Source organism: Bacillus cereus group sp. BfR-BA-01441 (assembly GCF_022663075.1).
GTDB lineage: Bacteria > Bacillota > Bacilli > Bacillales > Bacillaceae_G > Bacillus_A > Bacillus_A cereus.
This window is the reverse complement of record NZ_JAKUEU010000008.1, coordinates 1-57,671: the sequence shown is the minus strand read 5'-3', so window position 1 is coordinate 57,671 and position 57,671 is coordinate 1. Positions and strand designations below refer to the sequence as shown.

The window sequence follows — 57,671 nt, the reverse complement described above, 5'->3', positions numbered from 1 at the left end:
TTTGTAAGGACGAACGTAATATCCTTCTAGTGCATCTCCAAATAAATCTTCTTTACTTTCTCGACCCATTTTTCTAAAAACTTCTGCATTTGTAAAGTACAGCGTCTCATTCTTGGCATCCTCGATACATTTTTCTTCATTTCTTATTCCTTTTAGCAACAGTATTTTTTTATTAAAGTCTCCTTTTAATCTTTCATTTTCCATTCTTATTCCCCCTTAAAGTGTTTTAGCAAATGTAGATTCATTACTTTAATCTAATTATATCAACTATATGATAGCTTGTCTGAATCAAAACAATAAGTATCTGATATATTAGTTCTTTATAATACAAAGTGCCTTTACATGAAACAGCGCATCCTTTGTATTATAAAAATCCAAGCAACTAACAAGCTAGAAAAGATCCTTCCATATCATTTATAATTTATTGATTTTCTTTATACCTAGCTAAAACATTAAATCCGTTTAATATACGAATTCTATATAATAAGGGGAAAAGCACCCGTTATGGATACTTTTTCTCATTATTTTTAATTTCTTTTTTATTATCTATGATTGTTTCAACAATCCAGGCTAAAGAAACATCGATACCAAAAAGAATACTTACACCTGCAACGCCGTAATAACCTAACTGTTTAGCCATTAGATTTACAGTAAGGACTAATCCCAGCAAAATGATTACAAGTATTCTTTTCCTTCCTCTCTCTAACAAACTGACTTCTCCTTCCCTAGAATATCGATCATCTATATAAAATGCGAAATTAGATATATTGATTAAACACATTATTAAATCTATTCATCTTCATTACCGCATAATAACAACCACTCTTCAACATCTCGTATATAGAATTGATTATCTTTATAACACAAACAGCCATCACAAAAGTATTTAACATTACACTAGAAGATGGTTCAGTAACTGTAAGCAGAAGAAGACAGTCTTATAGAAAGAAAATTATAAAAATAAAAAAGTAAGCAAATTAATTGTTCTTTTTTTATGTCATTTCATCATAATTCAAACATATTAATACTCCTTCACTGTCCATTAAAAAGACTAGATAACATCTATTCTTAGTTAGATTTTCAATAACAACCTTTATTTTCCTAAAATTCAATTAAATCTTTATAAATTTCTAACTAGTATTAATTGATAGGAATCCCACAACATAAAATGGAATTTATTCTCAAAAGTTATTAATTATTCTATCTGTCAAACTATTAGTTTACCTCTTCTTCATATTTTAATTGTCTTTTGACCACGATCAAACAAATAAAATACACAAATAGGTAAGGAGCATTAGTATGATTATACAAGAAAAATTATCTTTTTCAGATCTAGGTTCATTAGATTCAACTACAGATTCCATAATGGATGCGTTTAAAGATCTTTATGGAATACTTCCTGATGAAATTGCAGTAAATAATGAGACGTTTCCAATTCATAATAAACCTGCTATTACTGAACGTTATGATCACGCTTGTTATAAAATGCTGGGCCCTTTTATATTTCGAGATCTTGAAAAACCCTCAACAAATGAAATAACCCTAAAGGAACAATTTGTATGTAATCCTAATAATGAAGAACAAGAGATTGTAGTCACAATAAAAGAACAATGGGCCAATATACAATCTTGGACTTCGAAATCTATTACAGGGTTAACTTTAAAATCAGATCTTATCATTTCAGGTAAATTTCAATCGGGTAATGAATTTAATATTTCAACTTTTGTAGGAGAAAGCAATTCAAAAGCAATTCATACCTCTCCTTCAATTGAACAGTCTATTAAAGTACCTCCAAATAGTAAAATGAAAATAGAAATGATTGGAACATTAATTACTGAGGTTCTCCATTTCCAATCAATTATAACGGTACAAGGCATGTTTGGTGCATGTTTTCCACGTATGGTTCGTGGACATTATGTTGGGTTTAAAAGTGCTGGCCACATCCTAAATAAAACATTTGGAATAATTGAAGGATCCATTAACAATACAGTACTTCAGGATATTGAAATACAAATTAAAGGGATAGAACCTTATTCCAATAAACAAAAAGTGATCAAGTAGTAAAGTTAAAAAAACAAAAAAATATACTGTTTTTTGATTCTATATCATATATAGATCATTAGAATAAGGAAAGGGAAAAATCTATGGCTAATAATACTTCAAAATCATTGAATGGAGGAAAATCAATTGTCAAACAAAAATGAGTTAAGTTTTTTCATTATTAGATTAGTATTAGGGTTAACTTTTTTTGCTCATGGACTCGGAAAATTTCAAGATGGCATTCATAATACGGAAAATTTCTTCAACAGCCTAGGAATATTCGATTGGCTTGCATATCCAGTAGCAATTCTTGAACTAGTGGGTGGTATTTTAGTTATTCTGGGGCTTGGTACACGAATTATTTCAACCTTATTTTCTTTACTTATAGCCGGAGCCATTATTACTGTGAAATTTGATCAAGGATTTATAGGAGGGTATGAATTTGATTTATTATTATTGGCTGTTTCTTTATTTTTTGTAATAAATAACAGCCAATCTATTTCATTAGATCAATTCCTATCGAATCGTAATAATAAACAACAACAAACTCTATAAACATAAAGTTTCTCCTCAACACATAAATTTTTATTTTGCCAAGAAGCTTATTTATATGAATTACTCAATTTAGATCCGAAAAAAATAAAAAGAATCCCTTATATTTTGAAAAAGTTTTTTCAAAATATAAGGGATTTCTAATTTACTTTCAAATTATTGTATAAAAAGGACTTCAACTTTTGGTTACATAAATACCTTCTTATCTTTTTTAAAACGCTCTGTATGCATTTTCTCAGTTGTTAATACCACTTTCTGTGGAATCTTATATAATGGTAGTTTATCTTTACAGAACTCTCTTAGTCGCTTTCTAAATTCACTTACACTTTCATTTGTATTTAATTTAACCACAGCCTTAACCATTTGGCCTGTGATTGTATTTTTTTCACCAACAACAGCAACCTCTTCTACTCCATCCATTAGCTGTATTACATTTTCAACTTCAGCTGGAAATACTTTTTCTCCGCCAATATTTATAATCTCTGATTTTCTTCCTAAAATTTTAATATAATCTCCATCTACTTCCACCATATCTCCTGTCATAAGCCAGCCATCCTTGGTAAATGGACTTGGGGCATTAATATAACCAATCATTGTAGACATTGATTTGATCTGCAACATGCCATCCACAATTCTTGACTCAATATTCTCATCACTTAGTTTGATCCATAAAGAGTCATTCGATTTAGATTTCGAATATAAAACCCCATATTCTGATAACCCATACATTTGTGTAATTTTAACATGAGGGAATATTTCGTTTATTTTACTTAGTGTAGCCTCAGGCATAACTTCTGATCCATAAGAAATAGTCTGCAAACTATTTAAATTATACTTTTTATAAACCTCGCTCAGTATAAGTAAATTTATAAAAGTTGGTGATGCAGGTAAAGCTTGTACCTGATGTTTCTCAATCATGTTACATACTCGATTAGGGGTACGATCATCAATTATTACCAAACATCCTAGGCTAGAAATAATTTGGAAGAGAGTATTAACCCCTCCAATATGATCAAATAACATAAATGGTATAACACGTTTTGCACTCCTTGCGACACTGTACTTCTTTTGAAGTAATGTAAAATCGTGTACAATTGCTTTACTGCGTCCAGTTGTACCAGATGAAAACAATACTAATCCTGGATGTTTTAACTTTTTCAGTTGTAATAATAATTCATTTTGAATGTAATCCCTTTGGATATTGATTATTTCAAAGCTCCCGCTTTCAACTTTAATTGCATTTTCTAATTCAACTATTTCATAGTATTCTTCCTTCTTACTGTCAACCAAAGAATTTAAGATTGGTACTACAGTACATCCTAATTCAATAAGTGCTAAAAACATAGCTATAGAGTATGGAGAATAATCCGCTTCCAAAGAAACTATTGTATAATCTATCTTCTTATGTTCATTTAACTCCCTTGTATAAATCTTTATTTGATTTAGAAACCACTCATATGTGTAAGTTTTATCCTTCCAAACAATAGCTTCGCATTCTTTATTCATTTCAAATCTTTCAAATAAAAAATCAATATGCATACCTAACCTCCTTTTAAATTTTCTCCTTTAATATTTTGTTATGTTAGTGATTTTAATTGTTCCTGGCATTCTAAAATATACGCAACTAATGCTTCTATTGTTTTAAATGGGCTATTATGTTGTGACATTGTGTCTAAATTCACCAAATCAACTGATAAACCCAATTCATCTTCTAAGCCTTGTTCAATACTTACCAGTAGAGATACCAACCCTAACGAATCTAAATACCCCTCCCAATCATAAAGATGTGCTTTCAAGCCTTTTTCAAGATCAATTTTATTTTCAAGATTTTCATTCACTTCTTCAACACAGCACAATACGATTTGAATAATCTTTTCTTTATTTGTATCTTCCAAGTAAATACACTCCTTTTTATAAATCATCTTTTTACTATGAAGATTTCCTTCCGGCAATTGTAGTAGTATATAATATGAACAATAAATACACTTATTCTTCTACTGATAAAGTTTGTAAGTATACGTAGTAGCCTTACTCTACTTTCTCTGAATTATCTTTTCCCTATTAAGACTGAAGACTATAATTATGTTGCAGAAGAAATAAAATATTCTCATGTAAGACACACTCTCTATTAATAATATCCATCATTATCAAATTAAAAGATTCGAGATCACTTAAGTTACTATCTTTTTTTAATAATTTAATATGTGCAATTTTATACAGTCTTTCCCATGATTGTTTTATATCCATTAACTCACTAGTAACATGAATAAATTTATCTTCAAATAACTCATTCATGTCTATAAGTAAGTCATATAAAAAATATCTACTCCATCTCATATCAAATAAACATTTCAAATACAAAGGAAACATATTTCTTTGTTTATGAAAATCTTCATTTATATTTTCTTTAAGTTCAAGGGCTGCAATCTTACCAAAATAATATATCTTATTGTTTTTTTGCATAACTAAACCTCGAACATACTCACTTGATATTTTTTTTAGTGTTCTTAAAAAAATATCTCTAAGATTTTCCATGCTTATTTTTTCTTGTATAATTACATCAATTGATGAGTAAGATGAAATCCTTTCTATACCTTTTGCTTGAGCCAATTCAGGTATAGCTTTTCCTCCTTTCCAAAAAGAATGGAACTCCTCCATTGATATCTCACCCATAAATTTATTAGGAACTGGATCTTGAACAAATACTCTATCTTCTGTAAGTTTGTTAATTGCGAGGTAATGGTCTGTAACATATTTATCCGTATGGACATCTATATGACTTTTTATAAATTTGGGGTTCAAATAATCATTACTATATGGTAGAAAAAAGGTGCTTCCTAAGGCAATAAATACTTCTTGACGATTTAAACATTCTTTTATATATTGAAGCCCCTTTTCGAAATTAGAATATACATGTTTCTCCATACGAAATGTTTGATTATATTCTAACAACTGTGTATATCTTGCTACAGAAGGTATCGATGTGATAGTATCCATACGATATGATGGTATACTATATAACTCTTCATTCGCTATTAAACTCATGTAACTAACGCTACCCATACTTTTTAATTTATCGTGAAGAATTGGTATATAGCATGAATAATAATAAGGGACATCGAAAGTTGGAATTAATTCTTTCATTTTCACTACAGCACTCACCCCATATTTATTTTTTTACAGACCTATCCAGTTCTCAACAGTATAATTCAACTGTAAGTCCTTAGTAGCTTTAAATTTTCTATTTGGAATAGGTTGTCCTAATTTATCCACTTCAAATAGCCTAAAGCCTCTTGAAAACTTAAACCTGCATGCAAGGTCCCTTGGCACTTTAAAATTCCCTGCAAAACGATTTTTTTCTATTCTATCTAGTATCATGCCTACACTCATATAAATTCGTTCACCAACTGGTGTATTTTCAGGTACTTCGACTGTTACAGAAACATCTACAAATTCTGATAATGTTTCTATTACCTTATATTTTTTAGGTATTCCTTTTACACCTTGTGTCACAAAGGTAACTTCGGCTTCTCCTATTTTCTTGGGTATAATTGTTCCATCCCCCAAAACCTCTAGCACGTCTGGGTTATCAACTAAAAATACACCATCTAAAACACTCATTTCAAAACCACTATCGTACGTAACAATTGGATTAATTTTCACTTTCATTCCAGTTAATCCAACTACATCTCGACCATCTAATGTAACATTAACTATATTGCCAACATCTCCAAAGAAATATATTAATGGTAGATGCATACGTTCTCCCCAGTCTTTCTCAAAATGTGCACCATTTGGATCCTGATAAAAAATTAAATCATCTCTATATCTGTAACCATTTTCCAATAAAGTTTCTGCAATATCTCTCACATGTTTTACCAAGAAAAAACCTTCCGCACTACCTATATCCATCCATATTTTTAAGTCTTTTTTTCCTTCATACATTTCATATAATTTTAATTCCGAATGATCATCTTCAACTTTCACAAAGAATGGAGATAACATCCCAATTTTCCCAAACACTTCAGGATTGCGGAAACCAATATTATAAGTTGATAAACCACCTGCTGATGACCCTATAAGAGCTGTATTTTCAGCATTAGTCAATGTTCTAAAATTTTCATCAATGTAAGGTTTCACCTCATTGATTATAAATTTTTCATATAATAAACCTGAGCATTCTATATGTTTATCTGGTGAAATGAAATGACAAAACTCATTATTTTCTATGATTCTTTTATGTGCTATACCTACTATTATTATCTCCTGAATTTTACCTTCATAAATTAGCATATCAGTCGTCTTGTGGACATTCCATGATTCATCATTTTTTATTACTGGCTCAAACAAGCGCTGCCCAGCATGCATATATAATACAGGATACTTTTGGTACGAATTGCTTTCATAACCTGGCGGTAAATATATAAATAGTTTCCTACTATTCTCAAGTATTTCAGAATGAAAATTTTCAATCGTAATCACTTTAGAAGCTCGTTCCATAGTAACCTCCAATTTTCTATTTTTCACTTTCATTAATACAGTTCTTTTCTAGTTTTTTCTTTAAAATCGTACCCTTTATTAACTTTTAAGAGAATTTTTCAGTATAAGCTTTTGTTTTAGCTACCAGGATGAAATCCCCCGATTTTAAATACAATTGTAAAAAAAGTAGACCCATATAGTTAAGACTCCACCAAGATAGTTTTTTCTGCAGTTTGCCACTTTACAACCACTTCTCCAGTTCCAAAACTCGGGGTTTGATACTTATGATTCTCTCCGCCTTCAATCAATAGTGTGTTATTGATCTTTCTAATAAATTTAAATTCAAGCAAGGTATCAGCCGGAACACTTATATCAAAATAACCCGTAGGAAATTGATACATTATTTGATTAAAAAATGGCCCTACTGCCTTGCCAGGATTCATATTTCCTAATGAATATGTGTTCCCCATTATAAAAACTTCACTCTCTGGTATTTCATATCCATTTTCAATAACAAATCGAATACAAACTTGCTTTGTATTGAAGACCTCTACATGTTTATAGATATTACTCCTAGTTCCTGTATCTGTTACAACAGTAATTTCATATTTACCATCGTTCACTGCTGGAACTTTTACTTTTATACTAGTGTGTGACCATGAAATAACTTCCGCCTCTTTTTTCTCAAATAATACTGATCCTTTTTTAGAAGTAAAACCACATCCCTCAATACAAATTATTTGACCAACTGTTGTCATTTTATGTCCCACAGTTCCTATTAAAGGTATACTATTTACTCCTTTATGATGCCAAACATGTACTGACCCAGGTCCAAGCCATAATGACTCTATATTATTATTTTCAACTCTAATTGCTTCACCATCTAAAAGGCCATCTAATATGTCCTTATACTTTCTAGAAGGAAGAATTGTTTTAACATCTTTTATTTCATATCCTTCTGTTAAATTTCGATTCAACGCTATTAATACCACATCACTTCCAAAGTACCTTTCATATACATAAATATCATCAGTTATATATCTTTCTTTGGTATTTCCATATGGAAGTGCATAATTTAAACTACGAAGCGAAGATAAAGATTGTATTATCTTAAAGTTATCTGTATTCACATCAAAAGATTCCATTTGACCACGATTGTTCGGATCTCCATTTCCAACCATATACTGCTCTGTACCATAGTATACAGAAGGTATTCCCCTTGAAGTTAACAAGAATGCTAATGATTGTTCTATTCTACGTTTACTTTGTCCATTAGTGTGAAATCGGTCCATATCATGATTATCAATAAAAGTAACAAGATTATTTACATCATTATAAATTTGATATGTTTCTTCAATCATTTTGTGTAACCCATGCATGGAATCCATTCCATCTCGAAAAACTTCACGTACTTTATGAGCAAAACTAAAATCTAATAAACTCATACCACTATTATTTGCAAAATGAATATTTCTATGGTCATACTCATTCGGATTGATATACCATTCACCAAAAATAAATACTGGTCTATAACTATAGATTGAATTTAGCCAACTTTTTTGCCAGCCATATGACATGTGTTTTACTGCGTCAACTCGTATACCATCTATCCCTTGGTCTAGCCATAGTTTAATAGCTTCTTTAAAATACAAATCAATCGCTATATTTTGGTGATTTAGATCTGCAAGATCAAATAAATTACGATAAACTCCGTCTTCATATTCTTCAAAATCCGTCCCACCATTATGATGAAAATAATGATTGTAATCATTATCGTATCCACCAAGTAACAATCCATTATCATATAATCTACCATTTTCAGCATAGGTCGCATCATCATGTAATGCAGGCGAAGTGTGATTAGGTGCAAAATCCATAATAATTTTTATATCTTTTGCATGAGCGGTTGTTATTAAGGTTTGAAAGTCTTCAAATGTCCCAAAAAAAGGATTTGTTCTTTTAAAATCACGAGCCCAATATCCATGATATGAAGTACTTCCTACCAAATCATTTATTGGAGTAAAGATATTTTCTACCGGTTGAGATATCCATAATGACGTCACACCTAGTTCAGTAAAATAATTTGTATTTAATTTTTCAATAATCCCTATCCAATCTCCACCAAAGTATTTCTTTTTATTTTTCCTAGATTCATCATATAATCCCCCTTTGGGATTATATGATGGGCATCCATTATGGAATCTGTCCGTTACAATTTGATAGATTATATCTTTAGAAAAATTAACGTTGTTCCCATTCACCTTAAGTTTATCTTTTTCTTTCAAATGACAACCTCCATCCCATAGAAGCATTTACCAGCTATTTTCAAACGTTTAGCACTCTACCCTTAAGTACCATTTGAAAAATAGTTACAATATATTTCGCCTCCTAACTAGTAACTCATGTTTCGATTCCATTTTTCATACAAAATAATGTCTACAAGTAGGTTCTATATTTGTCCTATAAACTGTACCATTTGATTTATGTCGAAGTAAGGGAAAAAATGTCATTATATAGGGAGGATAAATATAGAAAATTCTTACATAGAATTATGCTTACAAAATATAGCCCCAATAAAATACATAGACAAAACATTTTTTATTTGGTAATATTCACCTGAAAATATTTGGTAAAACTTTATGCGGAGAGGAGTATTAAAAATAAATACTAGATTATTAATAAAAATACTATTTATACTACTAATACCAATCTTATATTCCAAAATAAACTATAAAATATAAATATAGCTTCCGATCTTACAAATATTAAAAATCTAGGGAAAAGCTGTAAAGAAATTTCAAAATAATCTGGAGAAATATTTTATTTGTAAAAATCTTATATAAAAATTAAAACAATATTGTACAGTTAAAATGTTCCTTCTTAAATGCTATTTAAAATTTTCTCTATAAATTAAAGATTTACTTCTACAAATTTAATAATGCCATTAGTGGATATTTTCTAGTAATTTAATTTCATAACAATTTAAATCTACTTACATTCTAAGATTTCTATGGTCAATTTATATTGCGTTTTATTTTTCAAACATGTATCTACTTAAATCCATTTCATACCTACCGTTTTTACCTCAAAATAACAATATCTTATATTAATATAGCTCTTTTACAATTAGATTCCATTTCATTAATCATCTAATTAACTTGATTACTACAGTTCACCACTATTAGTTTGCAAACAAATTTTTATAAATTAGATACTTAAATTTGTGAGGTGACAATACTATGCAACAACAGGTCGAATTAGATTCCGCTCTTGCTGTTTCTTCGAAAAAGACATTATGGAAAAATCGTACATTTACTTTTGTATTTACAGGTTATACCTTATCAATGTTCGGAAATTCATTTCACAGTATTGCTTTAAACCTTTGGGTACTACAAGCAACAGGAAGTGCCAAATTAATGTCTACAATTGCCATAACTCATATGGTCATGAGCATGTTGTTTTCTTCCATTGCAGGTACTGTTGCAGATAGGGTAGATCGCAGAAAACTAATGTGGATAACAGATATAATAAGAAGTCTTTTAATACTAAGTATCGCATTTTGTATTGCAATACCCGGTACCTCCTTTATTCTTATTATTATCTTAACCGCTCTTACTTCTTGCGCAGGATTATTTCAGTCTCCTGCATTCCATGCTTCCTTAGTTGATATTGTAGGAAAAGACAAAGTTCAACAAGCTACTGGAGTATTAAATGTAGCAGATAATGTATCTCGTATTTCGGGGCTAGCAATAGGAGGTGTTGTAGTTGCAGCATTTGGTGGTAGCATTGCTATCTCAGTTGACGCAGTTACTTTTATGTTATCCGCTATTTTAGTGTTATTAAGTGGAAAGTTTCCTAATTCTACAAAGAAAACAGGGATAAAAAATTCATTTCAGGAGGATCTTGTTGCAGGCTTCAAGTATATATGGCAGAACCCTTTTGCTAAATCTGTTATTATACTCTCGCCTACTTTAATCACATTTTTCACTGCTTCATTAATGCTTATTCAAGTAATGTCTGTAAAAGTGTGGAAAGCAAATCCGATTGAATTTGGGATAATTGAATCTAGCATTCCAATAGGTTATATGTTAGGCGCAGGCATTATTATCTTTTTTGATAAAAAGTTACATCGACGGGGTTGGTGGATAATCCTTAGTATGGTTTTACTAGCTCCAATCTTTGTAGGGCTATCTTTTGCTCCATCTGTTCTTTATGCAGTACCATTAATTCTCCTCTTAGGAATACTTTTTTCATTTTGTACATTGCTTGTCAATGTGATTATTAAAGTTGAGGTAGATCCTGAGTTACAGGGAAGGACTTTTGGAACACTTGGTTCTCTTACGAGTATTGCATCACCAGTTGCTTTAGCAATTTCCTCATTTTTCGCTGACATTTATGGTCCACCATTAATCTTATTAATAAATGGGGTCTTATTATTTATTTCAGGACTAATTGTACTGTTCTTTCTTAAATCAATTAGATCATATAAATGATTCTTTTTCGTTATAAAAAAACATTAAGTATCCAAACTTGAAAATGCCGAAATTGTTAAGGATATCAACTCTTTCGGCATTTTTCCTATATCACTTAAGGAGAGATTTTTATGCCAAAGAAAATACTTATACTCGGAACCTTTCTGATAGCGGCTAGCCTTTTAGGTTGCACAAATATAGAACACAAAGATACTCTCGACAAAATAGAAGTACCAGAAAAAGAACCAGTGGATGCAAAAGAAAAAGTTGCACTTAAACATATGACAGCAGAAGAATATTTAAAAAACTATAATAAAATTAAGAGTACTGTATCTACACAAGGTATTGAAATTCTTCCATTTAATCTTGAACTAGAAAAGAAATCCAATACATATAGGTTTTATTACCCTAAAAAAGTAGATAAATCAGATCAAGATATGAAATGGGTAAGTGTTATGTTAGGAGAAGGCGGAAAAGTAATTGATGGAATTATGTATACTGGCTATGCAGATATACCTACGATTAAAGCAATGATTCAAGCTACTAACATTACATGGACTAATGAATTAGATCAGTTAATTGGTTCAATAGGAAATGAAGATTTTTCAAAAACAATGGAAATTGAAAAAGTGAAACTATCTGTTAAAGGTAATTCGAAAAATATTAAAGTTATGATAGATTCAATGAAATTAGATCCACCTCAATCCCTTTAAAACAAATATAGTCCCAAATTCCTATTTAATTTCTTTAATTTTATACTATATAGAAATTTATTTAGCTTTTAATAATTAAGTCTAGCTATGAGACTATACAAAAAATCGTCAGCGCTTTTAAAAAGCAACTGACGATTTTTTTATTCTCTTACATTTTTATTTAAATTGGCATCAACAACATGACCCTGTCTATTTATTTAATTCTAACTTCCAAAACATTATTCTATAATTTCAAAAAGGTTATTGCCATTATTACCACCCGGTAATATAAATTTCACATGTTGATCTGCTGGAATAGTTATATAATGATATTGATCAGGTTTAGTTAATTTGGTTGTACTTTTCCAAGTTCCTGAAGTCCAGTACGTTACTTGTGAAAAAAATGCTAGTGGCGGGAATTTCTCTGGATCGGTTGACTTATCATTTTCTGAAATAATTTCAGGCTTAATTCTAATTTTCTTTCCTGCCGCATTTTTAAATTGAAAATCATAAACAATTCCATAGTTTCCTTCAAGCGTCGGGTTTGAATTTTCTAGATACCATATAGGTGCTTCGTATTCATTAATACCAACACGAGGTTGAGGATATGCTTTACTTGTCTTTGAACCTACATAAAAGGTACTTGTTGTTACATTATCAATAACAGCATACCTTTCATCGTAATTATAATTAGCAGTTGAAGTAGTTTTATTATAATTTTTAACCTGTGTTATTTTTATAGGATCAAAAATTTCTGATGGGCTAGAGAACTGTCCATCTGGTTTTTTCTTTGAAACAAATTGACGTAGGGTTAATTTTGCGTTCGGAATAAACTTAATTTTTCCATTAACTGCAAAAGTATCTTCTACATCTTTTTCTAATATAAATACATGTCCATCTGCTGGAATAGTAATAGCTTGATCATTGTTACTATTTCCATATTGAACTATAGTACTAGATGTAATGCCCATTATATCCCATGAACCATCAGAACTAACCGGATATGCTGCATTTACAGCACTATTTTTAATTCTTATAGTTTGCGGTTGACGACCTTCATTGTGTATAGCATATCCAAATTTCAATTGACCTCCAGTATAATTTCGATTAAAAAATTCAGCACTATACTCTTGATTTGCTTCTAATATTCTTTCATTTGTGTAGTAAGCATACTTACCAGCTCCAAAGCTTGATCCCATATTTGGATTATCGTATACACTTTCTGGTGCATTTGTATATATGTACTTTGCCCCGCCTTGTTTATACTTTATTTGTGTAATCATAGAAGCCTCTACTCCTCCTGAACCAGTTACCCCTAAAAACAAAAGTGACGATAGTAAAACTGAAGAAAAAACTTTTCTGTTCAAAAACACAGCTCCCTTCCATTTATTACAACTAAATCTAGCATACGCCTTACATACAATAAATGTAAATGGGATGTATAGCTGTTGTTATTGAGAAATACTGATCCATCAAACATACTCTTAATAATTATATATATAGTAACAACGAATTCTTAAAAAGTGATCTGTCTCCTTTGTAAAGGACATTAAAAAAGCTAGGCAACATCAAAAAAATATTTCTGTATTTAACAGTTTCATCTTTTTTGAATTCCATTGGCATCTATAATAATTATGTATGTTATATATTTCTTAATCTCTTGTTTTAATTAAATAACAGATTCGCTATGCGAACTGAACAAACAATCTCTTATTTTTCCATGATTCTATAAATGTGCTTTAAATTTTAGACAACTTGAAACTGATCTGCCAATGTCATCTTTATTTGATGAGCCCCTTTCTATTTCTAAATCATAGTATTTTTAATATAGTTTCTTTCATGATTTCGTTTCGATTTCTCTTTTGTTTCCGTTGTTCTTGAAATGAAATTGAAAATTAATTATAGTATCCCAAATGGTATACACAAGCTATTTCACACAAATGATTGACCATATTCTTTAAATTATATTTAACCATTAATTTTTGAATTACCAATAATATTTTTCTGGGTTATTACATTAAATTTAATATTATGATATATTTATATTCGGAATGATTATATCTTACATTTAAAGGGAGAATTTTAATGGATAACCTACTATTGAAAAAGGACTTAACAACGGATCAAATGGTTCTTGTTACTTCAGAGTTTGAGAAAAAGAAAAAATCAAAAGGACTTGCTTACCTAATTTGGTTTTTTCTAGGCGGACTTGGTGGTCACCGCTACTACGCACGTGACTTTGGTATGGCAATTGCCATGACACTGACTCTTGGCGGACTTGGTTTCTGGGCTTTAATCGATGTTTTCTTTATTGGAAGCCGAATTGGTAAGAAAAATGAAATGTTAGAACGTGAAATTATTATGAAAGTTAAAAAGATGACTGCTTCAAAACGTTTATCTTCATAAAAAACCTCCTTTGGGAGGTTTTTTATATAAACATTTCAATTTTTGTTTTCACTAAATACTTTTTCCAATAACAAGTTTCCTCCCCCATAACGTGTAGCCATCAATACATCATACACGTTTCTAATTCTTGTTTCTCACTACGTGTAATCATATTCAATCTTACGTAACTCATCCTTACTTCTCTTTTTATGTATTTTTATGTTTTAAGAAAATAACTCTACCAACTAGTAACAAAAATGCTCCCATTGTACCTTTTAGTTGTTATTCTTTAAATTGTAGTGACCAATCCGGACTGATCCCTCCATATTTCTAATCCCCCTTGAGTATTTTTTCCTAAAGAGGATTTTTATGTCCAAAGAAGAACATTTTACATTGAAAGCGGTTTAAAGCGGTTTTTGGGATAGGTTCAGTGTCTGAATATTAGTCGTGGTTAAAAATGCTAGTTCGCCACAAGGGCATCCTATGAGATTAAATTGATGAATAAAAAACTTTTTTGAATTGCGCACTATATTCTAAATATAATCTCACTTATGAACGAGCAATCAATCGAGGATGACATTTCAGTAAAAATCCTCTCTTAATGTTATAAAAGAAGCAATAGAAATTAGTAGCCTTTTGTGTCTGCACACTAAACTATTGGAGGGATTAAAATGTTAAACAAAAGTGCCGTCCTCTACACTGAGGAAAATGGTATTGCAAGAATTACATTAAACAGACCGGAATCACTAAATGCGTTAAACCGAGATGTTCTTGAGCAACTTTCCTCCGCCTTGGACAGGGTTAAAACTAATTCAAGTGTAAAAGCATTGATAATTATCGGTGCCGGAGAAAAGGCATTTTCCGCAGGTGCTGACATTCAGTTTCTCAATAAAGCCACTCCACTAGAAGTACGGGATTTAGCTCAGTTGGCTGTTACGGTTACTCACAAAATCGAGTCATTAGGAAAAGTGGTTGTTGCTGCCATCAATGGATTTGCACTAGGAGGTGGACTAGAGTTAGCTGAATCCTGTACGATTCGTATTTGTGCTAATCATGCTAGATTAGGACATCCTGAAGTCCGTATTGGAGCTATTGCCGGATTTGGAGGAACTACGAGATTGCCCAGACTTATAGGTAAGGGGCGTGCTACAGAACTGTTGCTCACTGGAACCGCGATAAGCGCAGACGAAGCTTATAGAATAGGACTGGTTAATAGGACTGTTGAGCCTGATAAATTATTATCAGAGGCAGAAGCGCTTATCCAAGAAATTCTATTTCAGGCTCCTATCGCAGTAAAAATGACTTGGGAAGCAATTCATCGGGGAGGTAATTTAACTTTAGAAGAGTCGGCACGTCTTGGAGCAGATTATTTCGGTTTGATAGCGTCCACAGAGGATTTCAGAGAAGGTACTAAATCATTTTTAGAAAAGACCAAACCATTATTTAAAGAAAGATAGTTAATCAAACCAATCATTTTGGGAATTAATATAAAGTTTGATAAAAACGATGAAATAATTTGGGTTGAACTCTTTATATGTAAAAAAATGAATTTTATTTGCAAAATCATGTATTTGCATGAGGTAAAATAGCTTATTTTTATCAATCTTTTTTATAGTTTATTAATAGGGCTATCATCACATCGCTATCAAGATAATACAACAAAATCCCCCCTAAAACGAAAAAATACGCTATTCTTTCTGTATAATCATAGGAAAGGATGGCGTTTTTGTATGTCTATTTCTGTTTCCGATGAATTACAACTATTTGCTCAAGAGATTCAAAGCTGTTTATCTCCAAATATCTTACGAGATCTTGTGTACAACGAACTAGTAAGTATCAAGCGAAGGAGTTAGTCGCTTTATGTGTATGGATGAGTTAAAATGTGCGTGCTCCCCCTTTGTAACCTTAAAACTCATTCCAGCAATTCCTTACAATCTATATTTATAATGCAAACCCTAATTACAGACAAAGGGAGAAGAATGTTTATTATTCTCCTCCCTCTGTCTATTAACAATACTTAATTATAACTCTGTAACCTTTTTTATTCATCCCATATTATTCTACGAATAGTTTAAGATATAAGTACTTCTTATTTGATATTTAGTGCTGATTCACTGAAAACATATATTCTTTGTATGTTTTTCGTGTGGATAGAATAAGCCCCATCATTAGCATGTTCGAAAATAAAGAGCTTCCGCCATATGATAAAAATGGAAGTGCAATACCTTTGACAGGCATTAATCCCACAATCATACCGATATTTTGAAAAAATTGTAGCATTAGAACGCCTACAATTCCTGCACATAGTAAGGTGCCGAATAAATTATCTGCGGAATTACCAATTATAAGTATTCGGGAAAGCATTAAGAAGAATATACATATTATAAAAGTGGCAACTATAAAACCGCCTTCTTCGGCAATTGTGGCAAAAATGAAATCAGTATGTTTTTCTGGAATATAAACATTTCCAGAACTGAAGCCTTTTCCTTCTATCCCTCCACTACCTACAGCTAAAAGTGCTTGTTGAGTTTGATATCCCTGATCTGTATACTGAAATGGATCTAACCAGCCTAAAATTCGCGATTGTTGGTGGGGCTTTAATAAAGTAACTAACTTATTGAAGAAAATATCTGGATATTTTTCGTATATAAATATTAAAGCAGACAATACAGTCATCGGAATCCCTGCAAATAGTACGATTAACTTTTTTTGAATTCCTGACATAAATATAATACATGCAATGGCTGCTATATATAGGAACACCATTCCCGTATCGGGTTGACTATATACAAGTAACGCAGGTGGAATAGTTATCAAAAATATTTTACCAATCAAAAATAAATCAGTTTTAAATGTCCGTGCCATATACTGTGCATTATGTTTTACGACTAAACTTGCGACCAGAAGAAGTAAGGCAAGCTTAAAAAATTCAGCTGGTTGAATAGCACCAATAATTGGAAATCTAAACCATCTTTTTGCCCCTAATATTTCAGGTGTAAAACTTGACACTGGTAATACCTTTAAAATGATAATTGAGATGAACCCCACAATATAAATCGGCCAGGCTAATTTTTGTAATTGATCTAAATCGATATTGGCAACCATTAACAATAGAACAAAACCTATGGCGTAATTTACCATTTGTTTCATAGCAAAATTTTGGTTACCGTATTGCCCGGTTTGCTGACTACTGTATATTGCAACAATACTGGTGACACATAATATGAATAAAATGAATATTAGTTTCTTATCTAATTTTTTTAAAAAAACTATTTTTCCCACCATTACCCCCCCTAGACATTGTTGTATTTACTTTTTATAGGAACTATCCTGTTTTTTATGTGTACATTAACATTTATTAATATAATTTTACAATAATAAGGATAGATTGAACATTCTCAAAATTATCCATACTGATTAAACTATTTTTAGAATACGGGTCACTATGACCTGATTTAATAGATCTCTCACATAAATCTTAAAGTTCTTACATTAAAAATTTTCCGAATTATATTTTGGATTTTTTCGGAGAAGTTCTTCAATAAGTTTTGCTTTTTCATTTACCTTTGTTGCATATGTGAAATCACCATAACAATATGGATACCTAAAATTATTTTTATTTCCACCACAAGTGTACATCTCTGGATTTTGATCAACTTTCATCTTAGAAAAATTTTTGGCCGAATCTTCCGAGTGTTGTTTAACTTCTTGACTCGCAATAAAATCAATATACCCTGGTCCCATATTATAGCTTTGAATAATTGTATCCATGCTAACACCTTTTTCCGTTCCATATTTGTACATTTGAGCAAAGTGTTTTACCCCTTGTTTAATGCTCAGGCTTGTCTCTTGAATTTCATTTGGCTTTAATCCAAGTGATTCAGAAGACTGCATAGGGTCGTTTCCCTCACCTCTACTCTCTTGGTACATAATTCCTAATAAAACTGCTGTTTTCTCTCCTAAATTATATTTTTCTAATTCTTTTTTCAAGGTGAGCTCATATTGCAATAAACGTTTTTCGGCAGCAATCACTTGTTTTTTTTGAATATTGGTTTTATGCTTATCATAAAATATTCCAAGCATGGTTCCTAAACCCAATATACCAATATAGAATAATATAATAAACCGTGTTTTAATCGTATCCTTCATATATTCCTCCTCGTATTAAAAATCCGTACCTTTTCGGACTCAAAATTATTTCTTTTTAGTGCAAAGTTTAATATAGTAATTTAAAGAAAAACAACCGCCTGAATTGGAGGATTTTTCAAAGCGGGGAATTCTTTGAATCGTTTCCGTACCCCTACAAATGTCACACTTTTTTTTTGAACTTTGCTGTTCTTTGTTTTGCCCAATTGATACATTTCTTTTCAATTAAATGATAAGAAAATATAGAACAAAGTATTGTCATTGTAATACATAAAATAAGAAGAAAAAGGGTGGGTATCTTTGCATACAAAAGTTTAAAGAGTACCATCGTGATTGGAAAATGACATAAATAGATACTATATGAAATTTGCCCTAAATATACAAATACACCCTTATTTAAAATATCTTTTACCTTTAGGTTATTCATTGCCATAATGATTATTATACTAACACCAATTACGACACCCCAATCTTTTAATAAGAAAGTAGTATCATTACTAGAAAGCCCGTAAATCATAATGGAATATAGATATAGAAAGATCCCTAATACGATAAGAAGTTTTCTGTTTAAGTTTTTCATACTTTTATATAATTGAGTAAGTTCTTCCTGATGTTTAAAAAGTAGCATTCCAACCATAAACATAGATGTGAAATGCAGTGTATCGGCATAACCATTATAAAACCCCTCAGCTTTCCCAATATGCAACATATTAAGGAAAATACCAATTAAAGAAAAGCTCATAGCAAACAGTATCGTTTTCTTCCAACTCTGTTTATAAAACAGAAGGAATAACAAGGGAAACACGATAGATATACGCATTTCTTGAGCTAATGACCAGATAACCGGATTATAATTATCCGTAAAAAAGTTATTAAGAAGTACAAAGTGATTCATAAGATCTAATTTTGTTATTGGCCCTTGCCATTTATCATAGAACCAATCTCGTAGTCCCGTAACTTCATATGGTGAAAATAAAATAAATAAAGCAAAGGTGATGAATATCCAGAAATAATAAGGGATATAGATTCGTACAAATCGCTTAATTAAATATCCCCAATAATTTGTTTTTGAATGATAGAGTGCCATAGATAGCACAAAACCACTGAGTACATAAAAAACGATTACAGCTTCCCCACCAGCCCATAAAAACCTAAGCGGGGAAAATTTAATAGAATTAGGCAACGATGGTAGCATTAAACAAAAGTGTCCAAATATCACTGTGATAGCCGCTAGTCCTCGTATTGAATCTAATTCGTTTATTCTCTTACTCATAAAGTGTTCTCCTTGTCAATTGTAGATTTTCCCTTTTAATAAAGGTCATTTAACCCCTGGATACTACAAAAAAAGTTGTGTATCTTTTAAAGAGATTTTTCATATTCATGTATGAATTATAGAAAGAAAAAATAAAGTTTATCTAAAGTTTTTTTTAACATTTATCTAAAGTTTTTTAAGATGGTATTCATATTTTATTTTACCGCACAAACATATTTATGTATTTTAAATGCTAAAGTCTGTGTTTGTTCACAGCGTTTTTGTTGTAACAATAAAGAATAATATGTCGTAAAAACAAAACTGCCTTTGTATTTAAGCCCTCAAGGCTGAGTAAGGTACCAGTGGCTGCATGAAGTTTACTACATAATTGTACTAAGGGAGCATTTGCTACTCGTTGACTGATCCAAATACAAATCGTAGCTAAGTCTAAGCCAGAAAACTTATGTTTTCGCTTTATAAATCCGATTTCTCTTGCAAGTTCTGCTAAAAATGCGGGTGCAATATATCGCTTTATTTTTTCAGAAAATAGTTGTAATTCATCTTGAATCGAAAGATTCATAAAAAAACGTCATCCTTTCTATTTAGCTTTTTAGAAAGAATAACGTTTTTTTACAATTGGGGGTATTTCAAAACCCTAGCTTGATAGCGATGTGGCTGAACCCCTAAACGTACAATTTTCTTTTTTCGTTCGTGTCGGGTCTTATAGCATTTAGGTAATCAGCTATTTGTTAATCGTCAGGCAGATATTTTTAGCTAAAAAACCTATAATTGAAATATAATACAGATTACCAATCGTTTTATACGTATCTCAGTTGAACTTCAGAATCACATATTATTTTAACTACTGCTATTCTTCTCTAATTACATCTATAACGTTATCCTTTTTAATTTTCCGAAGCGGAATTAGTACCGATACATAACTAATCAACAGTGCAGTTATAAATGTGATAAAGCTAGATTGATAAGGAATAATCCATTCAAACGACACCGTATTTGACAGTGCTACATAAAGAATATACGACAGCATACAGCCGAAAAAGATCCCTTGTATGCTTCCAAAGAAACCGTACAGAAGTCCTTCATATATAACCATCTTTTTCAAATCTTTTTGCGACATACCAATCGATTTTAAAGCAGCTAATTCTTTTCTTCTCATAATGATGCTGACTGTGATGGTATTTAAAATATTTACACAACCAATTAGTGTAATAACAGCTATAAATCCGTACCCTAATATTTTTATATAAAGTATATTGTCTGTATGGAAATTACTTTGAACAATATTATTTTTTACATCTATAGATGCATCTCCACTCAGTTTCTTTTGTATATCTAAAATTGTAGCATCAGCCTGAGATTGATTCTCTAAATCAATTTCAAAACCTGTTAATTTTTGTGGAGATGGTGTAATATGTTCGGCTATTTGTTCACTAGTAATAAAAGTTATGGTATCCATCACTCTACTCATATTAAAAATATCTAATTCTACAATTGCAGCTATTTTTAAAGTTTCTAGTTTGTCTTCATTGTAAGAGATTTCCTCTGTAGGTTTTCTTTCCTGTCGACTTGTTATTTGGATTTCATCCCCTACCTGAAAAGTACTTAGAGAACCTATATATTTTTTACTTGTATTCATATCATTTGATGCAGCTTGCTTTACTAAAATAACCTCTTTTTCACGATTTAATTTTGAAATATCAATTCTTCCACTAGTTACATTTTCAGCTAGTTTCTTTAAACTATTCTCATCGTATGCTTTTATTTGTGTTTCCATAATTTCTACAGTCTGATTATTGTATTTTACTTTATGATACAGCGATTCATTTCCTTGTAATTCTTTAATTTGTTTATTTTTTGGTACTTTCGTATAAAAATCATTTGCCTGATATTGCTTGTACAGATTCTCTACGTTATTAACTTTATAAATATTTCGACTCATACGATCTATGCTAGGCTTGTCTAAATTTGAATTAACCGTAACTGATATATCCGATTTTAGAGCTTGAATTTCCGGTTGTTTACGCTGAATGACAGTATCTATGAGAAACGTAAACGTGATATACAGTACACTACTTATAATAATAGACAAAATTGTAACTGTATATCTATTGGGATTTCTTTGGATATTTTTCAATGCCATACTTAACGGAAAAGATAGTGGTTTCTTTAGTTTTGTTCTCTTCTTTTTCTTTATTTTTTCTTTTTTTATAGCCAATCGGCTACTTACGGCCAGTAGCGGTGAAATTCTACCTGCAAAAAAAGCGGGAAAATAGCTTGAAATATAAACAGTTATCAATGTAATTAACGAACTTACACATATAATTAACCAATCTAATTTAATTGTGTATCCCATAGAGTTTTTAAGTACGTTTATCAGTACTTGATTAAGTAAAAAGACTACTAATATACTACACAAAATCCCAAAAAAGATAGCAATAATAGAAAGAAATGTTGCTTCTCTTATCACAATTTTTCTGATTTGTTTTTTTGTAGCTCCTATACTCCTCAATAGCCCAAACTGTTTCATTCGCTCTACTATACTAATTTGAAATGCATTGTAAATAATAACAATTGTAGAAATCACAACAATCCCAATACTAATAGCGGCTGCCACCATTATCTCCACACTAGGCTTTAAGGCTCTCTTTAATTCGTCATTCACTCTTATATTTTCTTTATTCGTCAATAATTTAAATTGGTTTTCAACTTCATCAAAGTTTGCGTACTTATGCAATTCAATCAATACGCTACCTTCACCAACTTTGAAATTATTTTTATATGTAAATAATTGACCAGTTTTATTTTCCTGAGTACTACTAGACTTATTTAGCAAACCAACAAGTTTATATTTTTTTTCATGAATAGTAAACATACCACCTAATTTAAGATTGGGACCGAAGTAAGGCAGCATCCATTTATCCAAAACAGCCTCGCTTTCATTTGAAGGCAGCTTACCTTCTACAGGAATACTAGACTGTAACAGCTTCAATGCTTGATGATCTGCATACATATAAGAGACAGCTATATCATCAACATGGAGCACCTCTCCTGGAGTTATGATGCCATAAGAAGATATATTCGGATTACTTTTTATCATATTGAAAAGCTTTTGATTATAATTTTCAACTGAAATATTTGCAGAACCCATAGAACCTTTTTTAGCATTTTCAATTCCCGAAGTGTATCCACTATTAAAAAAAAGTCCAATCGTTGTTATTAGCGCCAATGCTAGAATAATACCTGTTAATGTTAGCAGAGTACGTTTTATATTACTTCTGAGATATTTTTGACTTAACTGTTTGTAACTATGAATCAATACTCCTCCCCTCCACATTTCTCTTGATTTTGCACTAACTTTTTATCTGAAATAATCATGCCATCTGTAATGGTTATAATTCGATCAGAGTTTGATGCGATAGCAGGGTCATGAGTAATTAAAATCACCGTCTGATTATATTTTTTAGCCGTTACTTTTAATAAATTCAGAACTTCTTTTGTATTTTTTGTATCTAGATTTCCGGTTGGTTCATCCGCTAAGATAATATCGGGTTTATTTATAAGGGATCTACCAATAGATACCCTTTGTTGTTGACCACCCGATAATTCAGAAGGCAAATGATCTCGTCTTTCATTTAACCCTAGAATTCTTATAATTTCATCCAAGTAATGATCATCTACCTGTTCTTCGTCCAATAGAGCTGGCAAAGCAATATTTTCTTGTACATTCAAGACAGGAATTAAATTGAAAAACTGAAATATAAATCCAACTTTTCTTCGGCGAAAAATAGAGAGTTCATTATCTTTATAATTGTAGATATTTTCATCACCTATAAACACATTTCCCGAACTCGGACGATCCAGCCCTCCTAAAATATGCAATAAGGTACTTTTACCAGAACCTGATGCTCCAACTATGGTTACGAATTCTCCTCTATGAATGGAAAGATTAATTCCTTTTAACGCCTGTACTTGCGTTTCTCCCTCTCCATATGTTTTTACTACATTTTCTAATCTAACAACCTCCATACAACTCATCCTTTTCACAGATTAATTTTGAATCTCTACAAAATAGATTTTATCCTTATCGTGCTCACCATTCTCGTCTTTCACTGCATACACTTTTGAAACGTAGTCGACCACCTTTTTTACTTTGTTTTTATTTTTATAATCAAAATTTTCTTTTGCAAACTGAATTAACGAAAGGCTTACTTCTTTTTCTTTTAATTGTTTATATGTTTCCTCATTAACAATTACTATCGGTGATGAAAAATAGCCAATCCAATTATTTTGTTCAATATGTTGAACAGGTATCATTTGTCCATTTAAATTTAAATTTCCATCCTTAACTTCCCCATCTTCCGCATTTTTTCTATAAAATATGTTTTTTTCATTCGCTAATTCTTTTATTTCTTTTACCGAGGCTGAAGTCATTGAACTATCTTCTTTAGATAAGGGTGTTCTTATAATTCCTTTTTTTAAGAATTTTTCAGCTGTAGATTTTGTAATAACCGCATATTGTTTCTTTCTAACAGATGGTTTATTAAGTTCCTTGTCTATCTCTTCTTCAGTCATATTTCCTCCTTTTTCTTTCCATTCTTTCTTAATTTCTTCTTTCTGTTCGGTAGTGAATTCTTGTTTTATTATTTCTGTGACCAATTTATAACTATAATCTGCTGTTCTTACGTTTTGATCTTTATACAGATTTTTGACAGCTGATATATTTTCTTTCGTTCCAGATACCATGATACCGTTTACTGGTTGTGAGGGACCATTTATATACCGATTTACAGCAAACCCTATACCTATAAAAATTGCTGTTACTACTAGAAATCCTATTACCTTTTTCATTTTCTTCCTCCTCATATACTATGTTTAATCTGGGATTAGAACAGTAGGTTTTTTCTTTATATAAACAGTGGCTAAAATGCTACAAGTCTTAATAAAGAATGATTACCTTCAGTATAGACGTCTTTAATTGTTAATTGAATAACTCTTGTCTTACTATATATACTTTAATCTTACAATTTAGTAAGATTACTAAATCTAACTTTTTATATACTCGTAACTCTGATTAAGATATACTTTAAAATTAAACGGCTTTTATACACTTATTTAAGTACACACATACTTTTCAAATTCTCAAAAATCCGCTCCCATTCGGCTCTTATTCTCAATGATCTGTTTTTTAAAATTCATTTACATAATTAATGTGAATTCAAATTTCATTTAACATTTTTGTATAAAATAACTTAAACAAAACTTTACTGATTGTATAAAAACGTACAAATTCAACAAGACACTATTACAAGGTTTTTCAAAATATAAGCAAGTACATGTATGAATTACATAAATATTCTGCTTTAAGTAATTGTTGTATCTCATTATGTACTGAAAAGCTTTAAGTCGATTTGGGTATTATGCTTATACTCAGAAAAGCCTCTAAAAATCCATTTCCATACCAAACTATTTTAAATTAGCCAATCAACGTGTAAAATAACTGTCATAATCTAAAATACTGCCATAATCAAAGACAAATGAGGAGAGATACTGTGGATAAAGTATTATTCGTTGAAGACGATAACGATCTAGGAATGGCTATTGAGTTTACTCTAAAAGGAGAAGGACTTGAGGTCATAAGAGTTTCTACTGTACAAGATGCAAAAGACCAATACGAAAATAATAAATTTGACTTAGCTATATTGGATGTTGGACTCCCAGATGGAAATGGGTATGATTTATGTACCTATCTTAAAAGAAAAGGTGATATACCTATTATTTTTCTCACAGCACTGGATGAAGAGGCAAATGTAGTAATGGGCCTTGATATTGGTGGAGATGATTATATAACAAAACCCTTCAGGGTAAAAGAGCTATTATCTAGAGTAAAAGTACAATTAAGAAAAAAAATTAAAACAGCTTCTAATACTATATTGAAGTCTGAAAATATACAGCTTGAAGTTGAAGCGGCCAGAGCCTTTAAGCATGAGAAAAGTATAAATTTAACACATTTAGAATACAAACTCTTATTAACGTTAATGCTAAATCCTCATAAAGTGTTACAAAGAAATGAGATATTGAAAAAAATAGCAGATGAAGGTGAAGTGTTTTTCGATGAAAATACTCTTTCTGTTTATGTAAAAAGATTGAGAAGTAAAATTGAGGATAATCCACAAAATCCTGACTGTATAATCACACAAAGAGGTGTCGGATATTTCTGGAATAAAGACGTCAGTAAGGAGTAATTTAATGATAAATAGAGAAATAAAAATTAATATACTTACATTAGCATTAATCTCTTTTTTATTTATTATATATCAAGTTATCACAGTTCATATTCTATATGACCATTTAAAAAATGATTATATTACTATTTGGAGTGAAATTACTGGAAAACTAATTGAACAAAACCCAGAAAATGAATACGAAATAATACAAGCACTTACAAATGATACAGCCAATAAAAAAGATTATTCCAGTGATGGAGAAATGCTATTAAAACAATATGGTCTATCTGCCGAATTGGATTCAAGACTTTTTCCTTATTTAAATAAACATATATCCCAAAACAATATATACATGTTCCTTGGAGCAATAGGGTTCAGCTTAATCCTAATTTTTCTAAATTACTTACAATATAAATCTTTTTTCTTAAAAATTAGAAATGTAACAGCTGCAGCGAATAAAATTATTGAAGGTGATTACACCATTGATATTAAGGAAAATAGAGAAGGTGATCTAGCTAAACTTGCTAATTCTTTTCATAAACTGAAACATGTTATTAGAAAAAGTATGCATAATTTAATGGAAGAAAAACAATTTTTAATTCAAACTTTACAAGATATTTCTCATCAACTAAAAACACCCCTCTCAACACTAACAGTGAACAATGATATCTTATTACAAGGTAAATTAAATGAACAACAATATCATTTTTTACACAATAATGATGTTCAAATTTCAAGAATCAACTTTTTAATACATAATTTATTAAAAGTTTCAAAAATAGATGCTAGAGCAATACTATTTGAAAAAGAAAACTCTGATATTATTGATACAATTTATGAGGTCATTGCTAGTTTGAACAGTAAATTAAATAAAAAAAATATGAACATACATTTAAAAACCAATGAAAAAATATCACTTTTTCATGACAGTATTTGGATGCAAGAAGCTTTATTAAATATTTTAAAGAATTCCATTGAACATTCAAATGATAATAGTTCTATTTATTTTGAAGTCACAGACTCTCCTATTCATACTGAAATAATAATTCAAGATTTTGGTGAAGGTATTGCATCAGAAGATTTGCCATATATATTCGATAGATTTTACAAAACAAAAAATTCTAATAAAGAAGGCTCCATTGGAATTGGCTTAGCACTAGCGAAATCAATTATCGAAGCTCACCATGGATTTATTAAAGTAGAAAGTCAAAAACACTCATTCACAAAATTCACAATAACTTTTATGAAGTATTAATAGTTCATAAAAGTTATTGTAAAACCCTAACCCTTGAGTATAATTTTTAAAAATCAATCATCTGTAAAAAAGAAATTCGATTAATTTTTCATAAATGACTGTAGAGAAATAACTTTTTCGTTTTAGGGGTAATTAAAAATCTTAAAAACTAATATTATCTATAGCCTTTGTTACATTATCTTTATTACCATAATATTTTTCAATTTTTTCTACACTTAATATATTTCGCATTAATAATTCTCCTTTTTCATTATAAAAATTCTTTAACTCCCCTTCATTTTATATAATTTCATTACTAGTATCGGTGGAATTACATTTCATTAACATTACATTTTTGTTATATTGAGTGATAACTATACATGTAAGTTATCAGAAATCGCAGTGGTATACATAAGGTTTATTCGATGCCTTACCAAATGGACAGATAAGTTTTGGTGCAAAAATGATAAAACTTAAGTAATTAGTGGAAATAAACAAACTAGTTACGGCGGAACAACGGCTCAATTTAAAAGATATGGATTTATATTCATTTCACAAAAAGATTTTGAAAACAGAAAAGGATTTGACCTTTAAGGCCAAATCCTTTTTATTATTTCGCAGCAAGTTTTTCTTTCACTTTTGTAGGAAGCTCATCCTGCTTCACTTCTTCCCAATTGGATTTATTTTTAAATACGGTACATGAAATTACCAATAATAAAAAAATCCTTCAAATAGGGCCATATTACATTTTCTCATTCTGTGAGATTAATCTAATGATACATTGAACCATCCCCACTTTCACTTCGTTTAGAAGTGAGGGATTCCTAATCAATTAGAGTTCGATAGAACTTTAATTGATTAGGCTAACCCCACAGTCCTTGCGGCTAGAAGCCTTATCGCTTCATTCTTTAGATTGATACTTGCGTTAATATCCCTATTATGGTGTGTACGACAAGAAAGACAGTCCCATTCACGTAGGTTTTCTTTATTTTGACATCCACAACAAGAACATAATTGGCTGGAAGCAAATGTTTTCGATACGACAATGACTTGTTTGCCATACCATTTTGCTTTGTATTCTAACATGGATCGAAATTGCGACCAAGATACCTCACTAATTGCTTTTGCTAACTTATGATTCTTTAACATATTCGATACTTGCAAATCCTCTATACCAATAACATCGTGGTTTTTGATGATTTCAGTTGAAATTTTGTCCAAGTAATCTTTTCTAGTATTTGATATGTATTCATAAATTCTAGCTACCTTTACTCGTTGTTTATTCCAGCGAAAAGATCCTTTCATTCTTCTAGAAAGCACACGCTGTGCTTTTGCCAACTTATCTTCTAATGATCGGAAAAACTTCGGATTTTCATAGTGTGTTCCATCTGACAAAATAGCGAAATCTTTTAGTCCTACATCTATTCCAATGTAAGAATGTGTTTTCGGAAGTTCTTGTATTTCTGTTTCAACTAATAGTGACAAAAAATATCTACCAGAAGGGTTCCGTCTAACTGTAGCATTTACAATACGTCCCTCTACTTCACGACTTTTGGCAAATCGAACAAGGCCTAGTTTCGGCAACTTTATTTTGTTCCCTACAACGGCAATGTTTTCATTGGTTTGTTTTGTGGTATAAGATTGTAAGTTGTTCTTCTTAGATTTAAAGCGCGGTGCACTGTTTTGTTTTTTGAAAAAGCGCGTATAAGCATCCGCAAGGTTGCGAACAGACGAATGAATCGCAATACTATCCACTTCTTTTAGCCAAACAAGCTCTTTCTTCATGGCAGGTAGTTTGGCAGAGCATGTACCATAAGGTCAAGCCTTTTCCTGTCTCTTTGTATGCGTGGAAATGATTGAATACAAAGCGAGAACACCCAATCGTTTTGTTGATTAGAATTGCTTGTGTTTGATTTGGATAGATACGAAACTTATAGGCTTTATTCATCATTATTTAATTCACCTCCATTTCGGTATATGACCATTACACACCAAACGTATATTCGATAAATAGTAAAGTAATACTTTTTATATGTCGAACAATTAAGATAGCTTCCTGCCATCCCTTGTTCGAAGCCAATTCATCTCCCACCTACTCACTGGGCTGTGACCCTTCACGTTCCTTGAGGAAGGAGTCTTCTTGGCTAAAATGAAAAAATAAACTTAAAAAGAGAATTAAAATTCTAAATTTAACCTTTAGAATCATTTATTTTCTAAAAAAACAATTCCACATCTTTATCAACTCATTTTAGAATATTTAAACAATAATTTTATATACATTCCCTGCATAAATTATTCATTTTCTTTTATATAAGACCTACTTTTTTCTTCTGATAAATTATTAAATATTGGATTATTATACATAACCCCAAAAACATGCGGTATTTTGTAGAATTTTGTCTATCAATATGTATGTACACCCTTTTGTAGTGGATATAGACTGTGAGGTGTAAGGAGATACCTTACAAAATAATAAAAAGGAGATTATAGAATGAGTAGATTAACAAAATTCTCAAAGTTAGCATTTGCAACTTTAATTGCGGGAAGTAGTTTAAGCACCCTTGTTTCGTCACACAGTGTACAAGCTGACACCTTAGATCCTAATTACCAAGACATTGTAAAATTCATACCACCTTCTAGTGCTAGGCCAACATTGGAACAAAAAAACACTATTGTTCCCGAATCAAAAGTTATTAAAAACCATTTTGTAAAATACTCTAAAGCACATTTCCAAACTAAAGAAAGTATACCAAAAGAGATTTATTATTCTTCAGAAGGCTTTAAGGGCTATATACAAGCAAGTATCGTTTGGGATATGGGAGATCATTTCGCAACACTATATTCCGGAACTGTTATTCGATGTTAGACTTTTAATCCCTTCTCTTCTAATGCTTATAATGATCGATAGCTCACTGCTAATACTGTAATATCTATTATTCATAAAATAAACCACAAAATCTTTCGATTTCATGGTTTATCAAATATAAAGATAATGCTAAACGAATACTCTAACATTACCTTCCCCAAAGTTAATTATATAGTATTTTAAAAAGAATTCCACCTACTAACACCTTTTTGTTGCGCCTATTCGTTTATTTCAATATGATACTTTTCCATCTCGTATATGCAATAGACAATGATAGCTAAACTCCAACTGACACTATAATAATTATGTGTGTAGAAGTCATAGCCCGCTTTAATACCTTTCTCTATTACAACTAATGTAAATCCTAAAGCCACCCATCTGTTAATTTTCATCTTTATAAACGTTAAAGAGATAATTATTAAAAATAAAATATTTATAAGATGATTTATCATTAGCTCATATTTTTGAATGTATACTGCCATCATACAAGCAACGATATTAGTCGCAATGCCAAAGGCAATCATTGCTCCCCAAACCCTGCCCGAAAGTCCCACTCCTGAGTCAGTCCCTTCCTAAACAAAATTCCTTTTCCTTAATTCGTTCCTACACCCTATTCAAGATATGCTAAATTATCCTTGTCTGATGAATATCTATTTATCTTTTCATATAGAGCAAACAAAATTTCTACTCATAATTTTTTCTTTATTAGACAAACTATGTCTAAGCCGTTTGAACTAGCGGCTTCACTCTTCTGGTAATGGGATAGCACAATTTATTGAATTGACTAACTCATTCAACCCACTGGCACCGGCAGGCAACAAAATAGTTGTCTGCCATTTTCATGTATACTTTTTCTAATTTCATTTCAAACCAAGTGTGTGCTGTACTGATTTCAAAAGGACAGCATTTCATTTTTTAAAATGTAAAAAAGATAAGGTCCTGTCTACTTTTGGTATAGGACTTTCTCTTTTCACACATACTATTTTTGAACCTGTTTACCAATACGTGTCCTAATGGTGTCTTGAATTCCTCCTAAAAAGGGCTGCAGATACGACTGCATGCCCTTTTTGTTTACGTTGCTGCTCTATATTTCATAAAATAATTAAAAACTAAAAATGTAATATTACATATTTTTTCTGTTCAGATTATGTTAGGATTTACTTCGTAGTCGAATTATGGTTTCGTATCTAATTCAGCAATATGTGAACTGTTTACTTAAAGAAAAGACACCCAAAAGGTGTCTTTTCTTCTTTTAATCTAAAAAACATTTTTTCTTTTCAGTAAGATCCAAAAACCTCATAATTAAAGGCAATTTAATCATGGTACTCAAGAGTTTTCATCCATTTCAATATATCTATAGCTTAATTTAAAATCACATTTCCAGCACTATATTTGCTTTCCTACAGATTTTCTGTCTTGTTCTTAATTCTGTCAAAATCCTCATGTAGCTATACAAAGAATATATGCTAATATGATTTTAAGAAACTATGCGTTCCCTTAACCCTGTATCCGGCCCTGTATTTTTGCAGGGCCTTTGTTTGTGCAATTTATTTATATTCTGCTTATAATAATTAATCATATCGACTTTCTTTTTAAATTATTTAAATGTCTATTATATTTCCTATGGATTTTTTTACTTGTGTTGTAATATACAAACTCCAAGTTAGTCTTATATGACCAACTTGGAATTATTATTGGATATCTAAATATATACTGCTCTAAACAAACATTAACACTATATACATAGTGTTAATGTTCTTAATTGAATATTAGTAATAGTAAGTATAAACATTATCAATTTACTATATCTTACATTTATGTAAAAATAGATTTATGTTAAGCTTTTTCTAAATCTTTCCCCTAATAAAGATTTGAAAGTAGCATTTCATGATTCTCCTTACTGTTAATATGCCAGGAAAAAGAACCCTATAGGGTTCTTTTTCTGTTCATTACAACCTCCTTCTACTTAATACTACTATCTTATGTATCGCTATGCATATCTTGGGCAATTCCCTTCACCTCAAATCGATAATTCATATTATGTTAAAAAATATTTCTATTAATACAGCTTGATTCATTTAATTGTTATATATAGAATTATAGTTAGTACCATCTAGCCAATCTACATTCAAATAGATTCTCACTTTAACATGACATAAATTCATTAAATATATAGGAGTTTAATATGACTATAACTACATACAATTTATACGAATACAAAGATTACTGGAATGATTTTGAGATCCGTGAATACTTAGAGTTTCTAGATCTATTTAAAGCAAGATTAAAATTCTACTGTGATTGTGGATTTTACATTGGTATAGATACAAATTTAATTATGGATTTCCCCGTTATTTTAGATTTAATAAAATCAAAAGATAAGTTATTAATTAGCCGCAAAGTATATGATGAGTTAGATGGGTTGAAAAAATCCAGCAATAAAGCAGGTAAACAAGCTCGTTACGCACTACAGAAATTAGAAGAATATCAAATTTCAAACGGACCTATTTCTTTTTTAAAAACAGATAAAACTTTTACTGAATCATTAAATCTTCAACCTGAATCACCTGACGACCTAATTATTGCGAGTTATATAAAAGAAAAAAATCAAAATGATAAAAAAGTTTTATTTCTATCAAATGATCGTGGAGCTCGTATACTTTCACGAAGTGTCCATTTAGATAACTTTGAACTCTCAGAGGATCTTATTATACCTTGTGATGAGGAAGGGTTAGTACTTATTGAATACGAACATTTTCTTGAATTCTTTGAGCAAGATAAATCGGGAGGAAATTATTCTTCTATTGAAAACAATCCTTACTACTATCAACAATTTAAAAATTTTTATTTATATCATAGAGAATACCGTAGATTCACAGATGAAAAGGGTAAACTAAATCCTTTAGATCTTTTAAATTCCACTCTCTCACCATTTCATATAGAAAGAAAAAAAAATGCTGAAACATTTGGCTATCAATTTATAAAAAACTATGGAGAAAACGAACAACGTTCATATGATACTGCTTTTAATACTATCTATACCCCTAAGCTGCCATTTGAAACAGAATATAAATATGATCATAGTTTTTTAAAGGGAATTGACTGGTTAGAAAGAGCAAAAAAGTTTTTACATAAACAAGGGGGATTATCCTTTATACCTACAATAATGACATTTAAACATACCTTTATTCAAGCCATACAAGAACATCATGAAAAGGGTGGGTATTTTTTTATAGATGAAACTATATACAAGAAATTCCCAATTATACTCAAATTAATTCCAGACATGGCAAATTTGTTAATAGATGAGTCTACATATCATTCATTACAAAAAGATCCAATTTACATGACTTTAAAATATTGTGTTGAAAAAGAAATTATTACGTTTCCATTTTCTCTAGAATCTACAAACATAAGTAACGAATTCGGAGAAGATACAAAAAAACAAATTACAGAGGAATTAATTTTATCTACCCTTAGTTACCACTATAGGCAGAAAGATATTCTTGTACTTTCAAGTAATGTAGAATTAAGAAATATCGCACGTTCTTTTCAATTCCAAGTATATGAACCTCCTTCAGAAAAAATCTTTTGTAAGCCAATGCAGCTTTTATTTCAAGCTACAAAAGAACAATTAATGTGCTTATATTACACAGATTTATAATTTCAACTTGATTCTCATAAGAAAGTCCCTCCTTTCTATAATTGAAAAGAGGGACTAAAAGTTGATTTAAATCTCTTGTACTATTGTTGTTTTACTCATTATACTTTCATTAAAATATGGCATATCTACATCTAATGAGACAGGTATATTCCCATGAATATATTCTACATTTTTTGCCTTTGATTCACTTGTAATTTCTTTATACTCCTGTTCTCTACCAATTGGTTTATTGAGTCTTGGGCACCAATATACAGGTCTCTCAATTGGTCTCTGACTTTCCTCTAATTTTTTTGCTTCTTCTAGCATTTTCTTTCTACTTTTTCTTACTACAAAAGCTACATAAACAAACACGCATAGTATTATTTTCGTAAGCATCTCCATTCCTCCTTCAAATTCAGATAAGCCCTCACCTATTTAAACATAATTTCCTAATATTATATATAAACAATTTAAAAGTTATATATGTAGGCTTGTTCTATTCCCCCTACATATATAACAATTTTTTAAGAACTAATTTTAAAAATACGGTCCTAGCATGCTCAAAAATAAAAAGCTTACAAAAGCGATTAGTGACGTATCTTGGTCACAATTTCGAACCATATTGGTATATAAAGCAAAGTGGTATGGCAAACAAGTGGTTGTGGTAGCTAAAACATTTGCTTCTAGTCAATTATGTTCCAATTGTGACTACAAAACAAAAATGTTAAAAATCTAACCATTCGAGAGTGGGATTGTCTTTCTTGTGGCACACATCACGATAGAGATCAAAACGCAGCACTCAATCTTAGAAATGAAGCGATTCGTCTTTTAACCGTAGGAACTACGGAGATAGCCTACTTAATTAGAAAACGTTAGGTTTCTGTACTGAGGAATCTCCCACTTCAAATAATCCGTAAGGATGTTAAGTGGTGAGTAGTTTAATAAATACTTCTATACTATATTGTTTAATATCGGAAACGTGCACTAAATTATACGTTTGTTTTATTCTATTAAAGCAATTATCTATTTCTTCTTTTTCCAAGATAAATTTACCAGATGAATATTCCTCTGATTCTGAATCATCTATTTTTCGTATTAAGTCAAACTGAATCATTTTCTCTAAACTCTTTCCACTATAAGCCCCTAAAGTAGTGATTATACAGTCTAATAATTCTTTTTCCGTTTCAGTTAAATATTTTATATCCTCACAATTCGCTTCAAGATTATCGTACTGATATACTTTGTATTTATCAAGAACTACCCTATATACAGGACCACGGCTTCCTATTTCACAATCCTCTTCAAACAAGTATGCCCCAGTAAAAACCTTACAAAATCCTTGTGCGTAGTATAACAGCCTTTGCAGAGCTAAAGGCGTTAAATCATCATTTTTAGATAGTATATATCGAGCAACTTCCTCAATTTTCGTTTCCTTAGTAGAAGTATTTTCCTGCAGCTTTGCAATTGCCTCTTTAGAAACCTTATATGCTTTTTGGGTAATTAAATCTTTATTTTTTTCCAGGATATCTAGCATAAAAGATGGTTCACTACCTAACCGCTTCAATATATCCGAGTACTGCTTTGTCGGAATATCTCCATTTATATACCTTGTTAAGGTAACTTCACCCCAACCTAACAGTAAAGATAGCGGCCGCTTTCCAATCTTATATTTTTCTAAAATCTCATTTATTTGAGAAATAGTCACTAACTGTTCCTGTTTTCTATATACATGATCTAACTGTTCTAAATTATAATCCCGAATCTCAGAAACAAATATGTTCGATTCACACTCTTTACAGAATGTTTCTTTACCAATGTAACGATATTCCTTCCCTCTAATAACTGTAATTTTGGAGACATCTTTAACAGAATAATTTACCATATCACGACAAAACTCACAGAAAGTTAACATTAAAACACTCCTTTATTTTAAAACCTTAAGTCACTTATCTTTATCTAAAAAGATAAGTGACTGGTTTATTTCTTTTATGAAAAGAAATAATAATTATATATTTTTTTTCATTTTTATATTTAATTAAATTCGTTTTAATATATATTTCTACTAATTCCTTTTCTCCCCAATAATCCAACTCATATTGTGGACAAAAAATATACAATTTTTCATGAGCAAATTTAGGATTTTTATTATCAACCGCGTAACAAAAATCACGCGCTTCAATATTAAAAAGAATTTCTTTCTCCTTATTTTTGTCAATTTTATAATCCTCTATAAAACCAATATTTTCTACCCTTTTTTCATTTTGAGAAATCATATACTGGTCACTTTTAAGTAATTCTTTAAGTTCTCCTATGTATTGCTCAATCTCATTAAGTGTAAAATTAATGTGTTTTTTCGTTTCTCTATTTCGAAAGATTGTACGCATTAAAATTCTTTCCCCTTTCAAATCATACCTTACATTCACTAGAAATACAATAAAAAACGTATCAATTGATACGTTTTTTATTAATTAGACTTCACCCTATTCCTCTTATAATGATTACATGCATGCCATCTACAAAACTTCTATATAATTATTTTCCTATAACTCGCAAATCCATTAAGGTATCTACCCTAATGTCACAAAGTTATTTAACTTCTGATAAGCCAAACCTTTATTTAATAAAAAGCATGTTTAGCTAATCTCACAAAAAAATCTCTTTTATCCTTTCAACTCTCATGATATACAAATCAATTAATTCATTTGTTCTTTCCCCCTAAACAAAATTTCTTTTTTTATTTGTTATTGTAAAAACAACTCGATGTTCTGATCTATTTGAAACCAAATAAAAAAAGCTTCCCTAAGTCGATTAATTATGCACATAGCAAAATAAGCTATTTACACTAATCGACTCAAAGAAGCCCTCTCAAAATTAAAGTAAGAACAGACCTTACTTTTACAACTCAACCATTACACAAGGTATGGGAATAAACGGAATCAAATAAACTGAATTTACACCTATATATTACGTTATAATAGTATTGTTTTCAAGTGTATTTTATTAATTCCTATAGCGATTCTACTGTAGAAATATCAGCTGGCGCCCAATTTAAATTATTTAAACCTTTAACACGAACCCATTTTAACTCTGTATGCTCAAGGACTTTAGGAATACCTTCAAGGATGTAATACTTGACATTCTTTCACCCCTACATTATCGATTGCAGGCTTCCAACTAAGTTCTACACTATTTGAAGTAGCTTTTACTACTTGTACTCCAGATGGTTGAGTTCGCGCTTCTGTATCTGGTTTTTCATTATTTATTAGATTCACATCAATCACATTATAGAAAGCGTTTACGGTATCAGCTACATCCCAAACTGCTAATATGACATGATACCCACTGCGATCAGTTGGCACGTTAATTTTATGTGATAGATTATTAGATGCTGCAGAACCATCGTGTTTTACAGTTCCTATTGGTTCAAAATCCGCTCTTGTTAGATATTTATTTGGATCCCATCCTTTTTTTGTAATGTAGTAATGCCACTGACTTGTTGAATGAGGAGCAGTATATTTCCAAGTGAATGTATTCTCCCCACCCTTAATTGTATTCTTAAACCATCGATCAGCTGTTTGTTGATCAAGAATTCCACCAAACAGACCTCCCGCTGAAGCAATTTTCCCGTCAACTGGACCACCTTGTGGGAATCCTTTAGGTGCCTCTAAGCTTTGCGGTTCATACATTATATTCCCACAATTTGAATTCAACGCCCCATAATTTTGACTGCATAAAGCTGCGCGGCTACCTGGCTTTTCAACGAACCCATGTGCATAGGCATTTTGGGGGATTAAGGTTGTCCCCATAATTCCTACTGCTACTGCAGCGGCACTTAATCCTTTTTTATTTGTAGCCATTATTTTTAACTGCTTAAAGAATTTTTTGTTCATTTTAATAGTCCCCCTTACTAATTTCCTTACTATATTAAGAGCATGAATGTAAATGAAAGCTAAATATGCATAACTTCATACTAAACTATTTATTTATCTTTATTACATCCAAATAATTCTATAGTTAAATTATTACATGCTAATTTATTAAACTTAGAAAGAAATTGTGACAGTTATTGGACTTTCTTCCACTACCATTCTTTCTTACTTAAAAATTATACGTTCCATAACTTGAATTAAAAACTTGCACTCCAATATAATATTCTGAAATTCACCCTTTCCAAATTTCATGTTTCTTTATAACTGATTACACTTTATTCAACATAGAAAAAAGTTTCCTATATAATAGGAAACTTTTACGTATTACTAACCTACAACCCTAAAATTTCTACAATCTGACGAGCTTTAATATTATCAATATAATAATGCATCTCTAATCCCTTTCTTTCTGCACGGAGTACGATTCCTCTTAACTTTGCTAAATGTTGTGAAACAGTGGATTGTGGAAGTTTTAATATTTCTGTTAACTGTGTAACATTGCACATTTTATGATGTATTAATTCACTTATGATTTTTAATCGAACCGGATGTGCCATTACCTTTAATACATCTACATCTTCTTCGCGGATTTTAGCTAGATCATTATTAGATATTACTGTTAACATTTCGCATTCTCCTTTATTATTAATTTCTATTATCCTTATAAGTAATACTTATAGATCATTACTATTTCTCCTGTTGAGAAAATATATTCTTCCTTTATACAAAAAGACACCTATTCCAAAAACAGTTTTTACCGTTCCAATGAATTAGTGTCTTATAATTTTTTAGCCAGACTATATTTATTCATATTATAATCTATACATAACTTTGAATAATGCTTTCTAAGCAAAAATAATACTTCCACTCCTCGTTTCAAGATAACTTTAATTGAGATATTTACTTTCTCATATTGCTAAACCTATAAGAACCCTCTACTCATCTCACCTTTTACATCATATATTATTTATTTCTCAATACAAAAATATGGAATTAAAATTCCAATAATGGTAATATAAAGACATCTTCAGTTGTTAACTGTCATCCCTTTTTTAAAAGCCCTGTCTTTAAAAACAGGGCTTTTAAATTTACTCAAATAAACTTTTCAATCTCTAATTTCACTTTCTTTTCTCCTTTAACTTTTTCATCATTTAAAGAATATTAGTTTTAATTTCATTTTATAATAATATTTGGAATATAAGATTCCAATATGACAACTCATCTTTCAACTCTTCAAGATATACATCCCCTAACTAATTTAAAGAAACCTATATATTCTCCGAAATAATCGCTAAATTGCTTTATAAACCCTTCTCTTTCTTCAATATACCGAATATTTTTCAAGTTCCTGTTCACCTAATTATGGCAGCTTATAATACTTATGCTTCAGGCTGGCCGTGGATTCTAATGATACACTAGTAATATATCTATCTTTTTTACATACGTAATAACAAAGCATAGATAGCCTCCTCATTGAAGAGGTTGAAACCAAGGGTTTGTAGTTTCTCAGTTAATTTGTATCCATTTAAATAATAAATTATCTTTCAAATATATAATACTTATTATCTTCTGGATAGTTTACTACAACTACTGTTCTATCACCCTTTTTAAATTCTATTGCATGGCCATTTTGCCCAAGGAATTCCCATCCTTTGGCTTCGGTAATTGGGATAATACTAATATATGTATAGGCTTTTACTTTATCATCTTGAATGTTAATAGCAGACATTGGAATAGGAAAATCTTTAATCTTAGATTCTTTGGTAGTGAAAAATATAAAAATTATACTACACAATAAAATTAATAAAAATAATAATCTTTTTTTTGAAAATTTCATGAAATAATGTTCACCCTATCTTTTATTTTTAGAATATTCTTATTTACAAAACATTATAAACTATAATACTATTATACAGTATTGAAAATAATTCCAAAAGGAGAATGAAAATGAAAAAAAGTAAATTTTTATTAGGTTTAGGGGTTGCTTGTACACTTACAATCAGTAGTTTCGAAGTAGGTTATGCTCAAGAGGTGACTAAAAAATCCGAACAGCAAATTGTTGAAGAGAAAAAACAAGCATTTAATGATACTACATATGATTCATTTACACTTGGACAAGCTGAAGATATATTGTTTGATTATTTTAAACGTAATAATTTATCTTACGAAATGGGATCTAAAGAACTAAGGGATTATCTTTTTGATCAATTAATGTATGGGAAAGATGAAAATTTAAAAACTGAAAAACATTATAGACTTATACTTGCATATGCAGCGAACTATATAAGTGAAAATGAAGGCAAAAAATTATTAAACGAAAATCAACAATCATTGTTACATTCCTCAGTGACATTTAATATGGATCACCTTGCAAATAAGACATTAAAACAAATTAAAAATGAAAATGAAGCAATTCAAACCGAAAATAAAGAAAAGCAGAAATCTAATGATATTCAATATGTAGTACCTTCAGAAGGTGGATTTAATGTTAATACAGCTGTTAGTTATGCTGCTAGACATGTTGGCTCTACTTCAAGTGATACTTATGGATACTTTGGAAATGAAGGAGATGGTGGTAATTGTACAAATTACGTCTCACAAATTATACAAGCTGGAGGAAAGTCTATTAATAGACCATCTACTATAAATATGTATACACCTAATACTTCAGATGATATTTCATATTGGTATAATGGTGTTTTTGTAACAATTCCGACTGGTTATAGCCAAAGAAAGTTAACTACAAGTTGGATTAGGGTAGCAGACTTTTATAAATATTGGAAAAAAAGAGTAACTTACTTTGATACTTTTAGTGAAAACTCAGTATGGAAAGGTTCAGCTGCAGGTGATGTAGTACAATATAAAGAAATTTCCTCAGGAACTATGTGGCATACTGTTTTTGTTACTAAAAAAACTCCAGATGGTCCAAGAATAGCTCAACATAGTCCTGGTAAATTTGACACACCAATTGTTCTCCCTGTAACTTCTTCTTACAGTGTATTAAAGTTTAGTCAATCTTAAAAAATAAAAAGAGTAGTCTTATAATTAGCTTATAAAACTATATAGGTATGGTACTAATTGCATCAAAAGTATAGGCACGTTATAATAGTCACCTAATTACATATAACAAGGTGTGGAAAATGAATAAGACTGAATTGACAAAAGCAGTAGCAGAAAAAGCAGAACTTACACAAAAAGATGCAGCTGCTGCATACTCTTTATCTTCATATGTTTCTACTAATCTCTTTATGTAGTTTTCCACAATTAGTATTGCTTCTTCCTGGTCTAGATTGTTTTTCATCAATTCAGGGTTGAAATATCCCAATTCTTACACTCCTTTTCATTAATGTAATGATAATTCTCATATATTTACTGCAAATTGCATACTTACTTCTTTATGGATTGTTGCCCTTCTGTTGTATCTTGTTTAGCCTTACCAATAAACACTAAAAGCACTAGACTAAATAAACAAGAATGGTACAGCATTAATCAATTTTTAAAGAACAATTCATAAAATAAAAAACGCTATTCTTTCTGTAGAATCACGGAAAGAGATAGCGTTTTTCCCTTTAAGGGAGATCTTTCTTGATTAGGTTGTTAGTAATCGGGTTAACCCCTTCTTACTCACCATAAGGACGAAACTGTTCTCTTAATCCTTCTAATTCTTCTTTTTTGGCTTCTACATCAGCTTTTAGAAATAAACTCACATTCCCTAGTTTTTTAACTAGTGTTAATTTACCAGACTTAATCATAACACTCATACGGGAACGGTTAACATCTAAAATCTCCATTGCTTCCGATATTATAAGAACTTCGTTTCTAATGAAATTATCTATTTCTTCCCTAGAGTTTAAATGATACTTCATACTTCATTCGTCTTCTTCTCTCATACATAACTTAATTATCAATAGAATAGCATATACAATACATACAACTACAAATGCCCAGCCCAACTTAGTCTTTACACTAAAATCATTAGATAGTAACCATAAGAACAGGACAACAAAAATACTTAAATAAATTAGTTTTAATTTCTTCATCATTTTTTGGTGACCGATGTTATAATAGTAATGAGGGGAAATCGGCGCTCAACCTTTCCCCTCAACTTGCTTACTTGCGTTTACGTTTAATACGTGAACGCTTTTTATTTTGTTGTAACTTCTTCACTTTAGAGTGGATGTCTAAACCAACGTTTAGGATTCCGAACACTGAAGCGATTATTGCTACACGTCTTTAATTGTTTCGATCACCTTACCTCCTTCTTATCCATTTAATACATTGTAATATACCTATATCTACATCTATATTGATATAGGTGTATTTAATTTGTTTAATATGCTTAGATTATATAAAAAAACAAAGCCCTTAAACTCCTTCTGCTTTACTCAATGTAATAATAAGACCACTACCCATCAAACGATAAAAGTCCAACTCCCATCCAAGACCTTAGCTTGGATGATGCGCCGAGACATCTACAAGGGGGCCCGCCAACATAACGCGAATTTCGTACGCTAAGGAATTTTTCATTTAAAAAACTTGATTTCTCCGCACGTTAAGAAGGTTCCATAAACGGTATTTGTTGTTTAGTATGATACTGTGTTTTGGGTAATGAGTTTTGGAACTAGATTTCAAACATATTTCAGTCAGTTTTGATAGATGTAAATAAAGTTCCTTAAACGACCGTTTAGGGATTACCTGGTCTATTTTGTTCTGGTTAGCCAACCTTAATAGCAATAAATATAAGTTTTTTAAGACCAACTTGTAGATCAAATCCGTTTGTTGGTTCATCTAAACGTACGAAATTCGCGAAATGTTAGTGCTACCCCTAATATTAAAATTAAAGTGGTTCAAATCGGAGGAAGGCACCTTAGGGTGCCTTTTCTTTATGATTTTACACAAGTAAAAAAGCCTCGTTATTGATATTATCCCCTTTAGGTAGACAGTGTGAAAAAGACCATGTATACACATGGATGTTACACTATTACTTGGAGGGGATTTTTCATGGCCCAAAAAGGTACAACATTTAATACATACTCAAATGGGATAAAGTTATCAGCTGTTCAAAGTTATTTAAACGGTGAGGGAAGCTACGATATGATAGCGGAGAATTATCAGGTTAGAAGCTCTACACAACTTAAAAATTGGGTGAAAAAATATAAAAAATGTGGTGAAATTACAGATACTCGTGGGTAAAATAGTGAAATGAAAGGTATACCGAACCCTTTACGGATTTATTTTAAAACTGTTGAAGAAGAGCGTGACTACTATAAGGCTCAGGTTGAATATTTAAAAAAGAAGTATCCAAATCTGTAAATGGAGGCGTACTAAAATATAAAGAACGATATCATATCATTGAATCACTAAAGAGAAAATATCCTATTATATGGCTTACTAATTTTGCGAATGTACATCGCTCAAGTTATTATAAGTGGGTTCATACAAAAAGTTTGAATAACACGCGAATAGAATCCGATAAACGATTAAAAAAGGTAATCCAATCTATTCACGTAAAGCACAAAGAATATGGTTATCCACGTATGAAAATTGCTTTACAAGAAGAGGGTTATTTTATAAATCACAAAAAAGTATATCGATTAATGAGTGAGCTTAACATTCAGTCTATTATTCGGAAGAAGCGTCTCCTCTTTAAAGGGAATTATTCTAATACTTTTCCAAATGTTTTAAACCGTGAATTCAAAGATCGCCAGCAAAATAAAGCGCTTGTTACAGACATTACCTACCTACGATTTCAAGAGGGCTTCCGCTATCTTTCTGTTGTACAAGATATTTATAATAACGAGGTTGTTTCTTGGAAAATTTCCAAGCGTAATGATAATGAACTTGTATTAGATACAATTGAAATGTTGGCACAAAAAGAGATGTGCGTGGAACCATTTTCCATTCAGATCAGGGATTCCAGTACACATCTCATGCCTACAACAAAAGACTTTTAGATTTAGGTATCATTGGCAGCCACTCTCGCAAAGGAAACTGCCATGATAATGCCTGTATCGAATCACTTTTCTCCCATTTTAAATCGGAGATGTTGTATTTGAATCATTTTAAAACAGAAGCGGATTTAATACAAGCGATTGAAGAATATATTTACTTTTATAACTATAAACGTTTCCAAAAAAGACTAAGCAGCCATCGAGCTCCGATAGAATATCGAATCTCGATGGCTGCTTAGTCTTTTTAATACTGTCTACTTGACAGGGATAAGACCACCACCACTAAGGCCGTTTTTATTTCTTATTCAATTTCCTTCCATTTCGTCCAACGCATGCGCCCTCAAATATAAATACGCAGTTATTTCTTCTTTCGCCATCCCTCTATCGGCACACATGCCGTCTAACAGGATCCATTCGGAATCCCCTACGAATTCCCGAAACCGTTTCTTATCTTCCTCGACTACCAACATCATCGTTAACTCTTCCATACTTGTTAACACACGTTTCCGTCCTAATTCATCGATATAAAATACAGATATTATTTTATCCAATCGGTACACTTTAAATTGAAACGTTTGCTTTCCTCGTTTTACTTCGATAGGATACCACTTCAACTTTTCGTAACCTGGCATAGATAATTCGTATAAGCCTAACGGTATATTATTATCTAACAGTTGAGTGCTTGTCATATTTTGGCTCCTTTTTCGTTATGTAATAATTACACAACTAAGTTTACCAGAGTACCGTTAAGTCACCTTTAAGCTTAAGGATTGTAGCTTACGTTTATTCTAAGTCAATAATATTGTTAAATTTAAATATTTTTGTTGCGAAAAGCGTAGAATATTATCTCCTAAATTAGACCCAAAGTTTTAAAGTCTGTACGGATTTTGCAGGTGTCTATCGAACAAAAATTCCGAATACCTTCCCCGCCCCTAAAGAAAAAAGCCGGTATTATTTTACCGACTATATTTTAAACGGTTTTTATTTTCACACACACATTTTTTTACAAATTCAGAAATTCATTTGAGGAATAAGCTCTGTTAAATAACAATTTTAATTAATTTCTTCATTCTGTTTAGCTCTTAGACTCAAGGACTGATAAATGAGCCTCAAGTTTACCTAAATTCGTATGTAACTTTCTACATTTGATTACTTTATAGTAATGCGGGTACTGGGCCCAAATAAGCTTTAATGTTGGAAAATTATCGAAGATATGGTTAAAATGGTTACATATACTAAGAGTTTAGAAGAGTTAGATATCCCACCGGCTGTTGTAACTACTGACATTTTGAAAGAGAAAAAGTTTCCTTTATACAAACGGTTCGATCGTAGAGGCAGTTCGAGTTAGTGTATCTGTACCGAGAGTGTTTGTCCCAGAAAAAATAAATGACCACTTATTAGAAGATACTGAATTAATTGAACGCATTCCTGTATCGGTTGTAAAATATTTAGAGGTTGATATTGTAATCGCAGTTGATGTAACTCCGATTAAAGTGAATGGAGAGATTACATCTATTTATGGTGTAATTATGCAACACGAACTTGTTATAAATCGGTAAATAGCAGCAAATTTAATGGTGCGCCAGCAGTAGAACAATTTAGTTCGCCTGCTTTTACACATATTAAGGCCAGGCATTATTTGGGTCTGAGAAGTGGAAGGAGAAATATCATGTTTAAGCGTTTTCAGTTTATATATACAATTTTAATAGGGATTATATTAGCGTTACTGCTTGTTTATGTGCGTTTACCATATTATGTGACAAAGCCAGGTATGGCTGCGAAATTAGATCCATACATTCAAGTGGTTGATGGAAAGAAGGCGTCTGGTGATTTTATGGTTGTCACTGTCGCGATGAAACCTGCAAATATGGTAAGCTTAATAGCCGCACAGTTTAATACATATACACACGTTTTAAAAACGGAAGAAATTTTGCAAAAAAGTGAGAGTGATGAAGAATATAAATTCCGCCAAAGGTATGCAATGAAAGATTCGCAAAATGCAGCAATTTATAATGCTTATAAACGTGCAAATCGCACTGTTTCTTTTGAAAATAAAGGGGTATTGGTTACTGGTGTAGCGAAAGGGATGCCGTCAGAAGGAATACTTAAACTTGGAGATGTCATCGTAGCTGTCGACGGAAAAACATTTGAAAAGACGGAGCAATTTATTGAATATATGACAGGGAAAAAAGAAGGAGATACAGTAAATATTGAGTACAAGAGAAATGGAAAACAGTTAAAAGAAAATCTAAATTTAAAAACCATTTCGAATGGAAATGGACGTGTTGGTATAGGTGTATCTATCGTTACGGAAAGAGAATTAGTGGTAGATCCAAAAGTGAAGATTGATTCTCATGAAATAGGCGGACCATCGGCAGGCCTAATGTTTACATTAGAAATATATAATCAACTTGTAGAAGATGATTTGACAAAAGGACATGAAATAGCTGGAACAGGTACGATTAATGAAAAGGGAGAAGTTGGCCAGATTGGTGGTATTCAGCAAAAAGTGGTCGCTGCAAGTGATGCTGGTGCTGAAGTGTTCTTTGCACCAAATGAAAAAGGTGCGGAGAAATCGAATTATAAAGACGCACTTGAGGCTGCGAAAGATATTAAAACAAAAATGAAAATTGTACCAGTGGATACGTTGGATGATGCGTTAATGTATTTGGAAAAAATGCGTGAGAAAAAGTAAACCTCTCTAAAAAAGAGAGGTTTTTTTATAAAGATTCTTTATTTATTACTTCATAATGCAATAAGTTGTTAGTTTTCGAACTCTTTTAGGGATACCGCCACATCGCTGTCAAGCTAATAAAACAAAATACCCCCTAAAATGAAAAATACCCTATTCTTTCTGTAGAATCATAGGTGGTCTGACCCCATTTGGTGAGACAAAAAAAACACCTAAATAACATGTTTCCTATAAGCTATAGGTGACATATTATCTAATTTTCTCTGAATCCGTTCATTATTATAGTAGTGGATGTATTCATCCACAGTTTGTATTACACTAACATTATTCGATTGTTTTATATTTTGCTCATAGAATCCTTCGGATTTCAAATGAGAATGAAAGGATTCTATGAGGGCATTATCATGGCAGTTTCCTGTACGAGACATGCTTGTGATAATACCTTTTTCTTTGGCATATGTTTGAAATTGTTTTGATGTATACACTTTTCCTTGATCCGAATGTAAAATCGTATCAATCACATTTCGCTTTCTTAAAGCCTTTTTAGAGTATCTAATATAAGAGAAACATCCTGTGTCTCAGCTATTTTATAACTTACAATTTCATTGTTAACCCCTTCTATAATAGATGAAAAATAAAGAGTCTTATTGCCGAACATCAAATACGTGATATCAGTGAACCATTTTTCACTAGGCTTGGTAGCTTTAAATCTCCGTTATATTCTATTTTTAGCTACCACTGGTTCATGACCGAGCACAAATATCTTTTTCTTTTTTCTAACACGAGATAATACGTTGTATTTCTCATGATACGTAATACTTTTTTATGATTCATTACGATGTTAAATTGATCACGTAGACAAGCTGTAACCCGACGATATCCATACCGATATTTATGATGTTGACATATTTCTATTACGTTTTTTTCTTCATGATTAGTTACTGTTCTCTCCTGCTTTTTCCAACGATAATAAATAGAACGTGAAATATTAAATATGGAACACAGTTCTGCAATTGTAAAAATTGATTGCCATTTCTTTATCATTTTCATTATTTCTTCTATTCCTCCCACCTCCTTAAGATTTCTTGGCACTTTTCTAGCAATATAATTTTTGCCTTTAAATAACGTATTTCTAATTCTTTTTGTTCAAGTTCTGTTAACCTTTTTAAGCCTTTTCCATGTGCAGATTGTCTTCCAATAGATTGTTCAAACCGATAGGTTTCGCCTTCACGATACCATTTCATCCAAGTTTTAATTTGAGCCACATGTCTAATTCCTAAGGCATCCATAATTTCTTTATTTTTGAATCCTTGGTGTTTCATTTCAACTACTTTCCACTTTATTTCGGCGGGATAATGCGCCTTTTTCCCCATACGAAAAACCCCTCCATTAAAATCATAACTGATACTTACGATTTAGAGAGGTGTTTTTTATCGTCCCATTCTCAGGGTTCACTCCAAATAGGAAAGGATGGCGTTTTTGTATGTCTATTTCTGTATCTGATGAATTACAACTATTCGCTCAAGAAATTCAAAGCTTCTTATTTCCAAATATCTTACGAGATTTTGCTAGAGGTATTGGTTTTGTTCAACGAACCAGTAAGTACCAAGCAAAAGATCTAGTCGCTTTATGTGTATGGATGAACCAAAATGTCGCTAAGACGTCTTTAACTTAGTTATCTAGCTGTTTGAAGCATCAACAGAAGTACTCATCAGTCCTGAAGGACTGAATCAAAGATTTAATCAAGCAGACGTCCAATTTTCACAACACATACTAGCTGAACTACTAAACCAAAAATTGGCCTCATCTATACCGATTTATTCTCCATATACTTCTATTTTCATAGCGTATCCGTATTTTAGATTTAACCGCATTTCAACTCCCAAATCCTTTTTCATTCGTTATGCAGCTATACAACAGGAATAAAGATTCAGACACCCAAGAGCTATCAAAGATTCTCATTTGTCTGTTTAACCTCCTACAGCAAAATGGGCGAAAATCTCATCGATATGAGAAGAAAACAGTCTTTGATATTTTAGGTATCGTTTACAATTTTACCATGTCTGATAATCAAGCGGCTTAATTCAAAAAAGGAAACCCATTAGGGTCTATTTCGTAAGCAAATCTTTAAATTCCCTACATGTATCCTCTAGAAAAAAAGAAATAACCTCTACTAAAGTGACGTTGTATGAGCTTAGCTTGATAGTGATGTGGCGGTACCCGATATTAAAATAAATGACTATCAGAGTGTTGGGAAACCCAAAGTATTTCCCAACACTCTGATTTATTTTGGTATACCTATTCTATCCAATGGATAATATTGAAATTTAACTTCTCCTATAATGGATTCCTTAGAAACAAATCCAAAAGAACGACTATCCTTACTAATTATACGATTATCCCCTAATACAAATAATGATCCTTCAGGTACTTTTGTTTCACCAGTTAATTCTTGTAGAGTGAAGTCACCTGTACGCATACCAGATGAATTATTATCTCCCTTAATTCCCTCCAAATAAGGTTGTTCTATTTCTTTTCCATTAATATATAGTACTTCGTCTTTCATTTCAATACTATCCCCAGGTAGACCAATAACCCTTTTAATATAATACTCATTTGCATCCGGTGCGTCGAATACTACAATATCAAATCGTTGTAAATATGATAATTTACTTACCATAACTTTATCTTTATTTTCAAAAGTAGGTAACATTGATTCTCCAATTACGTTCATAGGTGAGAATAAAAATTGACGCACAATAAAAGCTATGATTAATGCCAATGCTAATGATTTAATCCAAGAATAGATCTCATTTCCCACATTCTCTTTCATATATTTCACATCCCCTTATTTGTAAATAATGTTAATATTTCGCAACTTTATTTCTTACTTTTTAGAAAATGAAGTCATTTTTATGGAAGTGAAGAATTTTTATATTAAGATTATATCCTGCAAATTTTATCGCATTAATCGCTTCGATAATTTTAAAAATAGATATAAAATTAACACTGAGTAAATAAATACCCAAATAAAAGGAAAAAGAGAAAGTTCTAAGATACTTTTACCACTCCAATGAATCAGTGGCGTTTGTGTGCTCACTGCAGGGGGAATGACCCAAACTATATTCTTAAAGGTGGAAGGTAAAAGATCATAAATCCCTATTGCTCCTATTGAAGTCATTACGGTAATTGCTAACCCTCCATAAGAATTCACAGGATTATCTACTATCCACTTACTAAATAAGCTCGCAACACTAATACCTAATGTTGCTAAAGCAATATGATTTACTAAAGAAACTAAGCCAACAATTATAGTTACAGGTTCATTGAACATATTAAAAATAATTGGATATAGAAATGCAAAAACAGCAAGTACAATTGAAATAAGCCATACTGAAATTAATTTAGAAATATAGTAACGATTACTACTTTTGATATGTAGAGTCATTATTTGTTTCTGAACAGGTGAATCAAGGGATAAAAAACTTACACAAATCCAAGAAGATATAATATATAAAATCAATGCAGTTATTGCATAACTACTAATGACTGGGTTAGGTTTGTATGTATAATTAACAACAATTAATATGAAGAAAGTTGAAATAGGTGGAAAATATTTATGGGAACGGATATAATCTTGTAAACTATATTTAATAAATTCTTTCAAAACAATCTCTCCTTTTATATTATGTATAGATCATATTTAGTACAAAATAAAAATACATCGAATTGTAATAACACAGATTTACATGGAGAGACAAACATGATAGCACCAAATGCTTGTCATTACAGCGTCCCTAGTGTGTGAGTCATGCTTGTAGAAATTCCATATCCGACTGATATTGCACTGCATTTTTATTTTACAGAAAACATAGGTCATTGTTAGTACAAGGTTATTCAAAAAAATTAAAAGGAAGACGCTTCATACATCTCGCTCATTATTAATCTTCCTATCGAAGTCTATAGTTGATACACTATTAATACTTCCTTTTAATTGAAGGATTCTTGATAGTATGACATCACTATTTTTTAAATGAACGTAAAGTAACAAATTATTATCCTTCTTTTCCATAGAAATGACTTCATGCCATTGTTTAACATGGGAATCATCTATTTGTTTTACCTCCAATAACTTAATCTTTTCTTGTTCTATTTTTACAGAATTCACCTTAGAAATAAGACCATTATTTAAATCATAAGTCTTTTCTACTAAGCTCTCAAAAATATTAGATTCATGGTATGTCAATAAAATGGTAGTACCCTGTTCTTTTAATTCCTTTAATACTGTCAATAACTCTTGCTGTGCATGTAAATCAAGGCCAGAAATAGGCTCGTCTAAAATTAATAGTTCAGGAATTTGCAAAATAGCCTGAATTATCCCCACCTTTTGGATGTTACCTTTTGACAAATTCATAATCCATTGATTATTTAATTCCTTAAGTTGAAAACGATTTAGTAAATAAGAAATTCTTTTTGTTAAATATTCTTTAGAGAGGCCATCAATTTTTCCTACATAATTTAAATATTCACTTGGTGTAAAACGAAGAAGTTTAGAGAATCTTTCTGGTACATATCCAACCCTAATACTTTTTTTAGGGTAAATAACTTTTCCTGAACTAGGTCGTTCTAGACCAGCTATAATCCGTAATATGGTGCTTTTACCAGTACCATTTCCTCCTAAAATTGCAATGATTTCCCCCTCATCGATTGTCAGCGAAATATCACGTAGGACGTTTTTATTTGTGTACACTTTACTAATATTCTTAAGTTCAACAAGTTTCCCCATAAAATACCCCTTTCTTAATAAATAACGATGATTTGTTAATATGTATTAGATTCTAACGATAAGTTCCTCGAAAGTAATGACGGTTACATTGTCCGGTAATATTGAATTTGCACAAGCAGCCAAACTATAACTGGAATCAAAATGATATAACTTAAATGATAAATTTGGACTTAAAATATTATCATTTGCCATACATAAGATAGAAGATCCATTTATCCTTATCGTAAAAGAATTTAATGGACAGTTTAATCCAGTACCAATACATTTAATATAACTTTCCTTTAAAGTCCATAAATTGAAAAAGTACTTTGTCCTCATGGGTTCAGGCAAAATGATAAGATCTTCATACTCAGTTTGGCTAAAATAACTTTTAACAAGATCCAGGTTTACCTTATCCATTTGTTCAATGTCCACTCCTACTTCTTGATTACCAAATATACAAACTACCCAGTCTTTAGAATGGGATATATTAAATGAGAACGGAAAACCCAAATCGATTTCTGGCTTTTCATATTTATTAAAGGAAATCGTAATTTGATCATTAGGAATAAGGAATTTATCCCATATAAATACACGAACTAATAAATCACCAAGTAGACTTCTATATGCATCTCTCTTATTAAAATATCTACTTAATTTTTCTTTTTTACTAGCTGAAACACAATTAACCAATTTTTCATAATCAGCATCTACTATTTCCTCTGGCACCTTTATTGCATGAATTTGCGACATTAAACCACTCCAATTCAATGAAAACTAACAGTTTCCATAAAATGAAACATTCATCAGTAGGCTTTACCTCCTACTGATGTTATTCACTCCTCTAATGAGATAGTCCTGCAGAAGCTATCATCATTAGAGCATTGTCATAAGACTTTACATAAAAGATTTCGAAATTAAGCTAAGAACGAACCCTTTCCTGTTAGTCAGCTAATTTCTTTGTATCTTCCACGTTTGTTACTGATTTCTTACGTAAGAAGAAAAATAATTAACAAACGATTGACTTAACTATAATGTTGTAAAAGTAGAAAATAAGAATGCCAAATAATTACGGTTGCCAATGGTATTTAATAATCACTGAACATTCTAGATTCTAAGGCTAAAGATCCTATTCCTACTACTATTATAATAGTTATCATAAAAATTGGTCTCATTCTATTTTTTCTTGCTTTCACTAATGCACCTTGAATAGAATAACCTTCTTTTATAAGTTAATTCGATCAATCAATAATATTGAGTTTTTTAATACAATTACAATTAGTGTGACAATACCAACTACACACAAGATGCTAAGCTCTATTTGCATGATAAATCATTCTATTAATATTTATCTCCTCAGGATGAACTTCAGTAAATTCATATGCATTCGCCTTTTATATTCGTATATATTTCTGAACTTGTCCCTAATCTATTAATTTCTTTTACTACTTCTCTTTCGTTATCGTGTATAAAAAAATGTCCACCTTCAAAAGCGATAATATTACATGCTCTTGTTGTATGATTTTTCCACTCTTGTAGGTTGGTAAAACTAGTAGAATCATCTTGCCTTCCGTAAAATATTACAACATCTATATCTAGTGGGTTATAATCTCCTGGAATATAGGACTCAATTAATTGAAAATCATATCTTAATATAGAAATAAAAATTTTAGCTAACTCTTTATTAGAAAAAATGTTTTTTGGTGTACCACCTATCGCAAGAATTTCTTCTATGAATTCCTCATCGGGCAACGTAGAAATTACTTTCTGCTTTCGTAACTTTGGCGGTTCTGCCCCAGAGAAAATAATTGAAATTGGCATTTTCTTATTCGATTCTAATATCTTATATACTAATTCATAAACTAATAGACTACCCATACTATGACCAAATAATATGTACGGCAAATCATCTAGTTCATTTTTGATTGCCTCAAATATGTCATTCACCATTTCTTTATAATTAGAAATTAGAGGTTCATTTATCCTTCTCCCCCTACCTGGTAATTCTATTGGTACTAAATCAATCGATGGATGTAAATGGGTTTTCCATTTACCAAATGCATAAGATGATCCACCAGCGTATGGTAAACAAAAGAGTCTTATTTTCTGCATACATTCACCCCTTAATATTGTTTGTAGTACTAACAATTAAAAATAAACTATTCCACTAGTACCATCTACAGTTACTTTATCTCCATTTTTTAAAATAGAAGTAGCTACTTTTGTTCCCAACACAGCTGGAACACCATATTCTCTTGCAATAATTCCAGCATGAGAGAGAATTCCGCCACTATCCGTTATAATTGCACCGACTATTGGAAAGAGGACCGTCCAAGGTGGTGTCGTCGTTTTGCTTACTAAGATATCTCCTTTATTAACCCTATGAAAATCCTCCTGTGAATGAATGATTTTAACCTTACCTTTGTATAATCCTTTAGATGCAGCGGCACCTTTAAAAGATTGTTGTTGTTTGTTTATAGGCTCTTGTGGGAAACCTACGATTTGCTCTAACTCATACGCATTACCCATATTTGCAGGGTCTCCTACAAAAGGAACTGGAATATTCTTCATGTTCTCTCGATGCTTTTTCTTTCGTGTCTCGATTAGATCTCTCACATTATTGGGTTGTTCTAACAATTCTTTGACTTCATTTATATATAGATAAAAAATATCATGCTTATCTAAAATCATCTGTTGTTCTACTAAATAGTTACCAACTTCAAGAAAGAAGAGTCTTGATCTAGCTGGAAGCATAGCATCAATATAGAAATGATGATCTTCTTCAATACGCCAAATATGTAAAGTTGTTTGAATCATGCTAATAAACCTTTGTTTTTCTTTACTATCAGGTATCTCAGATAATAATTGATTAAATAATTTATTTCTTTTTGTATTTAATTCGATAAACTTCTCATTAAAGTCATAATTTATATTTAAATATGTTTTTACAATCCCAAGGATATACTTAGGATTTTCAACCCAAGTTTCTTCATTAAAATCATGAAAATTAGCACTTCTATACCCATATTCATTCATGACACGTTGTAAATCTGAAATAAATTCCTGACCCTCTTCTATACTTGCTAATTGTTCAGCAAGACTTTCGATATCTGTCTTTTCAAATACATAATTTAATTTAGTTGAACTCTTTACTTTCCTTGATAATTCCCAAATAGCTTTATCAGTCTCTAATGATTTATTCATTGTTCCAATTAATAAATCATAAATAACCGACTTATCTTCAGAGCTGAACAATTGGCTATACATCTCTTCCAAAATCCAACCAGCTGCTTGTTTAGGAGTTAGTACCTCATAATGGATAACCCAAGCTTGCATAAAAAATTGTTCTAACTCTTTTACAGCCTGAAGAATTAATTGACTGGATTTATTTTTGGTTTGAAATGCTGATAAATTCTCATAAAAAGGATTAAATATATTATCAACATAATCATCTAATTTTTTTGTAATATTTGGAATTTCGTTCATCATAATCGATTTATGTTTTTCATGGCTATAATCTTCTTTGCTTCTAGGAACAACCGACTGATAATAGTAGCCATTTAAGGATTTTACATCAACTTTTTTTATTTGCATCTTCATTTTTTCATAACATACCTCTGTACCATTACTCATTGCAGGCATAATAAGGGATGTAAAAAGTGGTGTTAATGGTCTGGGAAAATGGACATCATTTTGTACCCAGAATGCTCTGTCCATATCATCATTAGACAACAGAAAATCTTGTTCTATTAGTTTATTTTTCAAAGTTGACACGCTCCTTTATAGTAGTTATAGGCCTTACTTGTAATACATACATTTCATTTTCATTTATTGCAAATTCAACATCAACTGGATATTGATAATAATTTTCTATTTTCTTCGTTACCTCCGTAATCTCTTCTACTTGATTATCATGCAAACTAAATAATGCTTTTTCTTGCTCAGTCGTTGGTATTTCCTTAGTACCATCCACTGTTCCCACAACTTTAAATTCTTTAAGTCCTAAATCCTTATACAAAATGGTATTGTCTTGTTTTGAAACAATAAACATATCTGGGGTTATGAGACCTGATACAATTGCCTCACCTAGACCATAACTAGCATTAATAATGATTTCATCATATAAAGAGGTTACTGGATTCACACTAAATACCACGCCAGATGTATCTGCCTGTACCATCGATTGTACCAAAACACCAATTTTAACCTGTTTTATGTCCATATTGACATTATGTAAATATTGAAGAGCTTGATTAGACCATACAGAGGCCCAGCATTCCTTTATACTCTTCACTAAACCTTCAAAACTTCCAACGTTTAGAAATGTTTCATATTGTCCGGCAAAAGATGAATCATGTAAATCTTCTGCAGCTGCAGAAGATCTTACCGAAACTTTTGCTACTTCTGTTGAAGAAAGCAAGTTATCGTATGCATTTTTTACCTGCATTTCTAAGTCACTTGGAATTTTGTTAACATGAAACAACTCTTTAATACTATGACTAGGATTTTCCATCGTTTTTAAATAGTGATTAATTTGATTAGCTAGATTATTGATTTCAATAAATTCCCAAAAGGATTTGGAGGATATAATAAAACCATTCGGTACTTTTATTCCAGCCTCCATTAATTTCGATAGATTTCTTGCCTTTCCACCTACTAGTGATCGATCTTTACTATATCCTTCTCTTAAAGGAATAATCATATAGAACTCTCCCTTCAAAGTTAGGATGGGAATTTCATGCTTATTTCCCATCCTTTCCATCTAATAAAATCTTTTATTTCCCCTTAAGATACCCAACTTCTTTCATATGTTTAAGCAATTTTCCAATATAAATTGATTCAATAATTGGATAGTTAAAATTATCCAACTGTTGTAAATACTTTCTAGTAAAAGATGAATCAACATGAACATCCCATTTATACTGATTAGATTCCACGTTTATTAATTCAGTAATAATTGTTGATAATTCATCCTTTAGTTCATTGTTTCGATATATTGTATCGATAAATGTATTAAATTTATCTTCTTGAAGCACGTTAATCCTAATTCCTAGTGAATCTAACATTGCTTTGATATCAACCATTTTTACTTGATTGTGATTAAACAGATGAAAAACATTACCACATGATTCCTCTGTTTTTAAAATTTTAACAATAGCTTTACTACATATATCTACAGGCGTAAATTCAATTAATTGGTTTAGAAGATAATCTGGTATCGCTTTAAAATCAACTAAAAATTTAAATTTACGATAAAACGCATTTTCTTCTATATTCTCTTGGAAAACCCCATCAGTAAATCTTCCAGTTAAATTACCAACCCGATAAATACTAGCTTGTAACCCATTTCTCTGCGCTTCAAATATTCGTGATTCAGCTTCAAATTTACTATTAAGATAAACATTGTCAAAAATATCTTGTTTAATATAGAGGTTATTTTCCGTGAAATGCCTTTGATATTGATCCATCGTTCGAGTGCCCGAAATACTAATTGTAGAAATATAGTGAAAATAAATATCATGATTAGAACAGAAATCTATCATTTTTTCCGTTCCCTCAATATTTATTTTGTTAAACTCATCTTTATCGCCATAGTGTTTAACAATAGCAGCAGCATGAATTACTGTATCTATTGTATTACCAAGTTTTATATAGTCATCTTTTACCATCCCTAAATTATCTTGCTTTATATCACCTGCGATAATTTTTATTCTATGTTTGATATCATTCCAGTTTTCCAATAATGTATCATTAAAATATAACCTTATCTTATTTAAAAAGCGTTCTTCTGCAACCGGTCCTCGTACCAAACAGTGGATTGTTGCATCCGTTTCCTCTAGTAACTCTCTAATGATATGAATCCCTAGAAATCCCGTAGCACCTGTTACCAAAATATTTTCCATTGTTTTTATATTTCCGCTAGGCATAATTTCCCTATTATTAGGTGAATTTATATTCATTATTTCAGGATGATGTACTACCTCAGCAGAATCTTCTACTAACTTAATTTTTTCAACTAAACTTCGAATTGTCGGCGTTGTGTAAAAATCTTTAACACTAATATTCCAGCCATGAAAATACATTTTAGTTAAAGCTTTCAAAATTGATATGGAATGACCACCCAGCTCGAAAAAGTCATTGGTAACTCCAATACGATTATCTTCAATTCCCAATACTTCTGACCATATTTGCACCAATTTAGCTTCCATTTCATTTCGTGGTGCTATGTATTCCTCTTGATTTAAGATAACTTCTTCTTTAGGTAATGCCTTTCGGTCTAACTTACCATTTAATGATAATGGCATGTTTTCCAAATGCACAAAATTAG

Annotated in this window: 42 protein-coding genes and 13 pseudogenes (1 of these 55 running past the window's edge); 19 read left to right on the top strand and 36 right to left on the bottom strand. The window is 31.0% G+C overall.

The window, feature by feature from the left end:
• On the bottom strand, window positions 1–204 hold the beginning of the coding sequence (locus MR107_RS05850; RefSeq protein WP_242292144.1) for a hypothetical protein. The gene continues 561 nt to the left of window position 1, outside the view; only the first 204 of its 765 coding nucleotides appear in the window; its start codon is at window positions 202–204; its stop codon lies off the left edge, out of view.
• A 298-nt stretch (window positions 205–502) separates the two neighbouring features.
• Complete coding sequence (locus MR107_RS05845) at window positions 503–709, bottom strand: hypothetical protein (protein WP_242292143.1); 207 nt, start codon at window positions 707–709, stop codon at window positions 503–505.
• Window positions 710–1,299: 590 nt separating this feature from the next.
• Between MR107_RS05845 and MR107_RS05840 the strand changes: the two genes are divergently transcribed.
• Both MR107_RS05840 and MR107_RS05835 read left to right on the top strand, forming a co-directional pair.
• A complete protein-coding gene (locus MR107_RS05840) occupies window positions 1,300–2,061 on the top strand; it encodes a hydralysin-2 (RefSeq protein WP_242292142.1) in 762 nt (253 codons plus the stop codon).
• A gap of 126 nt (window positions 2,062–2,187) precedes the next feature.
• Window positions 2,188–2,595, top strand: coding sequence for a DoxX family protein (locus tag MR107_RS05835; protein WP_176328023.1), 408 nt, complete (start codon window positions 2,188–2,190; stop codon window positions 2,593–2,595).
• Window positions 2,596–2,778: 183 nt separating this feature from the next.
• On the opposite strand, the gene MR107_RS05830 is transcribed toward MR107_RS05835, so the two are convergent.
• From MR107_RS05830 to MR107_RS05810, 5 genes are all read right to left on the bottom strand, one after another.
• On the bottom strand, window positions 2,779–4,131 hold the full coding sequence (locus tag MR107_RS05830) for an ANL family adenylate-forming protein (protein ID WP_242292141.1): 1,353 nt from the start codon (window positions 4,129–4,131) through the stop codon (window positions 2,779–2,781).
• Between the two features lie 38 nt (window positions 4,132–4,169).
• Window positions 4,170–4,487, bottom strand: a complete 318-nt coding sequence (locus MR107_RS05825) for a hypothetical protein (RefSeq protein ID WP_000390267.1) — start codon at window positions 4,485–4,487, stop codon at window positions 4,170–4,172.
• Between the two features lie 166 nt (window positions 4,488–4,653).
• Entirely contained in the window at window positions 4,654–5,742 is a 1,089-nt protein-coding gene (locus MR107_RS05820) for a cysteine peptidase family C39 domain-containing protein (RefSeq protein ID WP_149216947.1), read from the bottom strand.
• Between the two features lie 27 nt (window positions 5,743–5,769).
• Window positions 5,770–7,092 carry an alpha/beta hydrolase gene (locus tag MR107_RS05815; RefSeq protein ID WP_086389163.1) on the bottom strand — a complete coding sequence of 441 codons (1,323 nt, stop codon included), beginning with the start codon at window positions 7,090–7,092 and terminating at the stop codon, window positions 5,770–5,772.
• Between the two features lie 179 nt (window positions 7,093–7,271).
• Window positions 7,272–9,356 carry an alpha-amylase family glycosyl hydrolase gene (locus tag MR107_RS05810; RefSeq protein WP_242292140.1) on the bottom strand — a complete coding sequence of 695 codons (2,085 nt, stop codon included), beginning with the start codon at window positions 9,354–9,356 and terminating at the stop codon, window positions 7,272–7,274.
• A gap of 954 nt (window positions 9,357–10,310) precedes the next feature.
• Here MR107_RS05810 and MR107_RS05805 point away from each other — a divergent pair.
• Both MR107_RS05805 and MR107_RS05800 read left to right on the top strand, forming a co-directional pair.
• Window positions 10,311–11,564: an MFS transporter gene (locus MR107_RS05805; protein ID WP_242292139.1), complete on the top strand. Its 1,254-nt coding sequence runs from the start codon at window positions 10,311–10,313 to the stop codon at window positions 11,562–11,564.
• A 110-nt stretch (window positions 11,565–11,674) separates the two neighbouring features.
• Complete coding sequence (locus tag MR107_RS05800; protein WP_242292138.1) at window positions 11,675–12,256, top strand: hypothetical protein; 582 nt, start codon at window positions 11,675–11,677, stop codon at window positions 12,254–12,256.
• Between the two features lie 218 nt (window positions 12,257–12,474).
• On the opposite strand, the gene MR107_RS05795 is transcribed toward MR107_RS05800, so the two are convergent.
• Entirely contained in the window at window positions 12,475–13,608 is a 1,134-nt protein-coding gene (locus MR107_RS05795; protein ID WP_242292137.1) for a copper amine oxidase, read from the bottom strand.
• 340 nt (window positions 13,609–13,948) lie between these two features.
• Window positions 13,949–14,208, bottom strand: a pseudogene (locus MR107_RS05790) (IS3 family transposase); the annotation flags it as partial.
• A 112-nt stretch (window positions 14,209–14,320) separates the two neighbouring features.
• On the opposite strand from MR107_RS05790, the gene MR107_RS05785 reads away from it, so the two are divergent.
• From MR107_RS05785 to MR107_RS05775, 3 genes and pseudogenes are all read left to right on the top strand, one after another.
• Complete coding sequence (locus MR107_RS05785; RefSeq protein ID WP_000369371.1) at window positions 14,321–14,641, top strand: TM2 domain-containing protein; 321 nt, start codon at window positions 14,321–14,323, stop codon at window positions 14,639–14,641.
• 650 nt (window positions 14,642–15,291) lie between these two features.
• Complete coding sequence (locus MR107_RS05780; protein ID WP_242292136.1) at window positions 15,292–16,077, top strand: enoyl-CoA hydratase/isomerase family protein; 786 nt, start codon at window positions 15,292–15,294, stop codon at window positions 16,075–16,077.
• A gap of 273 nt (window positions 16,078–16,350) precedes the next feature.
• Window positions 16,351–16,496 (top strand): annotated as a pseudogene (locus tag MR107_RS05775) (IS4 family transposase); the annotation flags it as partial.
• 224 nt (window positions 16,497–16,720) lie between these two features.
• Here MR107_RS05775 and MR107_RS05770 read toward each other — a convergent pair.
• The 7 genes and pseudogenes from MR107_RS05770 to MR107_RS05740 form a co-directional block, all read right to left on the bottom strand.
• Window positions 16,721–17,905, bottom strand: coding sequence for an FtsW/RodA/SpoVE family cell cycle protein (locus tag MR107_RS05770; RefSeq protein ID WP_242292135.1), 1,185 nt, complete (start codon window positions 17,903–17,905; stop codon window positions 16,721–16,723).
• 207 nt (window positions 17,906–18,112) lie between these two features.
• Window positions 18,113–18,769: a lysozyme family protein gene (locus tag MR107_RS05765; RefSeq protein WP_242292134.1), complete on the bottom strand. Its 657-nt coding sequence runs from the start codon at window positions 18,767–18,769 to the stop codon at window positions 18,113–18,115.
• A 160-nt stretch (window positions 18,770–18,929) separates the two neighbouring features.
• A complete protein-coding gene (locus MR107_RS05760; RefSeq protein WP_242292133.1) occupies window positions 18,930–20,039 on the bottom strand; it encodes an acyltransferase family protein in 1,110 nt (369 codons plus the stop codon).
• Window positions 20,040–20,281: 242 nt separating this feature from the next.
• Window positions 20,282–20,598: pseudogene (locus MR107_RS05755) on the bottom strand (IS4 family transposase); the annotation flags it as partial.
• A gap of 288 nt (window positions 20,599–20,886) precedes the next feature.
• A complete protein-coding gene (locus MR107_RS05750; RefSeq protein ID WP_242292132.1) occupies window positions 20,887–23,355 on the bottom strand; it encodes an ABC transporter permease in 2,469 nt (822 codons plus the stop codon).
• Window positions 23,352–24,065, bottom strand: a complete 714-nt coding sequence (locus MR107_RS05745; protein WP_087965828.1) for an ABC transporter ATP-binding protein — start codon at window positions 24,063–24,065, stop codon at window positions 23,352–23,354. The genes MR107_RS05750 and MR107_RS05745 overlap by 4 nt, the downstream gene beginning before the upstream one ends.
• A 21-nt stretch (window positions 24,066–24,086) precedes the next feature.
• The gene (locus tag MR107_RS05740) at window positions 24,087–24,887 is read right to left on the bottom strand and encodes a lipoprotein BA_5634 family protein (protein ID WP_242292131.1); all 801 of its coding nucleotides are present in this window, start codon (window positions 24,885–24,887) and stop codon (window positions 24,087–24,089) included.
• Between the two features lie 701 nt (window positions 24,888–25,588).
• On the opposite strand from MR107_RS05740, the gene MR107_RS05735 reads away from it, so the two are divergent.
• Window positions 25,589–26,281, top strand: coding sequence for a response regulator transcription factor (locus MR107_RS05735; protein WP_000362055.1), 693 nt, complete (start codon window positions 25,589–25,591; stop codon window positions 26,279–26,281).
• Between the two features lie 4 nt (window positions 26,282–26,285).
• Complete coding sequence (locus tag MR107_RS05730; protein ID WP_242292130.1) at window positions 26,286–27,518, top strand: sensor histidine kinase; 1,233 nt, start codon at window positions 26,286–26,288, stop codon at window positions 27,516–27,518.
• A 144-nt stretch (window positions 27,519–27,662) separates the two neighbouring features.
• On the opposite strand, the pseudogene MR107_RS05725 reads toward MR107_RS05730, so the two are convergent.
• Window positions 27,663–27,749, bottom strand: a pseudogene (locus tag MR107_RS05725) (ABC transporter ATP-binding protein); the annotation flags it as partial.
• A gap of 606 nt (window positions 27,750–28,355) precedes the next feature.
• Window positions 28,356–29,448: pseudogene (gene tnpB, locus MR107_RS05720) on the bottom strand (IS200/IS605 family element RNA-guided endonuclease TnpB).
• Between the two features lie 540 nt (window positions 29,449–29,988).
• On the opposite strand from tnpB, the gene MR107_RS05715 reads away from it, so the two are divergent.
• Window positions 29,989–30,363: a hypothetical protein gene (locus MR107_RS05715; RefSeq protein ID WP_098395968.1), complete on the top strand. Its 375-nt coding sequence runs from the start codon at window positions 29,989–29,991 to the stop codon at window positions 30,361–30,363.
• 218 nt (window positions 30,364–30,581) lie between these two features.
• On the opposite strand, the gene MR107_RS05710 is transcribed toward MR107_RS05715, so the two are convergent.
• Complete coding sequence (locus MR107_RS05710; protein ID WP_242292129.1) at window positions 30,582–30,917, bottom strand: hypothetical protein; 336 nt, start codon at window positions 30,915–30,917, stop codon at window positions 30,582–30,584.
• Between the two features lie 1,631 nt (window positions 30,918–32,548).
• On the opposite strand from MR107_RS05710, the gene MR107_RS05705 reads away from it, so the two are divergent.
• Window positions 32,549–34,027, top strand: a complete 1,479-nt coding sequence (locus tag MR107_RS05705; RefSeq protein WP_242292128.1) for a PIN domain-containing protein — start codon at window positions 32,549–32,551, stop codon at window positions 34,025–34,027.
• Window positions 34,028–34,093: 66 nt separating this feature from the next.
• On the opposite strand, the gene MR107_RS05700 is transcribed toward MR107_RS05705, so the two are convergent.
• Window positions 34,094–34,402 carry a hypothetical protein gene (locus MR107_RS05700; protein WP_086389174.1) on the bottom strand — a complete coding sequence of 103 codons (309 nt, stop codon included), beginning with the start codon at window positions 34,400–34,402 and terminating at the stop codon, window positions 34,094–34,096.
• Between the two features lie 157 nt (window positions 34,403–34,559).
• Here MR107_RS05700 and MR107_RS05695 point away from each other — a divergent pair.
• Window positions 34,560–34,882 (top strand): annotated as a pseudogene (locus MR107_RS05695) (RNA-guided endonuclease TnpB family protein); the annotation flags it as partial.
• Between the two features lie 46 nt (window positions 34,883–34,928).
• Here the strand turns inward: MR107_RS05695 and MR107_RS05690 are convergent.
• The 5 genes and pseudogenes from MR107_RS05690 to MR107_RS05665 form a co-directional block, all read right to left on the bottom strand.
• A complete protein-coding gene (locus MR107_RS05690) occupies window positions 34,929–35,918 on the bottom strand; it encodes a type II toxin-antitoxin system antitoxin SocA domain-containing protein (RefSeq protein WP_242292127.1) in 990 nt (329 codons plus the stop codon).
• Between the two features lie 40 nt (window positions 35,919–35,958).
• The gene (locus MR107_RS05685; protein ID WP_242292126.1) at window positions 35,959–36,390 is read right to left on the bottom strand and encodes a hypothetical protein; all 432 of its coding nucleotides are present in this window, start codon (window positions 36,388–36,390) and stop codon (window positions 35,959–35,961) included.
• A gap of 744 nt (window positions 36,391–37,134) precedes the next feature.
• Window positions 37,135–37,896 (bottom strand): annotated as a pseudogene (locus MR107_RS05675) (lytic polysaccharide monooxygenase auxiliary activity family 9 protein); the annotation flags it as partial.
• Between the two features lie 371 nt (window positions 37,897–38,267).
• Window positions 38,268–38,561 carry an ArsR/SmtB family transcription factor gene (locus MR107_RS05670; RefSeq protein WP_103621953.1) on the bottom strand — a complete coding sequence of 98 codons (294 nt, stop codon included), beginning with the start codon at window positions 38,559–38,561 and terminating at the stop codon, window positions 38,268–38,270.
• 911 nt (window positions 38,562–39,472) lie between these two features.
• Window positions 39,473–39,772 carry a hypothetical protein gene (locus MR107_RS05665; protein WP_242292125.1) on the bottom strand — a complete coding sequence of 100 codons (300 nt, stop codon included), beginning with the start codon at window positions 39,770–39,772 and terminating at the stop codon, window positions 39,473–39,475.
• A gap of 110 nt (window positions 39,773–39,882) precedes the next feature.
• Between MR107_RS05665 and MR107_RS05660 the strand changes: the two genes are divergently transcribed.
• Window positions 39,883–40,956, top strand: a complete 1,074-nt coding sequence (locus MR107_RS05660; RefSeq protein ID WP_242292124.1) for an amidase domain-containing protein — start codon at window positions 39,883–39,885, stop codon at window positions 40,954–40,956.
• A 119-nt stretch (window positions 40,957–41,075) separates the two neighbouring features.
• Window positions 41,076–41,147 (top strand): annotated as a pseudogene (locus tag MR107_RS05655) (HU family DNA-binding protein); the annotation flags it as partial.
• Between the two features lie 408 nt (window positions 41,148–41,555).
• Here MR107_RS05655 and MR107_RS05650 read toward each other — a convergent pair.
• Window positions 41,556–41,801, bottom strand: a complete 246-nt coding sequence (locus MR107_RS05650; RefSeq protein WP_242292123.1) for a helix-turn-helix domain-containing protein — start codon at window positions 41,799–41,801, stop codon at window positions 41,556–41,558.
• A 1,135-nt stretch (window positions 41,802–42,936) separates the two neighbouring features.
• Between MR107_RS05650 and MR107_RS05645 the strand changes: the two are divergent.
• Window positions 42,937–44,125, top strand: a pseudogene (locus MR107_RS05645) (IS3 family transposase).
• Window positions 44,126–44,191: 66 nt separating this feature from the next.
• Here MR107_RS05645 and MR107_RS05640 read toward each other — a convergent pair.
• Window positions 44,192–44,575 (bottom strand): hypothetical protein, encoded by a 384-nt coding sequence (locus tag MR107_RS05640; RefSeq protein ID WP_242292122.1) that lies wholly within the window; start codon window positions 44,573–44,575, stop codon window positions 44,192–44,194.
• Between the two features lie 509 nt (window positions 44,576–45,084).
• Between MR107_RS05640 and MR107_RS05635 the strand changes: the two are divergent.
• Both MR107_RS05635 and MR107_RS05630 read left to right on the top strand, forming a co-directional pair.
• Window positions 45,085–45,513, top strand: a pseudogene (locus MR107_RS05635) (patatin-like phospholipase domain-containing protein); the annotation flags it as partial.
• Window positions 45,514–45,555: 42 nt separating this feature from the next.
• The gene (locus MR107_RS05630) at window positions 45,556–46,581 is read left to right on the top strand and encodes a SepM family pheromone-processing serine protease (RefSeq protein ID WP_242292176.1); all 1,026 of its coding nucleotides are present in this window, start codon (window positions 45,556–45,558) and stop codon (window positions 46,579–46,581) included.
• Between the two features lie 209 nt (window positions 46,582–46,790).
• Here the strand turns inward: MR107_RS05630 and MR107_RS05625 are convergent.
• Window positions 46,791–47,951: pseudogene (locus tag MR107_RS05625) on the bottom strand (IS3 family transposase).
• 110 nt (window positions 47,952–48,061) lie between these two features.
• Between MR107_RS05625 and MR107_RS05620 the strand changes: the two are divergent.
• Window positions 48,062–48,512: pseudogene (locus MR107_RS05620) on the top strand (transposase); the annotation flags it as partial.
• A pseudogene (locus MR107_RS31920) lies at window positions 48,488–48,661 on the top strand (IS4 family transposase); the annotation flags it as partial. The pseudogenes MR107_RS05620 and MR107_RS31920, both read left to right, overlap by 25 nt.
• 201 nt (window positions 48,662–48,862) lie before the next feature.
• Here MR107_RS31920 and lepB read toward each other — a convergent pair.
• The 8 genes from lepB to MR107_RS05580 form a co-directional block, all read right to left on the bottom strand.
• Window positions 48,863–49,411, bottom strand: coding sequence for a signal peptidase I (lepB, locus tag MR107_RS05615; protein ID WP_061663204.1), 549 nt, complete (start codon window positions 49,409–49,411; stop codon window positions 48,863–48,865).
• Between the two features lie 126 nt (window positions 49,412–49,537).
• Entirely contained in the window at window positions 49,538–50,245 is a 708-nt protein-coding gene (locus MR107_RS05610; RefSeq protein WP_098355981.1) for a hypothetical protein, read from the bottom strand.
• A 255-nt stretch (window positions 50,246–50,500) separates the two neighbouring features.
• Window positions 50,501–51,364 (bottom strand): ABC transporter ATP-binding protein, encoded by an 864-nt coding sequence (locus MR107_RS05605; protein ID WP_061663202.1) that lies wholly within the window; start codon window positions 51,362–51,364, stop codon window positions 50,501–50,503.
• A gap of 45 nt (window positions 51,365–51,409) precedes the next feature.
• Window positions 51,410–52,096: a 4'-phosphopantetheinyl transferase family protein gene (locus tag MR107_RS05600; RefSeq protein WP_098355980.1), complete on the bottom strand. Its 687-nt coding sequence runs from the start codon at window positions 52,094–52,096 to the stop codon at window positions 51,410–51,412.
• A 624-nt stretch (window positions 52,097–52,720) separates the two neighbouring features.
• Complete coding sequence (locus MR107_RS05595; protein ID WP_242292121.1) at window positions 52,721–53,455, bottom strand: thioesterase II family protein; 735 nt, start codon at window positions 53,453–53,455, stop codon at window positions 52,721–52,723.
• Between the two features lie 36 nt (window positions 53,456–53,491).
• A complete protein-coding gene (locus MR107_RS05590; protein ID WP_242292120.1) occupies window positions 53,492–55,108 on the bottom strand; it encodes a PEP-utilizing enzyme in 1,617 nt (538 codons plus the stop codon).
• A complete protein-coding gene (locus MR107_RS05585; protein ID WP_242292119.1) occupies window positions 55,098–56,045 on the bottom strand; it encodes a PEP/pyruvate-binding domain-containing protein in 948 nt (315 codons plus the stop codon). Before MR107_RS05585 ends, MR107_RS05590 begins: the two co-directional genes overlap by 11 nt.
• Window positions 56,046–56,118: 73 nt before the next feature.
• On the bottom strand, window positions 56,119–57,671 hold a 1,553-nt coding region (locus MR107_RS05580), incomplete at its 5' end, for an SDR family oxidoreductase (RefSeq protein WP_305037292.1).

Excerpts from the sequence above, each read along its gene's own strand:
- MR107_RS05840 (WP_242292142.1), top strand. The coding sequence starts at position 1,300 with ATGATTATACAAGAAAAATTATCTTTTTCAGATCTAGGTTCATTAGAT.
- MR107_RS05830 (WP_242292141.1), bottom strand. The coding sequence starts at position 4,131 with ATGCATATTGATTTTTTATTTGAAAGATTTGAAATGAATAAAGAATGC.
- MR107_RS05815 (WP_086389163.1), bottom strand. The coding sequence starts at position 7,092 with ATGGAACGAGCTTCTAAAGTGATTACGATTGAAAATTTTCATTCTGAA.
- MR107_RS05805 (WP_242292139.1), top strand. The coding sequence starts at position 10,311 with ATGCAACAACAGGTCGAATTAGATTCCGCTCTTGCTGTTTCTTCGAAA.
- MR107_RS05800 (WP_242292138.1), top strand. The coding sequence starts at position 11,675 with ATGCCAAAGAAAATACTTATACTCGGAACCTTTCTGATAGCGGCTAGC.
- MR107_RS05785 (WP_000369371.1), top strand. The coding sequence starts at position 14,321 with ATGGATAACCTACTATTGAAAAAGGACTTAACAACGGATCAAATGGTT.
- MR107_RS05780 (WP_242292136.1), top strand. The coding sequence starts at position 15,292 with ATGTTAAACAAAAGTGCCGTCCTCTACACTGAGGAAAATGGTATTGCA.
- MR107_RS05770 (WP_242292135.1), bottom strand. The coding sequence starts at position 17,905 with ATGGTGGGAAAAATAGTTTTTTTAAAAAAATTAGATAAGAAACTAATA.
- MR107_RS05765 (WP_242292134.1), bottom strand. The coding sequence starts at position 18,769 with ATGAAGGATACGATTAAAACACGGTTTATTATATTATTCTATATTGGT.
- MR107_RS05760 (WP_242292133.1), bottom strand. The coding sequence starts at position 20,039 with ATGAGTAAGAGAATAAACGAATTAGATTCAATACGAGGACTAGCGGCT.
- MR107_RS05745 (WP_087965828.1), bottom strand. The coding sequence starts at position 24,065 with ATGGAGGTTGTTAGATTAGAAAATGTAGTAAAAACATATGGAGAGGGA.
- MR107_RS05740 (WP_242292131.1), bottom strand. The coding sequence starts at position 24,887 with ATGAAAAAGGTAATAGGATTTCTAGTAGTAACAGCAATTTTTATAGGT.
- MR107_RS05730 (WP_242292130.1), top strand. The coding sequence starts at position 26,286 with ATGATAAATAGAGAAATAAAAATTAATATACTTACATTAGCATTAATC.
- MR107_RS05715 (WP_098395968.1), top strand. The coding sequence starts at position 29,989 with ATGAGTAGATTAACAAAATTCTCAAAGTTAGCATTTGCAACTTTAATT.
- MR107_RS05705 (WP_242292128.1), top strand. The coding sequence starts at position 32,549 with ATGACTATAACTACATACAATTTATACGAATACAAAGATTACTGGAAT.
- MR107_RS05700 (WP_086389174.1), bottom strand. The coding sequence starts at position 34,402 with ATGCTTACGAAAATAATACTATGCGTGTTTGTTTATGTAGCTTTTGTA.
- MR107_RS05690 (WP_242292127.1), bottom strand. The coding sequence starts at position 35,918 with ATGTTAACTTTCTGTGAGTTTTGTCGTGATATGGTAAATTATTCTGTT.
- MR107_RS05685 (WP_242292126.1), bottom strand. The coding sequence starts at position 36,390 with ATGCGTACAATCTTTCGAAATAGAGAAACGAAAAAACACATTAATTTT.
- MR107_RS05670 (WP_103621953.1), bottom strand. The coding sequence starts at position 38,561 with ATGTTAACAGTAATATCTAATAATGATCTAGCTAAAATCCGCGAAGAA.
- MR107_RS05665 (WP_242292125.1), bottom strand. The coding sequence starts at position 39,772 with ATGAAATTTTCAAAAAAAAGATTATTATTTTTATTAATTTTATTGTGT.
- MR107_RS05660 (WP_242292124.1), top strand. The coding sequence starts at position 39,883 with ATGAAAAAAAGTAAATTTTTATTAGGTTTAGGGGTTGCTTGTACACTT.
- MR107_RS05650 (WP_242292123.1), bottom strand. The coding sequence starts at position 41,801 with ATGAAGTATCATTTAAACTCTAGGGAAGAAATAGATAATTTCATTAGA.
- MR107_RS05640 (WP_242292122.1), bottom strand. The coding sequence starts at position 44,575 with ATGACAAGCACTCAACTGTTAGATAATAATATACCGTTAGGCTTATAC.
- MR107_RS05630 (WP_242292176.1), top strand. The coding sequence starts at position 45,556 with ATGTTTAAGCGTTTTCAGTTTATATATACAATTTTAATAGGGATTATA.
- lepB (WP_061663204.1), bottom strand. The coding sequence starts at position 49,411 with ATGAAAGAGAATGTGGGAAATGAGATCTATTCTTGGATTAAATCATTA.
- MR107_RS05605 (WP_061663202.1), bottom strand. The coding sequence starts at position 51,364 with ATGGGGAAACTTGTTGAACTTAAGAATATTAGTAAAGTGTACACAAAT.
- MR107_RS05600 (WP_098355980.1), bottom strand. The coding sequence starts at position 52,096 with ATGTCGCAAATTCATGCAATAAAGGTGCCAGAGGAAATAGTAGATGCT.
- MR107_RS05595 (WP_242292121.1), bottom strand. The coding sequence starts at position 53,455 with ATGCAGAAAATAAGACTCTTTTGTTTACCATACGCTGGTGGATCATCT.
- MR107_RS05585 (WP_242292119.1), bottom strand. The coding sequence starts at position 56,045 with ATGATTATTCCTTTAAGAGAAGGATATAGTAAAGATCGATCACTAGTA.